Here is a 56,688-nt window from a genome sequence, read left to right on the forward strand (position 1 = left end):
CATGAGCGTCCGCGACTTCATCGCCGCCAACTCCGCCGGCTTCGCGCGCGTGCGGACCCCGGCGACGGAGCCGGAGCAGCGCGAGAGGCTGGTCGCCGCCCTGACCGGGGCGGGCGGCTTCGTCCTGTCGGAGCCGGACGGGGCCCTGCGCGTGACCGGACTGCCCCTCCCCCGCGTCAGCGACCTGGCGCACGGTGCCGGGGTCCGGCTGTGGGAGCTCTCCCCGCACCAGGCATCGCTGGAGGAGGCGTACATGCGGCTGACGCAGCCGGCCGTGGACTACCGCTCCACGGACGACCGGCTCTCGGAGCTGGGGCCGGTGCCCGAGCAGCCGCCCGCCGTCCCCGACGTGCCGCTGGAGGGCTGGTACGCGCCCCCGCCGCCCGCCCGGGCGCCCGGCACGGCGGTCCCCGCACCCGCCGCCCCGGTGCCCGCCCCGAGCGGCGTTCCCGCTCCCGCCCCGACCGGCACCGCCGCGCCCGCACCCGCGCCCGCACCCGGCGGCCCGGTCGGCGAGCCCGCCGACCGGGGCGTTCCGCAGCAGAGCCGTACGCACGAGAGCAGCACCGAGGACGCGCGATGACCACCACCCCGTACACCTCCCCCATCCCCGTGCGCCGTGCCCACCTCGGGGACGCCATCGCCTCCGAGTGGACCAAGATGCGGTCGCTGCGGTCGACGGTCTGGACGCTGGGCGCGCTGGGCGCGCTCGTGGCGGGGCCCGGGGTGCTGCTGGCGGTCCTCCTCGACGAGACGCCCCCGGACCCGCCCGAAAGCGGCCTCTCCGTCCCCAGTCTCGGCCTGCTCGGGATGCTGCTCGCCACGGTGTGCGTGATCACGCTGGGCGTGCTGACGGTCACCTCGGAGTTCGGCACCGGCATGATCCGCACGACGCTGACGGCGTGCCCGAGCCGGGGCCGGGTGCTGACCGCCAAGGCGATCGTCTTCTCCGGGCTGGTCTTCGTGACGACCTCCCTCGTCTCGGCGTTCACCGCGGCCGCGCAGGTCGCGATCCTCGGGACGTCGGGCGGGGCGACCACCGGGCAGTGGATCCGCGTGACGGTGGGCGTGGGCCTCTTCATGGCGTGCCTGGGACTGCTGTCCCTCGCCGTGGGGACCCTGCTGCGGCACTCGGCGGGGTCGATCACGACGATGATCGGCCTGGTGCTGCTGCCGTACGTGCTGGCGATCGGCCTGTACACCGACGAGCTGAGCCGGCTGCGCACCGCGCTCGTCGAGTACTCCATCCCGGCCCTGCTCGGCTCCCTGTACATCGGCGACGCCGGCGGCATGCCGATGCCGTCCGGCTGGGATGCCGTGGGGATCATCGCGGGTGCGGCCGCCGTGGCGCTGGGCGGGGCGTACGCGGCGCTGGACCGGCGCGACGCGTGAGCCGGCCGGTGCCGGCCCGGCCGCACCGGGGCGGCGCCCGGCGGTCCCCTCCGCCCCGGTGGCCGCCGGTGCGCACCCGCGCGCGGCTCCTCCCCCGCCGCGACGGCCGTGCGGGGAGCCGCCGGGCGTACCGGTGAGCGGGGAGGAGAGGCGGTCCGCGAGCCGCCGGGCCCCGTTCGCGGTCACGGGCGCGGGGCTCCGGCCACCGCCGGTGCCCGGAGCCCCTTTTCGGCCATCGGGGGACCTCCCGCCCGAGGGACACGGGACCAGCCACTACCCTCGACTCCGGCCCCGACCGGCGGCCGGAGCCGACGCACGGGGTCCCCGCCGGTCCCGGAGCGGTCCGGTCCCCCGTATCCGGGCGGGCCCGGCGGGATCCGGAACACCGGGGCCGATCCGACACGTCGTCTGGGGTGGGGAATGCCTAAGCACCGGTTGTCCAGGAAGAACCGCTACATCGCACTGGCGGCGACGGGCGCCGTCGTCGTGGCCGGCGCCGGGGTCGCGGCGCAGACCTCGATGGCCGCCCCGGCGTGGCCGGCGCAGAAGACCTACACGGGCCGGGCCTTCGACACCTGCGCCGCCCCCTCGCTCACCGCGATGAGGGCGTGGAAGAAGAACGCCTACTACGGCGGCGTCGCGGTCTACGTCGGCGGCAAGAACCGCGGCTGCGCCCAGCCCAACCTGACCAGGTCCTGGGTGAAGTCGGTCGACGCGCTCGGCTGGCGGGTCGTCCCCCTGTACGTCGGCGCCCAGCCGCCCTGCCAGAAGAGCAGGAACAAGGAGAGGTTCACCGCGGCCACCGCGGCCTCGGTCGGGGTGAGCAACGCCAACGACGCGGTCGCCAAGGCCTCGGCGCTCGGCATGAGGCCCGGCAGCCCGATCTACCTCAACATGGAGTCGTACGACGTCAACGACAAGGCGTGCAACGACGCCACCCTCACCTACGTGAGGTCCTTCACCAGGACCCTGCGCGCCAAGACCTACCGCGCCGGCCTCTACGGCTTCAGCAGCTCCAGCGCCAAGGCGATCGCCACCGCCAAGGACCGCACGGACCTGCCGGGCAACCTCTGGTACGCCCTGTGGAACGGCCGGGAGACCACCACCGGGGACTGGCCCTGGGACCCGAAGCTGTACACCGGCCACAGCCGCGGCCACCAGTACGAGGCCAACAGCAGGGAGACCCGCCGCGGCCACACCATCACCGTCGACCGCAACGCCTGGGACGCCCCGGTCGCCCTCGTCGGCTGACCGGCGGCCCTCGGCGAACGGCCGCGGACCACCCGTGGGGACGGCCGCCCCGTCCCGCGCGGGCGGCCGCGGCCGCGCGGTTCCGCCCGGCGAGCACCGTGCGCGCCCGACCGCCCGCCGCGACGGCACCGCCGGGTGCCGCGAGGGGGGACCGCCGTGCCCGCACCGCCGCCGCCGCGGGCACGGCACCCCGGCGAAGACCGCTAGCGGCGCGGGGCGTTGCGGGACCGCTGCACCCGGGTGGTGCGGCGGTCCCTGGCGTTCCAGCACCCCCGGTGCCAGTGCCTCCGGTCGTCCACGCCGCCGTACTCGGGCCAGGCCACCAGGTGCGGGACGCCGGAGGGGATCTCCTGGTCGCAGCCGGGGCAGCGGTACCGCTTCCCCGGCGCGCCCGCCCCCGCGACGTCCCGCACGGCCCACTCCTCGCCCTGCCAGGCCTCCGTCCGCTGGAACCCGCCGTAGCGACCGCCGCCACCGGTCTCGGGGGGGCTTCTCTCCGCCCCTCTTGTGGGGCCGGTTGCGGCGCGGGGACACGGAACACCTCACAGGGCGGACGGGACGGGTGTCCCGTCCAGCGTAAGGGCCTCGCGACGGCCCCGGCACACCGCAAACGCGCGTGCGACGGACCCCTCGCCGGGGGCGGTCAGCCGAAAATCGCAAGAACCCGGCCGCGTGCCGTTGCCTTCGGCGCGGGTCGGGCGTTGTCGGCGGTGGGGGGAGAGTGGCGTCGGCGGTCGAGGAGGCACAGGGCGATGCGCGTGGGGACTTTCGTGCTGGCGGCGGGTTTTCCCGGTCAGGGGCACAGCGAGGCGCTGCACCGCGCGGTGCGCTCGGCGGAGGTCGCGGAGGAGGCCGGGCTGGACTCGGTGTGGCTCGCGGAGCACCACTTCGTGCCGTACGGGGTGTGCCCCTCCGCCGTCACGCTGGCCGCGCTGCTGCTGGGCCGGACGCGGCGCATCCGGGTCGGCACGGCGGTGAGCGTGCTGCCGACGGCCCATCCGGTCGCGTTGGGCGAGCAGGCGTCGCTGCTGCACATCGCGTCGGGCGGGCGGTTCACGCTCGGCGTGGGGCGCGGTGGGCCGTGGGTCGACCTGGAGGTGTTCGGCACGGGCCCGGAGGCGTACGAGCGGCACTTCCCGGAGTCGCTGGACCTGCTGCTGCGCTGGCTGCGCGAGGACCGCGTCGGGGCGGACGGCGAGCGGCACCGCTTCCGGGAGGTCGCGGTCGTGCCCCGGCCGGACGAGCTGGTCGACGGGGCGGCCGCGCCCGAGACGGTCCTCGCCTGCACCTCGCCGAGGAGCGTCCGGCTCGCCGCGGAGCGTGCCCTGCCCATGCTGCTCGGGATGCACTGCGGGGACGAGGAGAAGGCGGAGATCACCGCCCTGTGGCGCCGCGAGGCGCTCGCCGCCGGCCACAGCCCGGACGAGGTGGCGAGGACCGCCGGGCGGCACGTGTCGGCGGGCGTCGTGCAGATCGCCGACCGGGCGGTGGACGCGGCGGAGACGCTGCTGAAGGCGATGCCGGGCTGGCTGCGCCAGGGGCTCGACGCCCATGTGACCGTGGACGGCCGGCACCGGTCGATGCGGGACCCGTACGCGTACACGGAACTGCTGTGCCGGCTGCACCCGGTCGGGACGCCCCGGCTGGCCGCGGACCGGCTGGCCGCCACCGCGGAGCGGACGGGCATCGGGCGGTTCGCGCTGCTGGCGGAGGGATCGGGGCAGGTCGCGGCGACGGAGGAGAACCTGCGCCGGCTCGGTACCGAGGTCCTTCCGCTGCTGCGGTGAGCCGTACCGGCGCCGGCGGGGCGGCTCGGGAGCCGGACCCGCCCGGCCTGCTGCCGCCCCTGCACCCGTCGTTCCTGCGGAGCGGTGCGGAGCGGCAACACGCGCACGGCGTCAGCAGTCGCGCAGGCCCGGCGACTGGTTGAGCAGCTGGGCCCGTACGGAGGTGAAGCGGGCGAGCCGCTCGTCGGCCGACGAGTCCAGGGGGAACACCGCGACGCGATGGCAGTTCTGGAAGGCCAGCCGGACGCCGAAGTGGCGCTCCAGCGCCCCCCGTATCGCGTCACTCGCCAGCGCGCGCAGCAGCTGTCCGCGCGCGTACTCGTCCGGCGGGGGCGTCCGGTTGTCGGCGAAGGCCCCTCCGTCCGCCCTCAGCCGGGCCACCAGAGAACTGATCATCTCCCATGCGAAGGGCAGGGAGGTCCGGACGCAGTCGACGAAAGCCGCTTCATCGACCTCGCCTCGCTCGGCCTGTTCCAACAGGACCGGTGAGACGTCGAGCGACATGGGTTCTCCTCTCGCGACCCCGCGGGGAGCGGGGTCTTACGGGCAGGGAAGAAGGAGCCCCCGTGCGCACACGCTGAGTGCACGAGTGGCGACCTCCCGCGTCCACGGTAGGCGCGCCGTTCGAACCGCACCAGGAGACTGACCCACAACAGGCCAAGGAATCACGGCCGTTTGACACCGAATCGCGCGGAACCACGTGTGTCCAGTAGCGTTGCCGACCATGCGTCTCGTCATCGCCCGCTGCTCCGTGGACTACGCGGGCCGGCTCACGGCCCACCTGCCCTCCGCCCCCCGCCTGATCCTGGTCAAGGCGGACGGCAGCGTCTCGATCCACGCCGACGACCGGGCTTACAAGCCCCTCAACTGGATGTCGCCCCCGTGCACCCTCAAGGAGGGCGAGGGCGATTCCGCCGGCGTCTGGACGGTCGTCAACAAGGCGGGCGAGAAACTGATCATCACGATGGAGGAGGTGTTCCACGACTCCTCCCACGAGCTGGGCGTGGACCCGGGCCTCATCAAGGACGGTGTGGAGGCTCACCTGCAGGAGCTGCTCGCCGACCGGATCGAGACACTGGGTGGGGGGTACACCCTCATCCGCCGCGAGTACCCGACGGCGATCGGCCCGGTCGACATCCTGTGCCGGGACGCTGCCGGCGGCACGGTCGCCGTCGAGATCAAGCGGCGCGGGGAGATCGACGGCGTGGAGCAGCTGACCCGCTACCTGGACCTGCTGAACCGGGATCCGCACCTGGCGCCGGTGCGGGGGGTGTTCGCCGCACAGGAGATCAAGCCGCAGGCCCGCGTGCTGGCGACGGACCGGGGGATCGACTGCGTGGTACTGGACTACGACGCGCTGCGCGGCATCGAGGACGACAAGCTGCGCCTCTTCTGACGGCCCGTCAGAAGCATCGGGGGCGTACGCGCGGCCCCGGACGGCGATGCCGTCCGGGGCCTTCGCGCGTCCGGGCGCGCCGCGCCGTGCGGGGCCGTCGCGCCCCGCGGGGCCGCACCCGGGTCAGGCGGCCGGACCGCCGGGGGCCGGACCGCCGGGCGCGAGGGTGCCGCTGGCGCTGGACGAGGTTCCGCTCCCCCCGGAGCCGCCGCCGCTGCCGCTGCCGCTCTCACCGGTGGTCCCGCCCGCGTCACCGCCCGGGTCGGGGCTCCCCGTGGGCGTCCCGGTCGACGGACCCGAGGGCGACGGGCTGGTCGTCGTGGACCCCGTGGGGCCGGGACCGGAGGTGGACGAACCGCCCGAGGTCGGAGAGCCCGTGGTGCCCGGGGAGGTGGTGGAACCGCCGGACGTCGTGCCGCCGCTCGCGCCGCCGGTGCCCGTACCGCCGCCGCTCGCGCCGCCGGACGTCGTGCCGCCGCCCGGCGAGGACGGGCCGGTCGCCGGTCCGGTCGGGGCGTCGTCCGTGGAGCCGGGCGAGCCGGGCCGCTCGGACGAGCCGGGGCCGTCGTCCGGCGACTCGGTGGCGGAACCGCGCGTTCCACCACCGGGCGCCCCGGTGGTGCCGCCGGTGCCGGGTGCCTCGCCGCCGGAGTCTCCGCCGCCGCCGTCGCCGGTGCCGTCGACGTCGGAGGAGTGCTCGGTGACGACCCTGTCGTCGGCGGGGTCGGCGTCGCCGCCGCCGGAGGCCGCACCGAGGGTGACGACCGTGCCGAGCACCGCCGCGAGGACGGCGCCCGCGCCGGCCGCGACGAGATTGCGCCGGGTGCCGCTGAGCAGCAGGCCCCGGGGCCCCTTGCGCGCGGGCCGCTCCCGGCCGGGGTGCGCGTGTGCCGAGGTGCCCGCGCCCGCGGCGACGGCGCCGTACGCGGCGTCGAAGTCCGCCCCGATGGAACCCTGGCCGGAGGAAGCGCCCGCACCGGGGGCGGGGCTCGCGCCGAGCCCCGCGGCGGTGCCCGTCCCGAAGCCGGTGCCGCCCGTCCGGCCGCCGGACCCGGCCGTGGGGCCGTACCCGCCTCCCGCGGCGGGGGCCGGGGCGGTGCCCGCGCCGGCCGGTGCGGACGCGGCGGGGCCGCTCGCGGCGCCCGGCTCCGCACCGGAGCCCGCGCGCCCGGGTCCGGCGCCGCCCGGGACGCCGGGGCCGGTTCCCCGGCGGCCCGTGCCGGGCGGCGGCACGGCCGGGCCGCCGTGCGGGGAGGGCCGCCGGGCGCCCCGCTCGCAGTCGGCCACCAGGGCGAGCGCGCGGCGGCCGGCGACCGTGCCGCGCTTGTCGGCGAGGGCGCCGCGCAGCGCGATGGACGCCTCCAGCTCGGCGCGCGCCCGGTCGAGACTGCCCTTGCACAGGGCGAGGACGCCCAGCTCGTGGTGGAAGTACGCCTCCTCGGCGATCTCCCCGGCGAGCCGCGCGGCGACCTGGCCGGAGCGCAGTGCCCGCTCCCAGGCCCCCCAGTGGAGGCCGGCCGCGAGGACGGGCGCCGCGCTGCGGGCGAGGAGGACGGCGGTGCTGGCGTGCCCGGCCTCCTGGCTGGAGGCGAGGGCGTGCAGCGCGGCGAGTACCGCGTCCGCCTCGGCGGCGACCCGCTCGGGGGCGACGGATGGGTGACCCACCCACCAGGCGTAGTGCTGGGCCGTGGTGTGGGCGCGGGCCGGGGCGCCCTCGCCGTAGCCGTCTGCGGTGAGCTGCTCGGCGACGCCGGGGGCCAGGCGGTGGCGCGGGCCGACCGGGGAGAGCAGGCCGCAGCGGAGGAGCTCGCCGAGCGCGGCGTCGGCGTGGGTGTCCCCGATGAGGGCGGGGAGGTGCGCCTGGTGCGGGACCTCCCCGCCGAGGGCGACGGAGAAGCGGAGGGTCTCGCGGGCGGCCTCGGAGAGCCGGGAGGCCAGCAGCGCGGCGGGGGCGGCGGCTTCGCCGAGGCTCGGCAGGGGCGCGTCGCGGACCTCGGCGGGCTCCTCCCCGGCCGGGGCCCCGTCGCCGTCCTCCGCGGGGGCGCGCAGTGCGTCGCGCTGCTGCAGCAGGGCGCCGGCCTGGACGAAGCGGAGGGGCAGGCCCTCGGACTCGAACCAGAGGTCGCCCGCCCAGTTGGCCTCCTCGTCGCTGAGGGGCCGGTCGACGGCGTGCTCGAGGAGTTCGAGGGTGCTGGACCGGTCGAGGCCGGTGAGGACCACCTCCTCGACGGAGGCGTCCGGGGAGGGCGCGGGCGTGCCCGGGGTGGCCGCGAGGAGGAACGCGCACTCGGGGGCGGCGTCGAGGAGTTCGTCGAGGGCCGCGCCGCCGAACTCCAGGTCGTCGAGGAGGACGACGGCGCCGATCTCGCGGACGAGGGCGAGCAGCCCGGCCCTGTCGGGGCGGTGGCCCGGGGCGTGGTGGACGGCCGCGAAGAGGTCGTACAGGAGGTCGCCGACGGTGTGGCGGTGGCCGGAGAGGCGGATCACACCGTCGGGCGCGAGGTCGGCGCAGTCGGCGGCGACGGCGTCGAGGAGCCGGGTGCGGCCGGAGCCGGGGGGACCGACGAGGCGGACGGAACGGCCGCGGGAGAGGAGCTGTACGAGCCGCTCGCGCTGTTCGGCGCGGTTCAGGAGCGGCGGGAGCGGGGCGGCGGGCCCCGCGGGGACGGGCGGCGCGGCGGCGCGGTCCCGGTCGGCGCGCTGCTCGGGGGTGCGGCGGGCGGGGGGTTCGGGCTGGCGGCCGGGCGGGCAGGGCTCGATCTCGCTGCCGTCGACCGGGTTGACGGTCAGGAGGAAGTCGCCGGCGACGAGCCGGGCGGTGCGGGCGGGGGCCCTGCCGGCGCCGAGCGGGGCGGGCGTGTCCTCGCGGGATGCGCGCGGGTGGCCGGCGTCGTCGCCCGGGCGGACGGCGCCGTCGGTGGTGTCGTGGCCGTGGTCGTCCGGCCGCGGGTGCATCGGGTCCATGGTGAAAGCCCCTCAAAAGCGTGGTGCGGCGAAACCCCTCCCGGCCGATCTGCACGCACGGTGTCGCTTCTGGTCCGGTGCCCGCCGTGTGGGTCCGTCGATGGGCAGACGTCCGAAACCCTAGACGCTCCGCGGGCCGCGGGAAACAGTCGGGGTGCCGGCCGCCCCAGACGTCACGGTCTTGTGAGTATGGGCGGCCGGTGCCGCCTGGGGCGTTTTGCTCCTCCGTGCGGGGCCGAACGCGCCCTCGCGGAGGGGAGCGGCGGGCGGGCCGGGGGCCCGCCCACCCGTACGGCGGGAGCGCGGCGGCGGAGGCGGCGCCCGTGCGTGCCTCCGAGGGCACCGGGCGCGCTCCCCGGACGGGGCCCGGAGCGGCGCGTGCCGCTCCGGGCGGGGCGTGCTCCCGGCGCGGCTCAGACGCGGGGGAGCGACTCCGCGGCGAGGCCGCCCTCGATGGCGAGGATGCGGTGGAGCCTGGTCGCCACCAGCAGACGCTGCATCTGGGGCGGTACGCCGCGCAGGACGAGGCGCCGGCCGCAGCGACCGGCGCGGCGGTGGGCGCCCATGATGACCCCGAGCCCGGTGGCGTCCCAGGAGTCGAGGCCGGTCAGGTCGAGCACGAGGTCGCCGGCTCCGTCGTCGACGGCCGAGTGCAGGACCGTACGGGCGTCCGCCGCGCTGCGGACGTCGAGGCGGCCCCCGACGACCAGCTCGGTGTGGTCGCCCCTGATGTGCATATGCGCTCCCCGGGAGTGCCGTTCTTGTTCCGTCACGTCTCTCTGTCTGCAGCAAGGGACCGCCGCGCCGCCCGAGCGGTTGCGCTTTGTGAGCGAACCGATACGGATTTCACCCCGAAGGGCGAACTCGGCTTGGCGGGGTGCGGTCAGTAGCTGTAGAAGCCCTGCCCGCTCTTGCGGCCGATGTCACCCGCGTCCACCATCCGGCGCATCAGCTCCGGTGCGGCGAACTTCTCGTCCTGGGACTCCGTGTAGATGTTTCCGGTGGCGTGGAGGAGGATGTCGACGCCGGTGAGGTCGGCGGTGGCGAGCGGGCCCATCGCGTGGCCGAACCCCAGCTTGCACGCGGTGTCGATGTCCTCGGCGGAGGCCACGCCGGACTCGTACAGCCTGGCAGCCTCGACGACGAGGGCGGAGATGAGGCGCGTGGTGACGAAGCCGGCGACATCGCGGTTGACAACGATGCAGGTCTTGCCGACCGACTCGGCGAACCCGCGGGCGGTGGCGAGGGTTTCGTCGCTGGTCTTGTGGCCGCGGACGAGCTCGCACAGCTGCATCATCGGGACGGGCGAGAAGAAGTGCGTGCCGACGACCCGCTCCGGGCGCTCGGTGACCGCCGCGATCTTGGTGATCGGGATGGCGGAGGTGTTGGAGGCGAGGACCGCGTCGTCCCGGACGAGCTTGTCGAGGGCGCGGAAGATCTCGTGCTTGACCTCCAGCTTCTCGAACACGGCCTCCACGACGAGGTCGGCGTCGGCGGCGGCGTCGAGGTCGGTGGTGGGGGTGATGCGGGCCAGCGCGGCCTCGGCGTCGGCGGCGTCGAGCCGCCCCTTGGAGACGAACTTGTCGTACGACGCCTTGATGCCGTCCGTGCCGCGGGTGAGGGCGGCGTCCGTGACGTCGCGCAGCACGACGTCCCAACCGGCCTGGGCCGAGACCTGCGCGATGCCGGACCCCATGAGTCCGGCGCCGATGACGGCGAGCTTCCTGGCCACGTTCAATCCCCTTCACACGCGTCCGCTTTTCGGTTCTCCGGCGGGAGGTTACTGCCCGGGAGGGTCCGCGGGGCGGTGAAGAGATGCGCGTCACGTCTCGGATGACGGACATCACATGAGAACGCTCCCTCAGGCGGGACGCGGTGCGTAGGCGAGGACCCGTTCGCCCAGGAGCGCCTCCATCTCATCGAGGAGGGCGAGGGCCTCGCGGGAGACCTCGCGGGGGTCGCGGCGCCCCGCCATCCTGGCGGAGATCCACTCCGTGAGGGCGGTATGCAGCCAGTCGAGCTGTCCGGCGACCAGGGCGGGCACGGGATCCCCGTCCGGGGCGCCGACCTCGGCGCGCAGGGTGCGCTCCAGCTCCCTCAGGCCGTCCTGCCGGATCCGCCAGAGGCGGGAGCGCAGGGTGGGCGCCTCCAGGACGACGCGCATGAAGTCGGCGTGCCCCTCGAAGAGGCCGACGGCGTAGGAGAGGGTCTCGACGGCCTCGCGCAGCTCCCGCAGCACCGCCCGGGCGGCCGACTCGCCGTCCCTGCGTCCGCGCACCCAGCGCGCGAGGCGGTCGACGGCGTCCTCCCCGCGGTCGAGGAACAGGTCCTCCTTGGCGGGGAAGTAGTTGTAGACGGTGTTGACCGAGACCTCGGCGGCCTCGGCGATCTCGGCGATCGTGACGGCGTCGAAGCCCCTCTCCAGGAAGAGGCCCGTGGCCACGTCGGAGATGTGCTGCCTGGTCCGCCTCTTCTTCCGCTCCCTGAGTCCCTCCGCCATGGCCTCATCCTACCCTTCCTGAGGTGACAGAAAATTTGGTGACGTTGCAAATTTGGGTTTCGTTCTGGTTTTCTGTAGGCATGTCAACAGCAGTCATCAGCGCCTCCGGGCTGGCCCACACCTTCCGCGGACGCGGCGGCGTCGTGGAGGCCGTCCGCGGCATCGACCTGACGGTCCGGCCGGGCGAGATCCTCGGATTCCTCGGCCCCAACGGCACCGGCAAGACCACCACCCTGCGCATGCTCACCACGCTGCTGCGCCCCACCGCCGGAACCGCGACCGTCGCCGGATGCGACCTGGCCGCCGACCCGGCCGGCGTGCGCCGCAGGATCGGCTACGTCGCCCAGTCCGGCGGCGTCGACCCGGGCGTCCCGGTGCGGGAGGAACTGGTCACCCAGGGCCGCCTCCACCGCGCGGGCAGGGCGGAAGCGGCCGACCGCGCGGCCGAACTCGCCCGCGACCTGGACCTCACCGACCTCCTCGACCGGCCCTGCGCGGCGCTGTCCGGCGGGCAGCGGCGGCGCCTGGACATCGCGCTGGGCCTCGTGCACCGGCCCGACGTGCTGTTCCTCGACGAACCCACCACCGGCCTCGACCCGGCCGGCCGCGCGGACCTGTGGCGGCTCGTGCGGCACCTGCGGGACGCCCACGGCACGACGGTCTTCTTCACCACCCATTACCTCGACGAGGCCGACGAGCTGTCCGACCGGGTCGTCGTCGCCGACCGCGGCAGGGTCGCCGCCGAGGGCACGCCCGCCGCGCTGAAGGAGCGGTACGCGGGCTCGCCGGACGCCTCGCTCCAGGAGGCGTTCCTCGCCATCACCGGGCGCGGCCCCGTGCCCGCCGACACCGCTCCGACCGCCGTCTAGGAGGACGTCTTGCTGCTCCACGACACGGCGCTGGTCTTCGGGCGGTGCGCCCGGCAGACCCTGCGCTCCCGCTTCCACATGCTCTTCGGCGCGCTGACGCCCCTGCTGTACCTGCTCTTCTTCGGTCCGCTGCTCACCCGGCTGCCGCTCGGCGGCCGGGGGGACTCCTGGCAGGTGCTCGTACCGGGGCTGCTGCTCCAGCTCGGCCTGTTCGGCGCGTCGTTCGCCGGCTTCGGGGTCGTCCTCGAGAAGCAGTGGGGGGTGGTCGAGCGGATGCGGGCCACGCCGGTGAGCCCGCTCGCCCTGCTGCTCGGCCGCGTCCTGCGGGACGCGGCGCTCTTCGTCTTCCAGGCGGTCCTGCTGGTGCTGGCGGCGCTGGCGATGGGGTTGCGCGCGCCGCTGGGCGGCGTCCTCGTCGGCTTCGCCTTCGTCGCCGCGCTGACGGTGACCCTGGCGTCCCTGTCGTACGCGCTGGCGCTGCGGGCCTCCTCCCCGCAGGAGTTCGGGCCCCTCGTCAACGCGGTGAGCATGCCGTCGATGCTGCTGTCCGGACTCATGCTGCCGATGACGCTGGCGCCCGGATGGCTCGACCTGCTGTCGCGGCTGATGCCGCTGCGCTACCTGGTGGACGCGGTGCGGTCGGCGTACGCCGGGGACTACACGAGCGCGGACATGCTGTACGGGACGCTCACCGCCGCCGTCTGCACGGCACTGGCCGTGGCGATCGGCACACGGGGCTTCCGGAGGGCCGGTACGTAACTAGGCTGGCCGCATGGTCAATCTGACGCGCATCTACACCCGCACCGGCGACAAGGGCACGACGGCGCTCGGCGACATGAGCCGCACCGCCAAGACCGACCTCCGGATCGCGGCGTACGCCGACGCGAACGAGGCGAACGCCGCGATCGGGGCCGCCATCGCCCTCGGCGACCTGCCGGAGGAGGTCGTCAAGGTCCTCGTCCGGGTGCAGAACGACCTGTTCGACGTGGGCGCGGACCTGTCGACCCCGGTGGTGGAGGACCCGCAGTACCCGCCGCTGCGGGTGGAGCAGTCGTACGTCGACAAGCTGGAGGCGGACTGCGACCGGTTCCTGGAGGGCCTGGAGAAGCTCCGCTCCTTCATCCTGCCGGGCGGCACGCCGGGCGCGGCGCTGCTGCACCAGGCGTGCACGGTGGTCCGCCGCGCGGAGCGCTCCACGTGGGCGGCGCTGGAGGTGCACGGCGAGACGATGAACGCCCTGACCGCCACGTACCTCAACCGTCTCTCCGACCTGCTGTTCATCCTGGCGCGGACGGCGAACAAGGAGGTCGGCGACATCCTGTGGGTACCCGGCGGAGAACGCTGACCCCCCACCCGCCGCCCCCGCCCGGGGCCCGGGGGATCGTCCCCCGGAAAAGCACAGCATCCTGGCGCGGACGGCGAACAAGAAGGTCGGCGACATCCTGTGGGTACCCGGCGGAGAACGCTGACCCCCCACCCGCCCGCCGCCCCCGCCCGGGGCGGCCGGGCGGGGGCGGCGGGCGGACCTCAGGCGTCCGTGCGGACGGGCTTCTCCCTCTCCCCGGGGGCCTTCCCCGGCTTCTCCCCGGGGGCCTTCTTCGGCCAGATCGCGTAGGACAGGGCGATCAGCCCGTGGATGCCCGCCGTCCGCCACGCCGCGCCCATCCAGCTCTGCAGCGGGCCGACCCGGCTCGGGTCGTCCACGTACCAGACGGCGGCCTGGAGCAGGACGGTCGCGACGACCGCGCCGACCAGGGTGCCGAGCCACACGCGGCCCTCGTGGCGGGCGCGGGCCGTGCCGTGACGGGGCGGCCCGGCCGGGCGGGGCGCGCCGCCGAGGCGGTGGGCGGCGTGGCCGTCCAGCCACTTCACGGTCCGGTGCCCGTGGCCGACGGTGTAGCCGATGTACAGCGCCGCCAGCCCGTGCCGCCAGCTCGGTTCGGCGCCGCCGCGCAGGTCGACGGCGGCCGCCACGAACAGGACGACCTCCAGGAGCGGCTCGCACAGCAGCAGCGCCACGCTCGTACGGGGCATCTTCAGCGCGTACCGCGCGGTGAGGCCCGCCGCCAGCAGCACCCAGAAACCGACCTCGCAGATCACGATCAGTGCGACAACCATGTCCTCAGCCTGCCGCCGCGGCGCGCCCAGGGCGTCGTCGCCGGTGACGAAACCGTCCTGCATCCTTCGATGTAGTCGCGGCTCGCCCCGGACGGCGACGCGGCGGGTCCGACGGGCGTGTTGGATGGGACCGTGACACCGCTCCGCCCCCCACCGCGACGACGTCCTCCTGGCCTCGACGGGCCTCGCCGTCGGCCTCCTGCTGTGGTCGCTCGGCGTGTTCAACCAGGGTGCCCACCACGCCGTCCTCGACGCGCCGGGGGCCGTCCTGCCGCCGCTGCTGGTGATGGCGTCGCTGGAGTTCCTCCGGCGCGTCCGGCCCCGCACGGCGCTGCTGGTCGGGACGGTCGCGGTCGTCGCGGACCAGTTCACGCGGGGCAACATCGCGACGATCCTGATGTTCACGGACCTCATGTACGCGGCCGTCGTGTACGGGCCGCCCGCCTCCGCCCGGCGGCTGCCGGTGACGACGGGGCTGATCACCGTCGCGGTGTCGGTCGCGTCGCTGGCCTGGTACCGCGAACCGTGGGCGCTGCTGATCGGAATCCTCACCGGCATGGTGTCGTTCGCCCCCGCCGCCACCGGCGCGGTCGTGCGCAACCACCGGCAGGCCGCCGACGCCGCCCGGCTGCGCGCCGAGCAGACGGCGCTGCTGGCGGAGATGGACCGCCGGGAGGCGGTGGTGGCGGAGCGCGCCCGGATGGCGCGGGAGCTGCACGACATGGTCGCGGGGCACCTCTCCGCGATCGCCATCCACTCGACCGCCGCGCTCTCCCTCTGCGATCCGGCCACCAGCCGGGAGGCGCTCGGCGTGATCCGGGAGAACAGCGTCGAGGGCCTGGCCGAGATGCGCCGGCTGATCTCGCTGCTCCGGGACAGCGGCGCCGACGGCGACCCCGCGCCCGCGCCGACCCTGGCCGGGCTCTCCGCCCTCGTGCGGCAGGCCGAGGCGCACGGTGCGGCGAACGGGCTGACGTTCACGCTGACCGCACCGCCGCCGGACGAGGACCTGCCCGCGCCGGTGGAGCTCGCGGCGTACCGCATCGTGCAGGAGTCGCTGACGAACGCGTTGAAGCACTCCGGCGCGGGCGGGGTGGACGTCGTGGTGGAGCACGCCGGGCACGCGCTGACGATCGAGGTGACCAGCCCGTTCGGCCGTCCGGCGGGACCGCGGGCGCCCGGGTCGGGGGCCGGGCTGGTGGGGATGCGGGAGCGGGTGGCGCTGCTCGGCGGGGAGTTCGAGGCGGGCCCCGCGGACCGGGCGGGGCACAGGACGTGGCGGGTGCGGGCGGTGCTGCCCGTGGCGGAGGACGACGGGGAGCCGGCGGCATGAGCACGGGGACGGGCATGAGCACGGGGACGGGCGGGGGCGCGGGGACGGGCGCGGCGGGCGGCGCGGTCCGCGTCCTGGTCGCGGAGGACCAGAAGTCCGTACGGGCGGGGCTCGTCCTCATCCTGCGCAGCGCTCCCGGCATCGAGGTGGTCGGCGAGGCCGGGGACGGCGAGGCGGCGGTGCGGCTGGCCCGGGAGCTGCGCCCGGACCTGGTGCTGATGGACGTCCAGATGCCGCTGCTGGACGGGGTGGAGGCGACGCGCCGGGTGGTGGCCGAGGAACTCGCGGACGTCCTGGTCCTGACCACCTTCGACCTCGACGAGTACGTCTTCGGGGCGCTGCGCGCCGGCGCCGCGGGGTTCCTGCTGAAGAACGCCGAGGCCCGCGACCTGATCGAGGCGGTGCGGACGGTGGGCCGCGGCGAGGGACTGATCGCCCCGGCGGTCACCCGGCGGCTGATCGCCGAGTTCGCGGCGGGGCGGCGGGGCGGCGCGCGGCCCGGCCGCACGGCGGAACCCGAGCCGGACCGGGGCGTGCTCGACCCGCTGACCCGACGGGAGCGCGAGGTCCTGTCGTGTCTCGGCGAAGGGCTGTCCAACGCGGAGATCGCGGTACGTCTCGACATGGCGGAGGCGACGGTGAAGACGCACGTCAGCAGGGTCCTGGGGAAGCTCGGGCTGCGCAGCCGGGTGCAGGCGGCGGTGCTCGCCCGGGAGCTGGGGGTCTGATCCGGGGCCCCCTGCGCCACGCCTCCGCGCGGCCCGTGGCGTGACGGCGCCGGGCTCGTCGGCGGTGGGCGCGGCGCGCCCGGGGCCACGGGGCGTTCGCCGGGGTCGGCCCGAACCGGGCGACGGGCGTTTCGGCCGGTGTCCGTACGCGGGCGGAGGGGCCGGACGCTCGTCGCCCGCCTCCTCGGGCGCCGTCCGCCGTCCGCCGTGCGGTCAGCGGTCCTGTTCCCGCGGGCGCTCTCCCGGGCACGGCGCCGGCGGCAGGGCCCGCCGGAGTCGGCCGTCGAGTGCGGCGGACGTCCGGGGCGGCATCGGGACGACGCCGTCCAGCAGCGAGCGGGCCCTGCGGTAGGCCGACCGTCGTTCCTCCGGCGTGCCGCCGCCGTCGAGAGCCGTGGTCAGCAGCTTCCGGGCCAGCGCGACCGTGTCGCGCTCCCGGGCCGGCAGCAGGCCGGTCCCCACCTCGTGGGCGTACCGCTGCGCCTTCTCGAAGGCGATCTCGGCCGCCGCGACCGCCTCCCGGTAGGCCGACAGGCCCGCGTGTCCGGTGCCGGCGGCCGCTGCGGCGTCGTCGGCCGCGGCCAGGGCCCGGACCAGCGATTCGGTGGTGGGTACCCGGACGTCCGTCATCGCCGGATGGTCCAGTACGGCGAAGACGTCCGACAGGTACGCCCCGTACCGTTCCCTGACCCGGTCGTGGCGAGCGCGCACGGCCTCCCCGGCCACCCGCCGGTGTTCCCGGTCGGCGGTCCGGGCGCGCCGGCGGCGGCGTACCGCCTTCGCGCGGTACGCGACGGCGGCGACCGGCGGGAGGCAGGCGAGGACGCCGGCTCCCGCCCTGAGGAGGACGGCGGCCCCGGCGGAGAGGTCCCCGTCGGTCTCGCCGAACCACAGGGCGATGAGGATGCCGAAGACGGTGGTGCCGGCGAGGCCCCCGAGCATGACGTTCCTGCCCGACTCCCGCCGTGCGCCCAGCCCCACGTCCTTGTAGCCCTGCGCGAGTTCCATGTACGAGTAGCCGAACCCGGCCGCGCCGACGCTGATGACGAAGCCGAGCCCCAGAAACGCGTCCATGTGCCGCCCCGCCCACTCCGCCGACGTCCCGGACCGACGCTACAGGCCGCCACCGGTCCACGGCGGCGACAGCCCGCTTTCCCACCCGTCTCCGCCCCTCCCGTTCCCGGGAGCCGTACGGGAGGACCGCCTCGCGCCGTCCACGGGCCGGGGAGGCTCGCGCCGCGCGGCTCCCCGGACGGGATCCCGGCAGCGGGCGGGCCCGCCGTACCGGCCCGGGCCGTGCGACCCGCCGGCAGGGGCGCTCCGGCGCGCCCCGGTGCTTCGGCCGGGACCGCCGGACCGCTCCGCCCCGGCCGGTCGCCCCGGGAGCCCGCCGGCTCAGGCGCGCCGGACCCAGTCCGGGTCCAGGCGGTCGGCCAGACCGGCGGCGGTGAAGGCGGCTTCCAGTTCCTCGCGGCCCTCGGTGAAGTGGGCCCAGCCGTCGTGGTGGACGGGGACGACGCGGCGGGCGCCGAGCATCCGGGCGGCCCGGGCGGCCCGGACGCTGTCGAGGACGATCGGCGCGCCGCCGAAGAGCTCGGGGAAGCGGGGGGGCTCCGGCGAAGAGGAGGGCGGTGTCCACCGGGGCGAAGCGCTCGGCGATCTCCCCGACCGCGTCGAGCGAGGCGTTGTCCCCGCTGACGTAGACGGTGGGCAGGTCCTCCCCCGTCAGCACGAAGCCGACGACCTGCCCGGTGATCGGCTCGGTCTCCTCGCGCGTGCCGGGGCCGTGCACGGCGGGGACGCCGGTGACGGTGACGGTCCCGCCGCCGGGACGGTCCAGCCCGACGGCCTCCCAGTCGGCCAGCCCCCGGGCTCCGCCCCCGAGGCGCCGGGCGCCGCCGGGGGTGGTGAGGGTGAGGGGGACGTCGGCGAGCAGGGCCCGGCCGGAGGCGTCGAGGTTGTCGGCGTGCTCGTCGTGCGAGAGGAGGACGACGTCGACGGGGCCGAGGTCGGCCGGGTCCGTGGTGGAGGGGGCGGTCTTGGTCAGGGTGGGGCCGAGGGTCGGGTAGTCGCCGGGACCGTCGAAGGTCGGATCGGTCAGGAAGCGCAGGCCACCGTAGTCGAAGAGGGCGGTCGGGCCGCCGAGGACGCGGACCGGGAACCGCCCGGCCGTCGCGGAGGGGGAGGACACGAGGAACACCTCACGGATTACTGATTGGTAGAACGTGAAGTGAAGGTAGTCGTTTCTCATGGATGCGCACAAGCCTTACCATGAGGTCCATGAAGGAGACCGCGGCGGAGGAAGCCGTCCTGCCGCCCGCGCGGGGCGAGGGGGAACACCCGTCCCTCGCCCTCGCCAACAGCTTCGTCACCCTGCCCGGCGGCCAGGCGGTCGACTTCCTGGAGACCCCCGCACAGGCGAACCGCTGGCTGACGCGGCACGGTCTCGCACCGATCGACGCCGGCATGCTGGAGATGTGCACGGCGCGGCTGCGCTCGCTGCGCGAGCAGACCAGGTCGCTGTTCGCCTCCCGCGCCGCGGGGCTCCCCGCCTCCCCCGCCGCCGTCGCCGCAATCAACGACTCGATGACCCGGGTCCCCACGGCCCCGCTGCTGCGGTGGGACGAGAGGGGCGGCCCCTACCGCGTGGCCCTCCACCCCACCACGGGGATCCTCGCCCACGCCCTGGCGGCCCTCGCCACCGACGCCGCCGACCTTCTCACCGGCCCCGACGCCGAGCGCCTCACCGCCTGCGGCTCCACCCCCTGCAACCGCTTCCTGCTCCGCCACGGCCGCCGCCACTGGTGCTCCACCCGCTGCGGCGACCGGGCCCGCGCCGCCCGGGCCTACGCCCGCCGCGCCCGGCCCGGGACGGAGTGACGGCTCCGCCACCCGGGACCGCGGGCCCCCGGAACACGGCTCGACGGGCGAGAACCGCCCCCGGCGCCCGGCGGGGCGCGCCCGGCGCACCCCGCGGCGGCGCACGGCGCGGCCGGCGGGACGGCCCGGGCGCGTACCGGACCGGGTTCGGGCAACCGGCCGGCCGGAGCGGGCGACGGCGGGGGACGAGGGGCTTTCGGCCGGTGGGCGCGGAGGGGCGGGGGTCCCGCCGGGCCGGGCGGCCCGCGCCCGCCCCGGGGTCCCCGCAGCCGGAACCGGCACCACCGCCCACCGGCCGGCCGGGCGGTGGTGCGGGGCGTCTAGGCCACGTTGACCCGCTGCCCGGGGGGCGCCGCCTCCAGCCAGGCGAGGAAACCGGTGAGGGCGTCCTCGCTCATGGCGAGTTCCAGGCGCGTGCCCCGGTGCAGACAGCCCAGTACGACGGAGTCCGACAGGAGTGCCAGTTCCTCCTCGCCGTCCGGCATGCGGCGGTCCAGGACCTCGATGGAGGCCCGCTCCAGGACGCGCCGCGGGCGGGGCGCGTACGAGAAGACCCGGAACCAGGCGATCCGGTCGCCGCCGTACCGGGCGACCCCGTACACCCAGCCCTTGCCGGAGGGGTCGCCCCCCTCGGGGGCGTCCCAGCGGAGACTGCAGTCGAACGTGCCGCCCGACCGCTGGATCAGCCGCCGCCGCAGGCCGAAGACGAAGAGCCCGATCACCACCAGTGCGACGACCAGTGCGCTCACCAGCAGAGCGAGGAACATCTCCACCGACCTCCTCGCTTCGTCCTGTAACCGGATACGACCTGCATCTGCATCGCCTCAGCCGCGACCCCGTCTGGAGAGAGTCCAGGCCGGGCCGCGGCTGAGGGGCCGGGCCGCCCGGTGAGGGGCGCCCGGCAGGGTTCGATCAGCGGCGACGCGCTAGTGCGCCGCCACCGCGCGCAGCCGGACTTCGGCGCGCCGCTCGGCCGCGGCGTCCGACTCCGTCTTCGCACGCTCCAGCGCACGCTCGGCGCGCTGGGTGTCGATCTCGTCCGCAAGCTCGGCGATCTCCGCGAGCAGCGACAGCTTGTTGTCCGCGAACGAGAGGAAACCGCCGTGCACGGCGGCGACGACCGTGCCCCCCTCGCTCGTACGGATGGTCACCGGGCCCGACTCCAGCACACCGAGCAGCGGCTGGTGGCCGGGCATGACGCCGATGTCGCCGGAGGTGGTGCGCGCGATGACCAGGGTGGCCTCGCCGGACCAGACACTCCGGTCCGCGGCGACCAGCTCGACGTGCAGCTCAGCGGCCAAGGGTGGCTCCTCGGGTCACCACCCGGCGGGTTGTGCCGGGTGTTGGGTCATAAGTCTAGTAGGGCCGTCGGCACCGGAGTGCCGAGGACCCGCGCCGGCCAGCGGGGCCGGGGACGGCCGCGGGGGCGGCCGGGGCCCGGGGCGGTGTGCCCCGGAGGGAGGTGCAGCGTGAGGGGGCGGGACGCGCCCGCCCCCTCACACGTCACGCGACCTCAGGAAACGCCCAGTTCCTTGGCGTTCTTCTTGAGGTCCTCGAGACCACCGCACATGAAGAAGGCCTGCTCCGGGAAGTGGTCGAACTCGCCGTCGCAGATCGCGTTGAACGCGGCGATCGACTCGTCGAGCGGGACGTCCGAACCGTCCACGCCGGTGAACTGCTTCGCCGCGTGGGTGTTCTGGGACAGGAAGCGCTCGACGCGACGGGCGCGGTGGACGACCAGCTTGTCCTCTTCGCCCAGCTCGTCGATGCCGAGGATCGCGATGATGTCCTGGAGGTCCTTGTACTTCTGCAGGATGCCCTTGACGCGCATGGCGGCGTCGTAGTGGTCCTGCGCGATGTAGCGCGGGTCCAGGATCCGGGACGTGGAGTCCAGCGGGTCCACGGCCGGGTAGATGCCCTTCTCGGAGATCGGACGGGAGAGGACCGTCGTCGCGTCGAGGTGGGCGAAGGTGGTGGCCGGCGCCGGGTCGGTCAGGTCGTCGGCGGGGACGTAGATCGCCTGCATCGAGGTGATCGAGTGACCGCGGGTCGACGTGATGCGCTCCTGGAGGAGGCCCATCTCGTCGGCCAGGTTCGGCTGGTAGCCCACCGCGGACGGCATGCGGCCGAGCAGGGTGGACACCTCGGAACCGGCCTGGGTGAACCGGAAGATGTTGTCGATGAAGAAGAGCACGTCCTGCTTCTGGACGTCGCGGAAGTACTCCGCCATCGTCAGACCGGCCAGGGCGACGCGCAGACGGGTGCCCGGGGGTTCGTCCATCTGGCCGAAGACCAGGGCGGTCTTGTCCAGGACGCCGGACTCCTCCATCTCCGCGATGAGGTCGTTGCCCTCACGGGTGCGCTCGCCGACGCCCGCGAAGACGGAGACGCCCTCGTGGAGGTTGGCGACACGCATGATCATTTCCTGGATCAGAACGGTCTTGCCGACACCGGCACCACCGAACAGACCGATCTTTCCACCCTTGACGTACGGGGTGAGGAGGTCGACGACCTTCAGGCCGGTCTCGAACATCTCGGTCTTGGACTCGAGCTGGTCGAAGGCCGGGGCCGTGCGGTGGATCGGCCAGCGCTCGGTGACCTCGGCGTTCGCCTCGGGCACGTTCAGCACCTCGCCGAGGGTGTTGAACACCTTGCCCTTGGTGAAGTCGCCGACCGGGACGGTGATGCCCTTGCCCGTGTCGGTCACCGGGGCCTGGCGGACCAGGCCGTCGGTGGGCTGCATGGAGATGGCGCGGATGATGCCGTCGCCGAGGTGCTGGGCGACCTCGAGCGTCAGCTTCTTGCGCTTGCCCTCCTCGGCCGGGTCGTCGACCTCGACCGTCAGGGCGTTGTAGATCTCCGGCATCGCGTCGACGGGGAACTCCACGTCGACGACCGGGCCGATGACCCGGGCGACGCGGCCCGTGGCCGTGCTGCCCGGGATGGCCGCCTCAACAGAGGTAGTCATATTACTTGTCACTCCCCGCGGTCGCGTCGGCGAGGGCGCTCGCGCCACCGACGATCTCGCTGATTTCCTGGGTGATTTCGGCCTGGCGGGCCGCGTTGGCAAGGCGCGAGAGCGAGTTGATCAGCTCTCCCGCGTTGTCGGTCGCCGACTTCATCGCCCGGCGGCGGGCCGCGTGCTCGGAGGCGGCGGCCTGCAGCAGGGCGTTGTAGACGCGGCTCTCGACGTAGCGCGGCAGGAGGGCGTCGAGGACGTCCTCCGCCGACGGCTCGAAGTCGAACAGGGGAAGGATCTCGCCCCTGCCCCCGGTCTCCTCCGCGGCCTTCGCGAGGCTGAGCGGCAGCATCCGGTCGTCCACCGGCGTCTGCGTCATCATCGACACGAACTCCGTGAAGACGATGTGCAGCTCGTCGACACCACCGTCCGCGGTGTCCTGCCGGACGGCCGCGATCAGCGGGGCGGCCACCTGCTTGGCGTCCGCGTAGGTCGGGTTGTCGGAGAAGCCGGTCCAGGCGTCCGCGACCTTGCGCTCGCGGAAGCCGTAGTAGGCCACGCCCTTGCGGCCGACGATGTACGTGTCGACCTCCTTGCCCTCGCCGCGCAGCCGCTCGGTGAGCCGGTCGGCCTGCTTGATGGCGTTGGAGGAGTAGCCGCCGGCCAGACCGCGGTCGCTCGTGACGAGCAGGACCGCGGCACGGGTCGGGGACTCCGCCTCCGTGGTGAGGGGGTGGTTGGTGTTCGAACCGGTCGCCACCGCCGTGACCGCGCGGGTGAGCTCGGTCGCGTACGGCGTGGAGGCCGCCACCTTGCGCTGCGCCTTGACGATGCGCGAGGCGGCGATCATCTCCATCGCCTTGGTGATCTTCTTCGTCGCGGTGACGGACCGGATGCGACGCTTGTAGACCCGGAGCTGCGCTCCCATGGATCAGGTCCCTTCCGTCGTCACTTGGAGACGTTGACGGTGGCCGGGGCGTCCTCGCCGAGCAGCTTGCCGTCGAAGGTCTCGAACTGCTTCTTGAAGTCGGCGATGCACTCCGCGACCTTGCCGAGCGTGTCGTCCGACATCTTGCCGCCCTCGCGGATCGACGTCATGAGCGACTTGTGCTCGCGGTGCAGGAAGTCCAGCAGCTCCGTCTCGAAGCGGCGGATGTCCTGGACCGGGACGTCGTCCATCTTGCCGGTGGTGCCGGCCCAGACGGAGACGACCTGGTTCTCGGTCGACATCGGCTGGTACTGCGGCTGCTTCAGCAGCTCGACCATGCGCTTGCCGCGCTCCAGGGCGGCCTTCGACGCGGCGTCCAGGTCGGAGCCGAAGGCGGCGAACGCCTCCAGCTCGCGGAACTGGGCCAGGTCGACGCGGAGCCGGCCGGAGACCTGCTTCATGGCCTTGTGCTGGGCGGAGCCACCGACGCGGGAGACCGAGATGCCGACGTTCAGGGCCGGGCGCTGACCGGCGTTGAACAGGTCGGACTCCAGGAAGCACTGGCCGTCGGTGATGGAGATGACGTTGGTCGGGATGAACGCCGAGACGTCGTTGGCCTTGGTCTCGACGATCGGGAGACCGGTCATGGAGCCGGCGCCCATCTCGTCGGAGAGCTTGGCGCAGCGCTCCAGCAGGCGGGAGTGCAGGTAGAAGACGTCACCCGGGTAGGCCTCGCGGCCCGGCGGGCGGCGCAGCAGCAGCGACACGGCGCGGTAGGCGTCGGCCTGCTTCGACAGGTCGTCGAAGACGATGAGGACGTGCTTGCCCTCGTACATCCACTGCTGGCCGATGGCGGAGCCGGTGTAGGGCGCCAGGTACTTGAAGCCGGCCGGGTCGGACGCCGGGGCGGCGACGATGGTCGTGTACTCCAGGGCACCGGCCTCCTCCAGCGCGCCGCGGACGGACGCGATGGTGGAGCCCTTCTGGCCGATGGCGACGTAGATGCAGCGGACCTGCTTCTTCGGGTCGCCGGTGCGCCAGTTGTCACGCTGGTTGATGATCGTGTCGACGGCCAGGGCGGTCTTGCCGGTCTGGCGGTCGCCGATGATCAGCTGACGCTGACCACGGCCGATCGGGGTCATCGCGTCGACGGCCTTGTAGCCCGTCTCCATCGGCTCGTGCACCGACTTGCGCTGCATGACCGTGGGGGCCTGCAGCTCGAGGGCGCGGCGGCCGGACGTCTCGATCTCGCCGAGGCCGTCGATCGGGTTGCCGAGCGGGTCGACGACGCGACCCAGGTAGCCCTCGCCGACGGCGACGGACAGGACCTCGCCGGTGCGCTGGACCGACTGGCCCTCCTCGATGCCGCTGAACTCGCCGAGGACAATGGCACCGATCTCGCGCTCCTCGAGGTTGAGGGCGAGGCCGAGGGTGCCGTCCTCGAACTTCAGCAGCTCGTTGGCCATGGTCGAGGGAAGACCCTCCACCTTCGCGATGCCGTCGCCGGCAAGGCTGACCGTACCGACCTCCTCGCGCGAGGCCGCGTCCGGCTTGTACGACTGGACAAAGTTCTCCAGCGCGTCCCGGATCTCCTCCGGCCGGATCGTGAGCTCCGCCATCTGGGTTCCCTGCTCTCCTTGTTGGGCCCGAAGTCTCTTTGGGGGATCTGGGGGCTCCCCCCAGAACTTCTGCATCCTGTGCACGGCCCAACCGGGCCGTAGGTAACGCTTGTTGGGTTGGGTGACCGGGTCCTCGGGTCAGCCGGCCAGCCGCCTCGTCGCCTCGTCGAGGCGGGAGGCGATCGTGCCGTTGACGACCTCGTCGCCGATCCGCACCGAGATCCCGCCGAGGACCGCGGGGTCCACGTCGAGGTTCAGGTGCATCTTCCGGCCGTACATCTTCGCCAGCACCGCGCCGAGGCGTTCCTTCTGCCGGTCGGTGAGCGGTACCGCCGAGGTGACGACCGCGACCATCCGGTCCCGGCGCGAGGCGGCGAGCTTGGACAGGGACTCGAGTCCCCCCTCCAGGCTACGTCCTCGCGGCTGGGTGACCAGGCGGACGATCAGCCGCTCGGTCGCCGCGTTGGCCCGGCCGCCGAGGAGGCGGCGCAGCAGCTCGCCCTTGGCGGTGGCCGTGGCGGCCCGGTCGGTCAGCGCGACCCTCAGCTCGGGGCTGGAGGTCGCGATCCGGCCGAACCGGAACAGCTCGTCCTCGACGTCGTCGAGGACGCCGGCCTTCTGGGCCGCGGTGAGGTCCGCGGTGTCCGCCAGCTCCTCGACCGCGTCGACCAGGTCGCGCGACTGGGACCAGCGGGAACGGACCATGCCGGAGACCAGGTCGACGGTCTCGCCGCCCACCTGACCGCTCAGCAGTCGCACGGCCAGGTCGGCCTTGGCCTCGCCGGCCTGCGCCGGGTCGGTGAGGACCCGACGCAGCGACACCTCGCGGTCGAGCAGCGCGGTGACGGCGGCCAGCTCCTCGGCGAGCCTCCCGGCGTCGACCGACGTGTTGTCGGTCAGCGCGTCGAGACGCTCGCGCGCGGCAGCCAGTGCCTCGCGGCTCGCTCCGTTCATCGGGCGGCCTCGGCCTTCTCCTCGAGCTCGTCGAGGAAGCGGTCGATGGTGCGGCTCTGGCGGGCGACGTCCTCGAGGGACTCGCCGACCAGCTTGCCGGCCAGGTCGGTGGCGAGCTTGCCGACGTCCTGGCGCAGAGCGGAGGCGGCCGCCTTGCGGTCGGCCTCGATCTGCGCGTGGCCGGCGGCGACGATCTCCTCGCGCTGACGCTGGCCTTCCGCCTTCATCTCGGCGATGATCGCGGCGCCCTGCTCCTGTGCCTCCTGGCGCAGACGCGCGGCCTCGTGGCGGGCCTCGGCGAGCTGAGCCTTGTACTGCTCAAGCACACTCTGGGCCTCGATCTGGGCCGACTCGGCCTTCTCGATCCCGCCCTCGATGGCCTCGCGGCGCTCTTCCAGAACCTTGTTGATGTTCGGGAGGAGCTTCTTGGCGAGGAAGCCGAAGACGATGGCGAAGGCGATCAGGCCGATGACGAGCTCGTCGAGATGCGGAAGCAGAGGATTCTGGGGCTCCTCCGCCGCCGCAAGGAACAGAGCGTTCACATCAGTGCCTTCCGTGAAAGGGGTCTGGGCTGTCGGTCCGGCTTACTTGTAGACGAAGCCCATGACGATGCCGATGAGGGCGAGCGCCTCACAGAAGGCGAAACCCATGATCTGGTTGGTGCGGATCAGGCCGGCCGCCTCGGGCTGGCGGGCGAGGGCCTGGGTGCCGTTACCGAAGATGATGCCGACGCCGACGCCGGGGCCGATCGCGGCCAGGCCGTAGCCGATGGAGGCGACGTTTCCGTTGACAGCGGCGAGAGTCTCGAGAGCGGACATGCCGGTTCTTCCTTCTCTTTCAAGGACCCGGTGGGGGTTGGCCACCGGACGTCTGTTGGTAGGGGGGTGGGCTGGGCCGAGGCCCGCTCAGTGGTGCTCGGAGAGCGCGCCCTGGACGTAGCTGCTGGCCAGGAGCACGAAGACGTACGCCTGGACGGCCTGGATGAAGAGCTCGAAGGCCGTCATGATGACGACCATGACGAACGAGGCGCCGGCGTAGACGAAGCCGAGGCCGTTCATCAGGTACCAGGTCGCCAGGGAGAACATGACGATCAGCAGGTGGCCGGCGAACATGTTCGCGAAGAGCCGCACCGCGTGGGTGAAGGGCCGGATGATCAGGTTCGAGAAGAACTCGAGGAGCATGATCAGCGGCAGGATCGCGCCGAGGGACTTGTCGTAGCCGAGGATGTTCTTCCAGCCGCCGACGAAGCCGTGCTTCTTGAAGGTCAGGCCGACCCAGGTCACGTAGACGATCGCGGCGAGACCGGCCGGGAAGGCGATCAGGGAGGTGACCGGGAACTGCGCGAGCGGGATGATGGACCAGAGGTTCATGATCCACACGAAGAAGAACAGCGAGACCATGAACGGCACGTACTTCTCGCCGTCCTTCTTGCCGATGATCTCGTAGACGATGCCGCGGCGGACGAAGTCGTACCCGGCCTCACCGATCATCTGCACCTTGCCGGGCACCAGCTTCGGCTTGGCGAAGGCGGCCCAGAAGAACGCGACGACCGCGATCGAGCCCAGCAGCGCCAGCAGCATCGGCTTGGTGAACTCGAAGCCGCCGACCACGGCGATGGGCTCGTACAGGAAGGTGTGGAGGCCCGGCGCCGGGAAGCCGCATCCGGTGAAGATGTGGCAATCGGGGTCGAAGGCAAGCGTCTGGTCAGCACTCACCGCGGGCTCCTTCAGCGTGGCGCATAGGTACGGCAACCTCGTTGTGTCGGCGCGGCGCGCGGCCGCGGTTCGGCACTGGACTGGTCTTACGGGTAAGGGGGCGGCGGCTAGGCGTCGAGCGTCGCGCTGGGACAGGCGTCGGCTCGGATGGCCGCGCCCGCAGTGCCGCATATGGCACCGGACGATAGCAGCATCTCGAACGGCCCTTTATCCCGGCCCTACCTCTCACGCCGCGGACCCGGTCTTCGCGGTCCGGCCGCCGTCCTCCGACGCCGGGTCGACGTAGAGGATCTTCGCCTTCATGTAGTGGCGTGCCTGCGCGGTGACCCAGACGATCGTCGCGGCGAGCAGCGTGAAGCCGAAGGCCTTGAAGTCGAACAGCGTGGTGTCCTTCAGCAGCGACATGACGACGAAGAGCAGCAGCAGCTGAGCGGTGTAGAGCATCAGCCCCATGGCCTGGAAGAGGTGCGGCAGGGACCTCGCGGTGCGCTGCAGGACCACCACGCCCGCTCCCATGAAGAGGACCACCAGCAGCGCGCCCAGCGCGGCTCCGACGGCTCCCTTCCCGCCGGCCGCCACACCGCCGACCACGGCGCCGACGGCACCGGTCACGAGTGTGGGCACGGCGGTGTGCAGGAGGGTGCGGGCGTCGTTGGACGGCATGGCGGCATCTCCGCTTGCTGGTGGGGGCGTGGTGTCGTCATGGACGAGCGTAGGCCCGGTCCGAGTCGGGTTTCGGCGCCAACGAACCGTCGCACTGCGGCCCTTCGGCACCCTCTCCGGGTCTCGTGAACGGTATCACAAACTATTTGGGGAGGTCTTTACCCGAAAGTGTGCCGACTCTCACACATGAGAGTGGTGCTGCACGTGTGCACGCGACAAGAGACGCTTCGTCTGGTATTGCCGTACGCGGCGTCCGCGTCAACTCGGCGTTCCGGCCTTCCTTCGTTCGGGAAGGCGTGAACGGGCACCGATCGCGGTCGCGCCGTTGACGCCCGCCGGAACACGCGGCGGTTCCTCCGGGTGCCCGCCCCCCGCGGTGGGGGCGGGGGGCGCCCCGGCGCCGCCCTCCGCGGCCGTCGGGGCCTCCTGGCCGGCCTGCGGGGTGGTCTTCCGGCGCCGGTAACGGGGCGGTACGAACGACTCGGCCCAGCGCGGCGCGCGCGGCTGGAAGCGGGGCAGGAGCAGCAGTACCAGGCCCACCGCGCTCAGCGCCACGATCGGCAGCATGATCCACATCGACGCGGAGTGGACGGAGTACATCAGCGTGCCGAAGGCGATCAGCGCCGACCAGAAGTACATGATGAGCACGGCGCGGCTGTGGGAGTGGCCGATCTCCAGCAGCCGGTGGTGCAGGTGGCCCCGGTCGGCGGCGAACGGCGACTGGCCGTTCCAGGTGCGGCGCACGATGGCCAGCACCAGGTCCGCCATCGGGATCGCGATGACCGTCAGCGGCAGCAGCAGCGGCATGAAGACCGGCAGCGCGGCGTGCGTCGCCTCGCGGGCCGAGCCCTCGAAGAGCTTCAGCGCGTCCGGGTCCACCTGGCCCGTGATGGAGATCGCCGAGGCGGCCAGCACCAGCCCGATCAGCATCGAGCCCGAGTCGCCCATGAAGATCCGCGCCGGGTGCATGTTGTGCGGCAGGAAGCCCAGGCACATGCCCATCAGCACGGCGGCGAACAGCGTCGCCGGCGCGGCGGCCTCGATCCCGTAGCCGAACCAGATCCGGTAGGCGTACAGGAAGAACGCGGAGGCGGCCAGGCAGACCATGCCCGCGGCGAGGCCGTCGAGGCCGTCGACGAAGTTCACCGCGTTGATGGTGAGGACGACCAGCGCGACGGTCAGGAGCGTGCCCTGCCACTGGGTGAGGCCGACCGGGCCGACGCCGGGGATCGGCAGCCACAGGATCGTCAGGCCCTGCATGACCATGACGCCCGCCGCGATCATCTGCGCCCCGAGCTTGATCAGCGCGTCGATCTCGAACTTGTCGTCGAGGACGCCGACCAGCCAGATCAGGGCGGCGCCGGAGAGCAGGGCGCGCGGCTCGTTGGAGAGCGCGAAGACGCTGTTGAGGCGGTCCAGGTGGTCCGCGACGAGCAGCCCGGCGCAGAGCCCGAAGAACATGGCGATGCCGCCGAGCCGCGGCGTGGGCTCTCTGTGCACGTCGCGCGCGCGGATCTCGGGCATCGCGCCCGCCGCGATCGCGAACTTCCGCACCGGCCCGGTGAGCAGGTAGGTCACCGCGGCCGTGATGCAGAGCGTCAGCAGGTAGTCACGCACGGGCTGCCCCACAGGAGTCGCTGGCCATCTCAGCCCCACACCCTAGTCGCGCCGCCACCGTGGTGGAGACGCCCCGGAGCGGTACGCGGTTGCGCCGGGGGGTCCTCCTACCCCCGGTACGGGGGGAACCGCCGTGCCAGGGCCCGTGCCCGCGCGCGCGTTCCGCCCGTGTCCGCACCCTCGCGGAGCGCCTCGGCGAACAGCCGCGCGATCCGCTCCATCTCCGCGGCGCCCATGCCCTGGGTGGTCACCGCGGCCGTGCCCAGCCGGACGCCCCGCCCGTCCCCGTAGGGCAGCGCGCACGTGTCCACGACCAGGCCCGCAGCCGCCAGGCGTGCGCGGGCGGTGCGGCCGTCGACGCCGAGCGGCGCCGGGTCGGCGGTGATCAGGTGCGTGTCCGTGCCGCCGGTCGTCACCGCGAGGCCCAGCTCGGCGAGGTGCGCGGCGAGGAGGCGCGCGTTGTCGACGACCCGGTGGGCGTACGCGCCGAACGCCGGCGCGGCGGCCTCCCCGAAGGCGACGGCCTTGGCGGCGACGGTGTGCATCTGGGGGCCGCCCTGCGTGAACGGGAACACCGCCCGGTCGATCCGCTCCGCCAGCTCCGCCCCGCACAGCAGCAGCCCGCCGCGCGGCCCGCGCAGCACCTTGTGCGTCGTCGCGCACACGACGTCCGCGTACGGGACGGGGTTGGGCGCCGCTCCCCCGGCGACCAGCCCGATGGGGTGCGCGGCGTCGACGATCAGGGCCGCCCCCACCTCGTCGGCGATGTCGCGGAACTCGGCGTGGTCGAGGTGCCGGGGGTACGAGATCGAGCCGCACACGATCGCCCTCGGCCGGTGGCGGCGGGCCAGGAGGCGCACCTGGCGGTGGTCGACGAGCCCGCTCTCCGCGTCGACGCCGTACGGGACGGAGTGGAACCAGCGTCCCGAGAAGTTCGCCGGCGACCCGTGCGTGAGGTGGCCGCCGTGGACCAGGCCCATGGCGAGGAGGGTGTCCCCGGGGCGCAGCAGCGCCGCGTACGCCGCCAGCACGGCGGAGGAACCCGAGTGGGGTTGCACGTTCGCGTGCTCGGCGCCGAACAGGGCGCACGCCCGCTCCACGGCGAGCCGCTCGGCCGCGTCGGCGTACTCGCAGCCGCCGTGGTGGCGGCGGCCGGGGTAGCCCTCGGCGTACTTGTTGGCGAGCCGCGAGCCGAGCGCGGCGAGCACGGCGGGCGAGGTGAAGTTCTCCGCGGCGATCAGCTGGAGGCCGTCCTCCTGCCGCCGCGCCTCCCCGTCCAGCGCGTCGGCGATCTCGGGGTCCTGCCGGCGCAGCGCGCCGGCGTCCGGTCCGTAGGCGCCGTCCAGCGCCTCCTCGACTCCGGCGGTGAGCGGCATCGGTGGCTCCGGGCATGGGCGGTCCCCCCGGTCCCCTCCACTGTAGGCCCGGCTCCCGCGGCCCGCCCCTCCGGCGGCTCAGCGGCGCGCGGGGACCCCCGTCAGGGCGGTCACCACCGGCTCCAGGGCCCGGTCGATCTCGTCGCCCACCGACCGGAAGAACGTGATGGGCGCGCCGTACGGGTCGTTCACCTCGTCCGCCTCCGCGCTCGGCGCCAGCAGCCAGCCCCGCAGCGCGGCCGCCGCCCGCACCAGCGCGTGCGCCCGGGCCACCACGCCGTCGGTCTCCGGGTCGGGCAGCGTCGTGGGGTCTATCGCCCGCACGAGCCGGGTGAACTCCTTCAGGGTGAACGTGCGCAGACCCGCGCTGTGGCCCATCGAGACGACCTGGGCCCGGTGGTCGCGGGTGGCCGTGAGCACCAGGTCGGCGCGGATGACGTGCTCGTCGATCAGTTCCCGGCCGACGAACCCGCTCGCGTCGGCGCCGAAGTCCGCGAGGACCGCCTCGGCGTTCGCCTCCATCGGCGCGCCCTCGTGCCCCCACGTGCCGGCGCTCTCCACGATCAGCCCGCAGCCCGCGGGGTCGCCGATGCGGCCTCGCAGGGCGTGGCGGGTCAGCCGCTCGGTGATGGGCGAGCGACAGACGTTGCCGGTGCTGACGTGGAGGATGCGGAACGTGCTCGCCGTGCCTATGCCACGCCCCTCAGGGGCGGTCAACTGGCCACCTCGAGGTCGGGTACGACCTTGCGCAGCTCGTCCGCGGAGAGGGCGCCCGCGCGCAGCAGCACCGGCGTCCTCCGCGTGACGTCGACGATCGACGACGGCACGATGCCCGGCGTCGGGCCGCCGTCCAGGTACACCGACACGGAGTCGCCGAGCATGCCCTGGGCGGCGTCGCAGTCCTCCGGCGCGGGGTGCCCCGTGAGGTTGGCGGAGGACACCGCCATCGGGCCGACCTCGGTGAGCAGTTCGATCGCCACGGGGTGCAGCGGCATGCGGACCGCGACGGTGCCGCGGGTGTCGCCCAGGTCCCACTGGAGGGACGGCTGGTGCCGGGCGACGAGCGTGAGCGCGCCCGGCCAGAACGCGTCGACGAGCTCCCACGCCTGCTCGGAGAAGTCGGTGACCAGGCCGTGCAGGGTGTTGGGCGAGCCGATGAGGACGGGCGTGGGCATGCTGCGGCCGCGGCCCTTGGCCTCCAGCAGGTCGGCGACGGCCTCCGGGCTGAAGGCGTCCGCGCCGATGCCGTAGACGGTGTCCGTCGGCAGCACGACGAGCTCGCCGCGGCGGACGGCGGACGCGGCCTCGCGCAGGCCCGTCGAGCGGTCGGTCGCGTCGTTGCAGTCGTATCGCCGTGCCATCAGGGGACCCTCCCAGTTTCGGTCACTCGGTTCACCTCCGGGGCGCTCCGGGCCCCGCCGACGGCCGGCCGCGCCCGGCCGCCCGTCCCCGTGCTCCCCGGACGCCGTCCGGGGGTCGTCCCGCTCCCGCGCGCGGGCGCCGCGCGTCGTCGGCGCCAGCGCAGGCACCGGTGTCACGGCGTCGCCTTGCGGGCCGTCGCGAAGCGGGGTCGGTTGTTCAGGTCGGGGTGGTCGGCGGCGTCCGCCCAGCCGGCCTCCTCGCTGAAGATCCACGGCACCTGGCCGCCCTGCGTGTCGGCGTGCTCGACGACGACGAGGCCGCCGGGGCGGAGCAGGCGGTGCGCGGTGCGCTCGATGCCGCGGATCACGTCGAGGCCGTCCTCGCCGGAGAACAGCGCCATGTCGGGGTCGTGGTCGCGCGCCTCGGGCGCCACGTACTCCCACTCGGTGAGCGGGATGTACGGCGGGTTGGAGATGACCAGGTCGACCTGGCCGTCCAGCTCCGGCAGGGCCGTCAGCGCGTCGCCGTGGTGGACGGTGACCCTGGTCCCCTCGGCGTTGCGCCGCGTCCACACCAGGGCGTCCTCGGACAGTTCCACGGCGTGCACGCGGGAGCGCGGCACCTCCTGGGCCAGGGCGAGGGCGATCGCGCCGGAGCCGGAGCACAGGTCGACGACGAGCGGCTCGACGACGTCCATCGCCCGTACGGCGTCTATCGCCCATCCGACGACCGACTCGGTCTCCGGGCGGGGCACGAAGACGCCGGGGCCCACACGGAGCTCCAGGTAGCGGAAGAACGCCCGGCCGGTGATGTGCTGGAGCGGCTCGCGGGCCTCGCGGCGCGCCACGGCCTCCCAGTAGCGGGCGTCGAAGTCGGCGTCCCCGACGTTGTGCAGTTCGCCGCGTTTGACGCCGTGGACGAAGGCGGCGAGCTCCTCCGCGTCGAAGCGCGGCGACGGCACTCCGGCGTCGGCCAGGCGCCGGGTGGCCTGGGCGACCTCCGACAGCAGCAGGCTGCGGGGGCTCGGGGTCCTTCCCCCGAAATTCTGCTGCACGCTGGTCCTCCGGGCTGCTGGGTCGTACGAGGGTGTGGGTTACGGGGAGGGGCTCACGCGGCGGAGAGCTTCGCGGCCGCGTCGGCGTCGACGCACGCCTGGATCACGGCGTCCAGGTCCCCGTCGAGCACCTGGTCCAGGTTGTACGCCTTGAAGCCGACGCGGTGGTCCGAGATGCGGTTCTCGGGGTAGTTGTAGGTGCGGATCTTCTCCGACCGGTCGACCGTGCGGACCTGGCTGCGGCGGGCGTCCGCGGCGTTGCGCTCGGCCTCCTCCTGGGCCATCGCGAGCAGCCGGGAGCGGAGGATGCGCAGGGCCTGCTCCTTGTTCTGGAGCTGGCTCTTCTCGTTCTGGCAGGAGGCGACGACACCGGTCGGCAGGTGCGTGATGCGGACGGCCGAGTCGGTGGTGTTGACGGACTGGCCGCCGGGGCCGGAGGACCGGTAGACGTCGATCCGCAGGTCGTTGGGGTTGATCTCGACGTCGACCTCCTCGGCCTCGGGCGTGACGAGGACGCCGGCCGCGGAGGTGTGGATGCGGCCCTGCGACTCGGTGGCCGGCACGCGCTGCACGCGGTGCACCCCGCCCTCGTACTTCAGCCGCGCCCAGACGCCCCGGCCGGGTTCGGTCGCGCCGTTGCCGCCCTTGGTCTTCACGGCGACCTGGACGTCCTTGTAGCCGCCCAGCTCGGACTCGGTGGCGTCGATGACCTCGGTCTTCCAGCCGACGCGCTCGGCGTACCGCAGGTACATCCGCAGGAGGTCGCCGGCGAAGAGGGCGGACTCGTCGCCGCCCGCGCCCGCCTTGATCTCCAGGATGACGTCCTTGTCGTCGCTGGGGTCGCGCGGGACGAGCAGCAGCCGCAGCCTGCCGGTGAGCTCCTCGCGCCGCTTCTCCAGCTCCTTGACCTCGACGGCGAAGTCGGGGTCGTCGGCGGCGAACTCGCGGGCGGTCTCGATGTCCTCGCCGGTCCGCTTCCAGTCGCGGTACGCGGCGACGACCGGGGTCAGCTCGGCGTAGCGCTTGTTGAGCCTGCGCGCGTTGGCCTGATCGGCGTGGACCGAAGGGTCGGCGAGCTTCTTCTCTAGGTCGGCGTGCTCGCCGACCAGTTCCTCGACCGCCTCGAACATCGGGGGCTCCTGGAGTGGGATGTGGGCAAGGGGGCTGCGGGCGACGGGGCGGCCCGGGGAGACCCGGTCCCCGGACCAAAAAGCCGGCCCCGGCCGTCCGAGGGACGGCCGGAGACCGGCGGTACGGCTCGCTACTTCTTGGAGCCGGCAGCCTTGCCGAAGCGGGCCTCGAAGCGGGCCACGCGGCCGCCGGTGTCGAGGATCTTCTGCTTGCCCGTGTAGAACGGGTGGCACTCGGAGCAGACCTCGGCGCGGATGGCGCCGTTCTCGATCGTGCTGCGGGTGGTGAACGACGCGCCGCAGGTGCAGCTGACCTGGGTCTCGACGTACTCGGGGTGGATGTCGCGCTTCAAGGTGTCTCCTAGTTCCGGGAGGGCTCCGGGTCGCCTCCGCGGGATGCGGGTGCGTGAACCGGGGCCGACGTACCAGTCTGCCAGGACCGGTCGCATCTCCCAAAACCGGGGTGGGAGCCCCGGTATTCCCCGTGCCTCAGCGGACCACGTCCCCGGCCTTCCCCGCGGCGGTGTCCCGGACGGCGGAGGCGGGCACCGGAAGGTCCTGGCGCAGCGCCTGCCAGACCTGCTGGGCCTGGACGTCCAGGGGGACGACCCGGTTGGGGTCGGCCGGGTCGTACCGGACCGGCAGCGTGACCGTCCGGACGCCGTCGGCGTCGAGGTCGGAGAGGCCGCCGGCGAACTCGGCGAGCTCCTTGACGCTGTCCAGCTCGGAGTCGGGGGTGATCGCCCGGGTCGCGGTGGAGGCGAGGCCCCAGAGCTTCTGCGGGCTGCTGAGGACGCCGACCCGCCCGACCTGCTCGACGAGGGCCTTGACGAAGGCCTGCTGGAGCTGGATGCGGCCGAGGTCGCTCTGGTCGCCGACGCCCTTGCGGGTGCGGACGAGGCCGAGGGCCTGTTCGCCGTCGAGGGTGTGGGTGCCGGCGGCGAGGTCGAGGTGGCTGCCGCCGTCCTCGATGGCGCGCGTGGTGGTCACCCGGACGCCGCCCAGCTCGTCGACGAGCTCCTTGAAACCGGTGAAGTCGACCTCGATGTAGTGGTCCATGCGGATGCCGGACATCTGCTCGACGGTCTTCACCGCGCAGGCGGGGCCGCCGACCTCGTACGCGGTGTTGAACATCGCCCGGTACGCGGCGGGCTCGCTGCCGCCGTCGCGGCGGGCGCACTCGGGGCGGGTGACCAGCGTGTCGCGCGGGATGGAGACCACGGTGGCCTTCCGGCGCCCCTGGTGGAGGTGGACGACCATCGCCGTGTCGGAGCGGGCGGTGCCCTCGTCGCGGCCGTAGGCGCGGTTGGCCCCGGAGCGGGAGTCGGAGCCGAGGACGAGGACGTCGAGGGAGCCGTCGTCGACGTTCCGGGGGCGGTCGTCGCCGAGCCGGGTGTTGATGTCGATGCCCTCGATGTTGGCGTCGAGCCTCATGTAGGCGACCCCGGCCCCGCCCGCGCCGAGGACGGCCAGGGCGGCGACCGCCCATGCGGCGACGGCCAGGCCGCGCCGGGCCGCCCTCCCCCCGCGCCCCGCCCCGGCGGGTATGCCGCCCGTCTCCTGCTCGCCCATGGTCTCCCCGATCCCTCGGCCCGTGTACTCCCCCGGGTTCCTCAACGGCACCCGATCAGACGGCGAACCGCGGAAAAGGGTTGTACGGGTCCGGTGCGCTCCGCGAAACGCCCGTGCCCGCCGTGCGGGGCACGGCGGGCACGGGGGCGGTTTCCGCGGGCGGGGGCCGGTCCACGCCCTCCCGGCGGCCCCTCCGGGGCCGGGGCGGCCGTGGACCGGGTCCCCGTCCGCTCAGCCGAAGAGGTTGAACGCGTTCCAGCCGGAGCCGATCTTGACGCGCGGGACGAACGGCGCCGTGGAGGAGCTGCGGCCCTGGTAGAGCCACATCACGCCGGCCGAGTCGCGGGCCAGCAGGTCGGCCTTGCCGTCGCCGCTCACGTCGCCTGTGGCGGCGTACGCGGTGAAGTTCCAGCCGCTCTTGCCGGCCAGGACCCGGTTGGTGAACGTCGCCGTGGCGGTGCCGCGGCCCGGGTACACCCACAGGCGGCCCGAGGTGTCGCGGGCCAGCATGTCGGCCTTGCCGTCACCGGTGAAGTCGCCCTTGCCCGCGATGGTCATGACGCCCCAGCCGGAGCCGACGCTGACACGGGTGCCGAAGGTGCCGTTGCCGCGGCCCGGGTACAGCCACAGGTAGCCGTTCTTGTCCTGCGCGAGCAGGTCGGGCAGCGCGTCACCGGTCATGTCGCCGGGGACCAGGATGTTCTTCATCGCGCCCCAGCCGGAGCCGACGGTGTGGTCGCTTCCGTCGCCGTTGATGTGGAACCACCGCAGGACGCCGCCGGTGGTGCGGTACAGGTACTCCTGGCGGCCGTCCCGGTCCAGGTCGGCCTGGCGGACCAGGTTCTCGCCGCTCCAGTCGCCGAGGGAGAACCGGCCGCCGAGCGAGGTGCCGCGGGAGTAGTACTCCCAGGCCTCCCCGGCCGACGTGCGCGCGAACAGGTCCGCGCGGCCGTCGAAGTCCAGGTCCGCGTCGTCGACCCGCGCGTTGATCTGGCCGACGTAGGTGCTGGTCTTCGCGTAGACGCTGTACGCGCCGCTCGCGACGCAGTCCCGGACGCCCCACGACACGACGCCGGCTATCCGGCCGTTCACGACGAGCGGGCCGCCCGAGTCGCCGTTGCACGGGGAGACCGTGCCGGCGTCCTGGCCGGAGGCGGGGTTGCCGGCGCAGACCATCTGGCCCGCGACGAAGTCGCCGCCGTAGTACGACGAGCAGCTGGCGTCGGCCCGCATCGGGATGACGGCCTTCTTCAGCGTCTGCGAGCCCTCGTCCGACGTGGAGCTGGTGCGGCCCCAGCCGTAGACCGTGGCGGAGACGCCGTCCTGGTAGGAGGCCGTGTCGCCGCTCCGCGTGGGCTGGAGCGTCCTGTGCGGCACCGCCTCGGACAGGGTGAGGACGGCGACGTCGCCGCCCGAGATCGTGGCGTCGTCGTAGGTCGGGCTCATCCACTGGCGGGTGATCCCGTCGATCCGGCCGCCGTGCAGGTCGAGCCCGGTCTCGGTGACGGTCGGCATCTGGCCGGTGCCGGAGACGACCGCGCCGTTGAGCGCCCAGTTCAGGCCGTACACGCAGTGCGCGGCGGTCAGGACCTTGTTCGGGGCGACCAGGGAGCCACCGCAGAAGAAGCCCTCGTCGTCCGTCTCGTCGTCGTTGCCCTTGTCGTCGTAGTAGTGCAGCTGCACCATCCACGGCGCCTCGGTGATGGCGGCGGGCGCACCGCCGATGATGTAGGACTCCTTGGTGCCGGAGCCCGGGGTCTCACCGGCCTCCCGCTCCCGCGCCGGGGTGGTGTCGGCCTCGCCGTCGTTGATGTCGGCGACCGATCCCCTGACGCGGTCCAGCAGGTCGGCCTTGGACTGGCCGGGGGCCTTCGTCGCGTTCCGCTTGACCGGGGCCGGTGCCGCGTCCGCCGCCTGCGCGGGTGCGGCGCCGAGCATCGCACCGCCCAGGGCGAGTGCGGCGGCGGCCGCGGGGAGGACGGTGCGGGCCCTCCGCTGGGCAGATGTCACTCAGGACTCCTCTCGGTGTGTGAGCGGGGAGGAGCCGAGCCGCTGGACATCAGGTGGGGTGAACGTGCACGGCCCACACGATGGCGCGGAGCGGCCCGGCGTTCCAGGGCACGGCTCCGCGAGCTCAGTGGGCGCATTCGACAATACGTTCCCCCCCACTACGATGCGCTGATCGTACAACGCGGGACCGCCCCCGGTCACCGAGGTGACGGGGGCGGTCCGGTACCGCTGGGGACGACGTCAGTCGTTGTTGCCGGAGGACGGCGTCGTCTTCTGGATCTGGAGCAGGAACTCGGCGTTCGACTTGGTCTGCTTCATCTTGTCGAGCAGCAGCTCGATCGCCTGCTGCTGGTCGAGCGCGTGCAGCACCCGGCGCAGCTTCCAGACGATGGCGAGCTCCTCGCTGCCGAGGAGGATCTCCTCCTTGCGGGTGCCGGACGCGTCGACGTCCACCGCGGGGAAGATGCGCTTGTCGGCGAGCTTCCGGTCGAGCTTGAGCTCCATGTTGCCGGTGCCCTTGAACTCCTCGAAGATCACCTCGTCCATGCGCGAGCCGGTGTCCACCAGCGCGGTGGCGAGGATGGTCAGCGAGCCGCCGTCCTCGATGTTCCGCGCGGCGCCGAAGAAGCGCTTCGGCGGGTACAGCGCGGTCGAGTCGACACCACCGGACAGGATGCGGCCGGAGGCGGGCGCCGCGAGGTTGTACGCGCGGCCCAGACGGGTGATCGAGTCCAGCAGGACGACCACGTCGTGGCCCAGCTCCACGAGGCGCTTGGCGCGCTCGATGGCCAGCTCGGCGACGGTGGTGTGGTCCTCGGCCGGCCGGTCGAAGGTCGAGGAGATGACCTCGCCCTTCACCGACCGCTGCATGTCGGTGACCTCCTCCGGACGCTCGTCGACGAGGACGACCATCAGGTGGCACTCGGGGTTGTTGTGGGTGATCGCGTTGGCGATCGCCTGCATGATCATGGTCTTGCCGGTCTTCGGCGGGGCCACGATCAGGCCGCGCTGGCCCTTTCCGATCGGCGACACGAGGTCGATGATGCGGGTGGTCAGCACGCCCGGGTCGGTCTCCAGGCGGAGCCGGTCCTGCGGGTAGAGCGGGGTCAGCTTGTTGAACTCGGGACGGCCGCGGCCGGAGTCGGCGGCCATGCCGTTGGCCGAGTCGAGACGGACCAGCGCGTTGAACTTCTCGCGGCGCTCGCCCTCCTTCGGCTGGCGCACGGCGCCCGTGACGTGGTCGCCCTTGCGCAGCCCGTACTTGCGGACCTGGGCGAGCGACACGTAGACGTCGTTCGGGCCGGGCAGGTAGCCCGAGGTCCGGATGAACGCGTAGTTGTCGAGGATGTCCAGAATGCCCGCGACGGGGATGAGGACGTCGTCCTCGGAGACCTGCGGCTCACCGGCGAAGTCCTCGCGGCCGCGGCGGCCCCGGCGGTCGCGGTAGCGGCCGCGGCGGCCCCGGCGGCCGCCCGCCTCGTCGTCGTAGCCGTCGTCCTGCGGCCCGGCCTGGCCCTGCGGGGCGCCCTGGCGCTGCTGGCGCTGGCCGCCGCCCTGCTGGTCGTCGCCCTTGCCGCGGTCGCGGCGGTCCCGCTGGCGGTCGGCCCGGTCACCGCGGTCCCGGCGCTCCCGGCGGTCCCGGCGGCCGGCCTCGGTGGTGTCGGACTCGGCCGTACGGGCCTCCTGGCCTTCGGCCCGGACCTCGGTGCGGGCCTCGGCGCGGACCTCGGTATCGGTGGCGGGGCTGCCGACCGGGGCGGTGGCGCGGCGCCGTCGGCGGTCGCCGGCGGCCTCGTCGCCCTGCTCCAGGGAGGCGGCGAGCTTCGGCGACGGCTGCCCGGGGATCTCGATCTGCTGCTGGGCGACGGCCTTCCCGCCCCGCGCGGCCGCCTCGCCCCTGTCGTCCCTCTCCGCCTTGGCGGAACCGGCGAGGGGCGCCTCCGCGGCGTCCGCGGCCCTGCCGCCGGTCTCCTCGCCCGTACGGGTGCGGGAGGTTGCGCGGCGCTTGGGCTTGGTGTCGGCGGTGCCGGACTCGGCGCTCTTCGGCGCGGCCGCGGCGCCGCCCCCGGGGAGAGGGGCGCCCCCGGTCTGCGCTTCCTTGATGACCTCGATCAGCTGGCTCTTGCGCATGCGCGCGGTGCCCCTGATGCCGAGGCCGGACGCGACCTGCTGCAGCTCGGCCAGGACCATGCCCTCGAGGCCGGTGCCGGAGCGGCGGCGCCGTGAGGTGGTGCCAGTGGCAGCACCTGCGGCGGGCGCGGCGGCGTCGACGTTCTTGTCGGCAGTCACGCCCATCAGATCGGTGGTGTCGCTCACGAAGGGTCCTTCCCTGGAGCGGACGTCGGCCTTCTGGCTCGGCGACCGGTTGTGCTGTCCGGCCTCGGCCCTATGTGGGACCGTGCCGGGGCGGTGGTTCCGCCGGAATGCGACGGCGGAAGAGGTGACGTGCGTGGTCCGGCCCGAGACCCCCTGCTCGGTCCTCTCCGGGGAGAGGGGAGGGGGGACGCGTACCGGTTTCCGGAGCGTGCTCGAAACTGCTCAGGCAGGCTGCTCAGGCAGTTTGGGGGGCTCCCGGAAGAAGGGTGGTCCCTGATGGGGACGCACAGCACCGCGCCACAAAGACGTCGGGTGCAGACTTGAGGTTAACACTACCGGCTCCAACAGACATTCCCCCTCTCACACACCGGCAATCCGCGTATCCGGCGATCCACCCCGCGGCGGGCCCCGCCCGACGGGCTACGGCGCGAGCGGCAGCACGCTCGCTCCGGCGGTGTCGAGGGCGAGCCGGTTGGCCGCCCAGCCCTCTCCCGCCAGCAGCGCGACCTTGTCCGCCGCGCCGTCCTCGACCAGCGCCAGCACCGTGGGGCCCGCGCCGGAGATGACCGCGGGGACGCCGTCCGCCCGCAGCCGGTTCACAAGGGCGATGCTCTCGGGCATCGCGGGTGCCCGGTACTCCTGGTGGAGCCGGTCCTCGGTGGCGGCGAGCAGCAGCTCGGGGCGCCTGGTCAGGGCCTCGACGAGCAACGCGGCGCGGCCGGCGTTGGCGGCGGCGTCCACATGGGGGACGGTGCGGGGCAGCAGTCCCCGGGCCGTCTCGGTGAGCACCGGGCTCTCGGGGACGAAGACCACCGGGACGACGGAGCCCTCGGGGTCCATCCTGACCGCGCGGGTCGCCGCGGCCTCGCTCCAGGCCACGGTGAACCCCCCGAGGAGGCAGGCGGCGACGTTGTCGGGGTGGCCCTCGATCTCGGTGGCGAGCTCCAGCAGCGCGGCGTCGTCGAGCCGGCTGTCGCCGCCTATGGTCACGGCGCGCGCGGCGACGACGCCCGCGCAGATGGCGGCGGAGGAGGAGCCGAGGCCGCGGCCGTGCGGGATGCGGTTGGCGCAGACGACCTCGAGGCCGCGGGGCTGGCCGCCGAGCAGGTCGAACGCGGCGCGCAGGGAGCGTACGAGGAGGTGGCTCTCGTCGCGCGGGAGCGTGTCGGCGCCCTCGCCGGCGATGTCGACGTGCAGCCCGGCGTCGGCCACCCGGACGACGACGTCGTCGTACAGCCCCAGTGCGAGGCCGAGGGCGTCGAAGCCCGGACCGAGGTTGGCGCTGGTGGCGGGAACGCGCACCCGTACGGCGGCGGCGCGGAACGCGGGACCGGCCATCGCTCGTTGACTCTCCTTGCTCTGGACCTGCGGGGGTGACCTGCTGGGCGGGGCTGGCGGGGACTCGGCGTCAGACGTGCGGGGACCCGGGGCCGTCTCGGCGGTCGCCGACGGCGTCGCCACCCGCGGCACGTGCGGCGGGGCGGGGTCGGTACAGCCTATCGAAGGAAGGTTCCGCCGCGACATAGGGCGCACGGGAGGCGCATGGTGCGTGTCGCGTGCCGGCCCGTGCCCCGCGGGGCCGGCGCCGCCGGGCCCGCGGGGCCGGCCGGGGCACGGGCCGCGCGGAACCGGCGGCGCCCGAGGTGTCAGGCCAGGCCGAGGTGGCCGGCGGCGGCCGCGGCGTCGACCGGGACGGTGACGGGCTGCGGGGCCCCGGCGACCGCCCAGTCGGGGTCCTTGAGGCCGTTGCCGGTGACCGTGCAGACGACCGTCTGGCCCGGGTCGACCTCGCCGCGCTCGGCGGCCTTCAGCAGGCCGGCGACGGACGCGGCGGAGGCGGGCTCGACGAAGACGCCCTCCTGCGCGGCCAGCAGGCGGTAGGCGCGCAGGATCTCACGGTCCGTCACCTCGCCGATGAGGCCCCCGGACTCGTCGCGGGCGGCGAGCGCGTGCCGCCAGGAGGCCGGGTTGCCGACGCGGATCGCGGTGGCGACGGTCGACGGGTCCTTGACGACCTCGCCGCGTACGATCGGCGCGGAGCCGGACGCCTGGAAGCCCCACATGCGCGGGGTGCGCGAGGCGACGCCGTCCTTCGCGTACTCGGTGTACCCCTTCCAGTACGCGGTGATGTTGCCGGCGTTGCCGACGGGCAGCACGTGGACGTCGGGGGCGTCGCCGAGCATGTCGACGATCTCGAACGCGGCGGTCTTCTGGCCCTCGAGGCGCACCGGGTTGACCGAGTTGACCAGGGCGACCGGGTAGTCGGCGGAGAGCGCGCGGGCCAGCGTCAGGCAGTCGTCGAAGTTGCCGTCGACCTGGAGGATCCTCGCGCCGTGGACGAGCGCCTGGCCCATCTTGCCCAGCGCGATCTTGCCGCGCGGCACGAGGACGGCGCAGACCATGTCCGCGCGCACCGCGTAGGCGGCGGCGGAGGCCGAGGTGTTGCCGGTGGAGGCGCAGATGACCGCCCTGACGCCCTCCTCCCTGGCCCGTGTGATGGCCATGGTCATGCCGCGGTCCTTGAACGACCCGGTGGGGTTGGCGCCCTCGACCTTCAGGTGCACCTCGCATCCGGTGCGCTCGGAGAGGACCCGCGCGGGGACGAGCGGCGTGCCGCCCTCGCCGAGTGTGACGACCCGCGTGTCCTGCGCGACCGGGAGGCGGTCCCGGTACTCCTCGATGATGCCCCGCCACTGGTGGGTGCCCTTGCTGGTCATCGGTCCCCTACTCTCCTTCGACACGCATGATGCTGGCGACGGCGCGCACGGTGTCGAGCCTACGCAACGCCGCGACCGTCCCGCTCAGGGCGGCGTCGGGCGCGCGGTGGGTGACGACGACGAGGCTCGCCTCCCCGTCCTCCCGACGACCGCCGCCCTCCGCGGAGGCGCCCTCGGCGCCGCCGGGGACGTCCCGCCCCTGCTGGCGGACGGTGTCGATCGACACGCCGTGCTCGGCGAAGACCGTCGCCACCTGGGCGAGCACGCCCGGTTTGTCGGCCACGTCGAGGCTGATGTGGTACCGCGTCACCACGTCGCCCATGGGGCTCACGGGCAGCCGGGCGTACACGGAGTCGCCGGGGCCCGTCGCCCCGCCCAGGCGGTTGCGGCAGACGGCGACCAGGTCGCCGAGCACGGCGGACGCGGTCGGCGAGCCGCCGGCGCCCGGACCGTAGAACATGAGCCGCCCGGCCGCCTCGGACTCGACGAACACGGCGTTGTAGGCGCCGCGCACGGAGGCCAGCGGGTGGCCGAGCGGGATCATCGCGGGGTGCACCCGCGCGGTGACCGACCCGCCGCCGGCCGCCCGCTCGCAGATGGCGAGCAGCTTGATGGTGCAGCCCATGCGCTTGGCGGAGGCGAAGTCGGCGGCGGTGACCTCGGTCATCCCCTCGCGGTACACGTCGTCGAGGCGCACCCGCGTGTGGAAGGCGATGCCGGCGAGGATGGCGGCCTTGGCGGCGGCGTCGAAACCCTCCACGTCGGCGGTCGGATCGGCCTCCGCGTACCCGAGGGCGGTGGCCTCGTCGAGCGCCTCGGAGTAGCCGGCGCCGGAGGTGTCCATCCTGTCGAGGATGAAGTTCGTCGTGCCGTTGACGATGCCGAGGACGCGGTTGACCTTGTCGCCGGCGAGGGACTCGCGCAGCGGCCGGATCAGCGGGATCGCGCCCGCGACGGCGGCCTCGTAGTACAGGTCCCGGCCGTGCTCCTCGGCGGCGGCGTGCAGCGCGGCGCCGTCCTCGGCGAGCAGCGCCTTGTTCGCGGAGACGACGGACGCGCCGTGTTCGAAGGCGGTGGTGATCAGCGTACGGGCCGGCTCGACCCCTCCGATGACCTCCACGACCACGTCGATGTCGCCGCGTTTGACCAGCGCCGTGGCATCGGTGGTGACCAGGGCGGGGTCGACGCCCGCACGGACCCTGGAGGGCCGGCGGACGGCCACCCCGGCGAGCTCGACCGGGGCTCCGATGCGCGCGGCGAGGTCGTCGGCGTGCGTCGTCATGATGCGCGCCACCTCTGAGCCGACCACTCCACAGCCCAGCAGCGCCACCTTCAGCGGACGCGTACGCATCATCCGACCTCGTTTCCTGTCCTGTCCCCACCGGGTCCTTCCGCGGTGGTCCAGTCTCACCCACCAAACCGGACTTTCTCCCTCCCGTCCGGTGGATGAGACACATGTTTCATCAGCCGACATCGAGGCGCAGGAGGTCCTCCTCCGTCTCGCGCCGGACGATCACCCGCGCCGCGCCGTCGGCGACGGCGACGACCGGCGGGCGGAGCACGTGGTTGTAGTTGCTGGCCATGGAGCGGCAGTACGCGCCGGTCGCGGGCACGGCGATCAGGTCGCCCGGCGCGAGGTCGGCGGGGAGGAACGCGTCCCGTACGACGATGTCGCCGCTCTCGCAGTGCTTGCCGACGACCCGGCAGAGCATCGGCTCGGCGTCGGACGTGCGGGAGGCCAGCACCACGCTGTACTCGGCGTCGTACAGCGCGGTGCGGATGTTGTCCGACATGCCGCCGTCGACGGAGACGTACGTGCGCAGCCCCTCCAGCGGCTTGACCGTGCCGACCTCGTAGACGGTGAACGCGGTCGGGCCCGCGATGGCGCGGCCGGGCTCGACGGAGACGCGCGGCACGGCCAGCCCGGCCGCCGCGCACTCCCGGCCGACGATCTCCCGGAGCGCCTCGGCGATCTCGTGCGGCTCGCGCGGGTCGTCGTCCGGCGTGTACGCGATGCCCAGCCCGCCCCCGAGGTCGATCTCGGGCAGCTCGACCCCGTGCTCGTCGCGCACCCGGGCGAGGAGGGAGACGACCCGGCGGGCGGCGACCTCGAAGCCGGCCATGTCGAAGATCTGCGACCCGATGTGCGAGTGGATGCCGACCAGTTCGAGCCCGTCGAGCCGCAGCGCGCGGCGCACGGCCTCGGCGGCCTGCCCGCCGGCGAGCGCGATGCCGAACTTCTGGTCCTCGTGGGCGGTGGCGATGAACTCGTGGGTGTGCGCCTCCACCCCGACCGTCACGCGGATCTGCACGCGCTGCCGCCTGCCGAGGGCCTGGGCGGCGTGGGCGACGCGCACCATCTCCTGGAAGGAGTCGAGGACGATCCGCCCGACGCCCGCCTCGACGGCCCGTCCGATCTCGGCCTCGCTCTTGTTGTTGCCGTGGAAGGCGATCCGCTCGGCGGGCATGCCGGCCGAGAGCGCCGTGGCGAGCTCGCCGCCGGAGCACACGTCGAGGTTGAGCCCCTCCTCGTGGAGCCACCGCACGACGGCGCGGGAGAGGAACGCCTTGCCGGCGTAGAACACGTCGGCGTCCGCGCCGAAGGCGTCGGCCCAGGCGCGGCAGCGGGCCCGGAAGTCGGACTCGTCGAGGACGTACGCGGGCGTCCCGAACTCCTCGGCGAGGGCCGTCACGGGCATGCCCCCCACGGTCAGGACCCCGTCGCCGTCGCGCCGCACGGTGCGGGCCCACACCTTCGGGTCGAGGTGGTTGAGGTCGGCGGGGGGCGCGCTGTAGTGCCCCTCGGGCAGGACGTCGGCGTGGCGGGGCCCGGCGGGGTGTGCGGAACGGCTCATGTCTCTCTCACAACGGTCACAGGCGGTCGGGGGCGCTGACGCCGAGCAGGGACAGGCCGCCGGCCAGCACCGTCCCGGCGGCCTCGGCGAGGGCGAGCCGGGAGCGGTGGGCGGCCGAGGGTTTCTCCTCGCCGAGGGGCAGCACGGTGTGCTGGAACCCGAGCAGCGCGTCGGCGACGGCCTCCAGGTGCCGGGCGAGCCGGTCCGGGGCGCGGTGCCGGGCCGCGGCGAGGAGTACGGAGGGGTGGTCGGCGAGCGCGGCGAGCAGCTCCGGGGCGCCCGCCTCCTCCTCGTACGCGCCGGTGAAGCCGAGGCCGGCGGCGTTGCGGAGGAGTGCGCGGGAGCGGGCGTACGCGTACTGGACGGTGAAGAGGGTGTTGCCGCCCGCCTCGGTGAGGCGGAGGAGGGGCGCCGCGTCGAGGACCCGGTCGTGCGGGGCGGGCCGCAGCAGCGCCCAGCGCGCCGCGTCGGACGGGAGGGCCGCGGCGACGTCGTAGTGCGGGGGGACGGCGTGGAGGCGGGGGGTGGGGGGTCGGCTGCCGGTCAGCCGGGCAGCGGCCCGGCCGTCGACCGCTTCGGCAGGGGCGCCCTGGGAGCGGAGGAGGGCGACGACGCAGTGCGTGAGGGTGCGGAGGCGGAGGTCGGCGCCGTCCGGGACCGGGAAGCGGACCTCGTCCCCGGGAAGCCGCCCGAGCGCGTCCCCGTGCCCGTACCGCCGCCCCCGCTCGAGGATGCTCCGGACGAGGAGCCGGCCGGTCTCGACGCGGGTGCCGGGGCGGAGGGTGAAGTTGAGGAACCCGGGTCCGGTGATGTCGACCCGCTCGATGCCGGGCGCGTCCAGCAGCCGCTCGCGCAGCGCTTCGGCGACCTGCCGGGGCGGGAGCGCGGCGGGCCCGGCGAGCTGGAGCGCGGCGTTCGTCGCCCAGTCGCCCCGCCCGCCGGCGCGGGGCCGCTCGACGACGACCCGCGAGGGCACGTCGCGCACGGCCAGGACCCCGTCGCCCACGGCACGCCGCACGGCGCGCAGCACGGTGAGCGAGAGGTCGGCGGGGGTCACGGGACAAGCGTAGGCGAGGAGGGGGGAGGGAACGCGAACCGGTTTCGGCATACGGGCGGGAAGGGCCGCATCGCTCGGGAACCGCCCCGGCCTCAACCCTGGGCCGTACCCGCCCGGCCGTTGCCGTGCAGGCCGCCCGCGGGTGGCGGAAGGAGCTCGTGCACCAGCCGGACGAGGTCGGCCGGCTCGAAGGGCTTGGCGAGGAAGGCGTCCACTCCGACCTCCAGCCCGCTCGCCACCTCCCCCTCGTCACACCCGCTGATGATCGCGACCGGCAGGTGCCGGGTCCGTGCGTCGGCACGGAGCAGAGCGGCGGTGCGCAGCCCGTCCAGGCGCGGCATGACCACGTCGAGGGTGACCAGCTGGGGCTGGAACCGGTGGACGACCTCCAGGCACTCGGCACCGTCGGCCGCGGTCACGACCTCGAAGCCCTCCAGCTCGAGGTTGACCCTGATCAGCTGCCGGATGACCCGGTTGTCGTCCACAACCAGCACCCGACCGGAGACGCCTGACACAACTCGAGAGTAGGTCCCGCCCGGTCCCCGCGTCCGGCTTTTCGCCACTTCGCCTCCCCACGGGGGCCCGCCACCGCCCGGCCACCGGAAATACCTGTTCACGGGCACCCTCCGGGAGCTGGTAGGGTTCTACCCGTCGCCGCGAAACACGGCGGACGCCCCCGTAGCTCAGGGGATAGAGCAACGGCCTCCGGAGCCGTGTGCGCAGGTTCGAATCCTGCCGGGGGCACACTGTGTAAGTGTGTCTAAGACCCCGTCACCAGCGGAAACGCTTGGTACGGGGTCTTCGTGTACGCGCAGACAGATGCAGCGCCGAGCGGCCGCATGTCGGGGTCCGTGGACGAGGCGTGGACTGGCGACGGGCGACAAATGTCCAGGTCGGTGGTCGTTTCTCACTCCATGGCACGAGCCTCCACAAGCGACCGCTGCACGCCGCCCACCAGGTCTCGGAGGCGTCCGGGTCGCACGCCCTCGTGTTCCGTCCATTCGCCGAAGCGAGGACGCAGGTACCGCGCCATGCCCGCCCCATGACCGCACCCGTGGCGGCCACACCGACTACGTGATGGTGCACAACGGCGGCGTCCGCCGCTTTGGGGCGGTCGTCTGCGCCAAACCCCAACGGTGACCTGACGAAGGAGGACTTGGTTGACCTCGGCGAGCCGAACGTGGGTTGCCGAGACGTTCAGCCCGGCCACCGAGACGCTGTGAACTGCCCGCTGCACGACGATATATGCGTCCGGACGCTCTGCAGCTCGTGCAGCTCGCTCTGGCGAAGGTCCGACAGCAGGCGAAGAGCTCCAGCGGCACGCGGAGTTGCCACCGGCCTTCTCCGCCTCTGGGCTCGTTCGGGCCGTCGACCCGCCAGATGGTGCGGCCCCCGGTGAAGGGGGCGGTCACCCGAGCAGAAGAACTCGCCCACCGGTGGCTTCGCATGTTGATGGCACGTCCAGCGTCGACGTGTCCATGCCACCCCTGTTCCTGTCCGCTTGACTGCGGGAGCGCCAGGCGCTCAGCTCTCGACGGCGAACTCGGCGGGGCGAAGCCTGTCGACGAGAGCCGTGAACGAGTGACGGGGATGGGCGATTCGCGCTCGAGGACTTCCCCCAGCCACTGCCCTGCGGGTCCCGGGGTCCCCGGGTGCGGCCCGTGGCCGGTCTCCCCGACGCGGGTGGAGGCCGGCGGGCGGGGCGGCGGGGAAGGGCCGGTGAGGGGCGGGCTGTCAAGCCGGTGTGCGGGGGGCTCCGGGGCGGTAATAACGTGGGGCCGTCTCTGGCGGGTCTTTCCTCGGTCGGGTGTGGTTGCCATCAGCGCTGCTCGTGGTTCTTCGTTGGTTCGCTGGCTCCGGGGTCTCGGAGCCGAGGGGCTCGGGGCCGTGCTGGGCGCGCGTCCCGACGCGGTGCTGCCGCCGGAGCCGCGCACGCTCGGGGAGGTGGCGGAGCGGCTGGAGCGGACGGGGTCCGTGGCGGGGGCGCTGTCCCGGCTGCCCCTGCCGTGCCTCCAGGTGGTGGAGGCGGTCGCCGCGCTGGGCACGCCCCTGACGCGCGGTGAACTCGAGTCGCTGCTCGGCGTCGGCGGTGAGCGCCTGGAGTGGGTGCTCCGCACGCTCGCGGACCACGCGCTGGTGTGGCCCGGTGACGCGGACGGCGAGCTCCACGCCTCCGAGGTGCTCCTCCGGGCGTGGGAGGCGCCGCTCGGGCTGGGGCCCGGACTGGAGGAGCTGCTGTCGTCCAGGTCGGCCGAGGAACTGCGCAGGATCGCGGTCGCGCTCGGGGTGGGCGGCGGGACCCGCAAGCGGCAGCGGCTCGACGCCGTGCTCGCGCACCACGGCGATCCCGGGCGGCTGCGGGCGCTGATCGACTCCGCTCCCGAGGACGCCCGGGAGGTGCTGGAGCAGCGGGCCGGGTCGGACCCGGACCCCGAGCCCGCGCTGATCCTCTACGGCTCCGGGGGCCACAGGCCCTCGGCCGCCGAGCGCTGGCTGCTGGAGCGCGCCCTGCTCGTCGGCGACCCGCACGGGTACGCGCCGGCGAGGGTGCCCGCCGAGGTGGTCCTCGCGTTGCGGGGGCCGGACTGGTGCGCGCCGTTCGACCCGGAGCCGCCCGTGCCGGAGGTGGCCGCCGTGACCGGGGCCGAGGTGGAGCGCGAGGCAGCCGCCTCGGCGACCGCCTTCGCGGAGCAGGCCGCCGCGCTGCTCGCCGCGTGCGCGGACAGGCCGCTCGCCGCGCTGAAGTCCGGCGGTGTCGGCGTGCGCGAGCTGACCCGGGTGGGCAGGGCCGTCCGGTGCGAGGAGCCGGTGGTGCGCCTGGTGCTGGAGTGCGCGTACGCGGCGGGGCTGGTGGCGTACGAGGGCGGTGCACTGCCGGTGACGGAGGCGTACGACGCGTGGGCGGAGCGGGAGCCGGCCGAGCGGTACGTCTCACTCGTCGAGGCGTGGTGGCGGCTCGGGTTCACCGCGTCGGCCTCCCGTGGCGAGGAGGGGAAGGCCCTGCCGGCGGTGGGCCGGGCGGGCTTCTGCGCCGGTTGCCGGGCGGCGAAGGAAGGGCTGCTGGTCGCGGCGTCCGCCCTCCCCGAGGGGTGGGGGTGCGGGATCACGCCGGGTGGGGCGCCCTGGTGTCCTGGTACCGGCCGTTCGCGGACGCGGCGCCGCAGGATCCGGCGCCCTTCACCACGCTGGTGCGGGAGGCGGAGGTGCTGGGCCTGCTCGCGCGCGGCCGGCCGGCTCCGCCGGGCGTGGCCCTGCTGCACGGTGACTCCGGCGCGCTGCGGGAGCACGCCGGGCGTCTGCTGCCGGGGAGCGTCGGGACGGCGCGGGTGGGGGCGGACCTCACGGCCGTGGTCCCCGGCACGCCGTCACGGCGGTTGGCGTCGCTGCTGGACGGCCTGGCCGAGCGGGAGGCCCGGGGGACCGCGTCGGTCTGGCGGTTCACGTCCGCGTCACTGCGGAGGGCCCTGGACGAGGGCCGTACGGCCGAGGAGATCGAGGCCGGGCTGGCGGAGGTCGTGGAGGGGGCGCTGCCGCAGGCTCTGACGTACCTGATCGCGGACGCGGCGCGGCGCCACGGCCGGGTGCGGGTGGCTCCCGCCGGGTGTGTGGTCCACAGCGAGGACACCGCGCTGGTCGCCGAGATCGCGGTGCGCCGGGAGCTGTCCGGCCTCGGGCTGCGTCGTCTCGCCCCGACCGTGCTGCTGTGCCGCGCGGCTCCGGCGGAGGCCCTGGCGGCGCTGCGGGCGAACGGGTACGCACCGGCGGCCGAGACCGAGGACGGCGCGGTCGGTGTCGAGCGGGCGGTCCGGATCCGCGCCGGGGGCGGCGAGGGGGTGCACGCCGAGGGGCCCCGCGCCGCCGGGCCGTCCCTTCCCGGGCCGCGCCGCCCCGGCGAGGCGGCGGACGCCCGCGGTCCGGTGCCCGTCGCGGACCTGGCCGGACGGCTGCTGGCCGCCCCGGACCGCGAGCCGCACCCGGACCCGCTGAGAGGCGGCCCCGCGTACGGCACCGCCACCGAGGAGATCCTCGACGGCTACGCCAAGGGGCTGACGCTGACGGACGTCCGGCAGCTCGCCCACGCCCTCGATGCGGGTGAGCCCGTCACCATCGAGTACGTGGCGGCCTCCGGGAACCGGACCGTCCGCACGGTGAGCGACCTGGAGATGGACCCGCCGCTCCTCTACGCGTACTGCCATCTCCGGGAGGACGACCGGGTGTTCACGCTGTCGCGCATCCAGTCCGTCCTGCCCGTGCAGCGGCCGCCGGTGTAGCCGGTGCGGGGCCGGTCCCGAGGCCGGGCCCGGCTCCCGCGCCCGGGACGGCGGGGGCGGGAGCCGGTGCGGCGGGGGCGGTGCCGGCGGGTCCCGGCTCCGCTCCGCGGCCGCGACCCCGGTCACGGGGCGGCGACCGGACCGCGAAAAGGAGTCGAGGCGCCGCCCCGCTCCGGCCGATCATGTCCACATGCCTCTGACAGCCACCCTCGCCCGAGTCGACGCGGACCTGGCGGCCGGTCGCGTGCCCATGGCGCGTCAGCGCCTGCGCGGACTGGTCTCCTCCTTCCCCCGCGACCCGGCGCTCCGCCGCCGGCTGGCCGGGGTCTACCGGCTGTACGGCGAGCCCGCGGAGGCCGGGCGCTGGATGTATCTGGAGGAGGACCGCGACGCGGACGAGACCGCCGCCTTCGAGGCGGGGTACCGGACGCCCCGGGAGCGGATGAGGGCCCTCGCCTGGCACGGCCCCGAGTCGCTCGCCCCGTCCCGGTTCGCCGCAGAGCAGCTGGCGGCGGTACGGACCGCCTGCTCGGAGGCGCTGGGGCGCCCGGTGGACTGGGGGAGGACCCGGCGCCCACCGTCCCGGAGGCCGGAGAGGGGCGGTTCGCCGGCTTCGTGGTGGGAGCCGGGTGCCTGACGGGAGCCCTGGTGATGGCGGGGATCTGGGTGAACGAGCTGATCGCCCTCCTCGACTGACTTCGCGGGAACGTCCCGCCCGCCGGTGGGCGCCCCGGCACGCCGGTGACGGCGTCGGCGCGGGGGGACGGCGGGGGCGGCGGGGGCGGCGACGGCGGCGGTCGGGCATGGCGGGGGCCCTTCCACGGGCCGGGGCGGCCCGGTCCGCCCACCGCGCGGTGTCCGACCGCCCGGCGTCGGAGCGGCGGCCCGTCGTGCGGTGCCCCTCCCGAGGCGCCCGGGAGCCCCGTGGCCGGCGGGCGCCGGGGGGCGGGACCTCCGGACGGTCCGTTCGGGGGGATCCCGCGGCGGTGCATCTTTCGGGGCTTCGGGGAAACACGCGGTTCGGCACGTAGGGCGTCGAACGCGAAAGGGTCCGCCATGGCTGATGACGTCATCGAGATGATCAAGACCGACCACCGCGAGCTGGATCGTCTCCTGGAGATGATGCAGAAGGACAAGGGCTCGCGGCCGCTGGCGCTGCCGCTGGCGGTGGCCATGCTGGAGGCGCACAGCCGGGCCGAGGAGGAGTACGTCTACCCGGTGCTCGTCGAGGAGGCCGGGGAGAAGGAGGAGACCCGGCACGCCACCGAGGAGCACCACGAGGCGGAGCGGTTGGGCAGGCGGCTCCTGGAGATGGACTGGGAGAGCTCCGAGTTCGAGCAGGAGCTGGAGAAGTGGATCGGCGCCGTGCGCCACCACGTCGAGGAGGAGGAGCAGGACCTGCTCACCGCGCTCGGCGAGGCCCTGGACTCCGGGGAACTGCGCCGGCTCGGGCTGCGGTTCGCCGGGCAGCGGTCCGAGGAGCTCGCCGGGAAGGCGCTCCGCGGGGACGGCGGGGAGGCCGGTTCCTCCGGCGGCGGCCGGAACGGCGGGGGCCCGACCCGGGACGAGCTGTACGCGAAGGCCCGGGAGCTGGGGGTCGAGGGGCGGTCGACGATGAGGAAGGACGAGCTGGAGGAGCGGGTGCGGGAGGCGGAGGCCGGAGTCTAGGCGAACGGTTCCGAGGGGCCGGTGGCCGTAGGGGGTGGGTGAGCGGGGGAAGCCGTCCTGTCCGGCCGCGAACGACTCCGGCACGGCCCCGCGCTCGTCGGCCCCGGCCCCGGGGCCGGCCGGAGCGGAGGCGGCGGGCGGATTCCGCGGAGCGCGCCGGGCGCGGTCGCGGGCTCCGCGCGATCCCCGCGGCCGGCCGCCGCGGCGCCGTCCGGCGGCTTTTCCCTTTCTCCGCACGGGCGGTGGCCGATGGTAGGTTCGAACGCGTGAGTGTTGTGGGGGCCGCCGCGGCGTGCGCGGGGACGGGAGCCGGGTGGGTCCGGCGCGCGCGGGGGGCCGTCGTGCCGCCGGGCGCGCCGCTCCGCGCCCCGGGCGCCGGAGGGCGCGCGCGGCCGCGGAAGGGCGGCGGTCCGCCCCGGGCCGCGGGTTCCCGCGCGCTGTCCCCGCTCGCCACCGGTGTCCCCGGCACCCCCGCTTAGGAGTACGGCATGACCCACGGCGACCACCTGATGCGCAGGCCGTACGTGCCCCTGCCCGCGCCCGAATCCGTACCCACCGTCGACCCGCTGCTCGCCTCCGCCCTCGGGCGGCCCCAGCACGGCGACTCGGCGGTGCGGCGGGCCGGGCGGTCGCTGCGCGGGCTGGCCCCCGCCGTCTCCAAGCAGGTGGTGGAGGAGGGGCGCGGCGGGCGGGAGGTGCGGCTGCCGGTCCCCAGCGGGCGGGTCATCGCCGTGACGTCCATCCGGGGCGGGGTCGGCAAGTCGACGGTCGCCGCGCTGCTGGGGCGTACGTTCACCCGTTACCGGCCCGACCCGGTGCTCACCCTGGAGGCCGACGCCGCGCTGGGCACGCTCGCCGTGCGGATGGGCGCCCCGTCCGTGCGGTGGTCCTGCCCGGAGCTGGCGCGGATCCTGACGCCCCGGATGGACCTGAACGACATCACCGGCTACCTCGTCCCCGTCACCGACGGCGGCTGGCTGCTCCCCGCCGGCCAGGGGCGGGTCGGGCCGCCGCTGGACGTGCCGACGTACCGGACGGTGTCGCTGGCGCTGCGCCGCCACTTCGCGGTGACCGTGGTGGACTGCGAGACGCTGCCCGGCGAGGTGGCCCGTACGGCGATGGACACCGCGCACGCCCGGGTGATCGTCGCGCCGCGCACCGCGGAGGGCGTGGGCGGCACGCGGGTGGTGCTGGACTGGCTGGGCGGGCTGCCGCACCGCCGGGCGATCGACAGCACCGTCGTCGTGCTGACGTCCAACACCCCCGACATGACCCTCGATCCGAAGGCGGCCGTCGCCCACCTGCGGGAGCCGGGCGTGACGGTGCTGGTACTGCCGTACGACCGGCACCTCGCGCAGGGCGGGCCGATCCATCCGGCCAGGCTCGCCCGCGCCACGCACGACGCGGCCGTGGGCCTCGCCGGGGAGGCGCTGCGGCGGGCCGTCGGGGCGCGCTGAGCCCCGGGCCCCGGCCGCCGGGACGCGCCCGGCCCCTGAGGGGCGGCCCCGGCCGTCGAGGCGTACCGCCCCCGGAGGGGACCGGGCCTCAGCCGTCGCCGCACGCCGAGGGCAGCCACGCCGCCCTCCCGTGCCGCCGGCGGACCTCCTCCAGCACCGCCAGGCGCGTCGTCAGCTCCCTCCGGTCGGCCAGGAACCGCAGCGCCGCCTGGTGGAAGGCGTCGCGCATCGCCGGGGGCATCGCGTCGGAGGCGTCCCAGCAGCGCATCGTGCCGCGGCCGCGCAGGGTGGCGTCGATGCGGGCGGTCATCGGGTCGGCGTCGTACGCGCCCGTGGGGACGGCCCTATTGGCCGTGAAACCCAGCCGGGCCGTGCCGGGGTCGGCGAGGTGGCGGATCAGCGCTCGCGCCTCGGGGGTGTCGTGCAGCATGGCCGCCAGGTCGCCGGAGACCTCCCACGCCGTCAGGTCCCGGCGGGCGTCCGGGATCACGGCCCCGGCGTGGACGTACCGGCCGCGCACCGCCGTCCAGTGCGGGGTGGAGCGGACGAACGCCGCCTGGTGTTCCAGCCGCTCGTCCGTGCAGGCGCGGTGCTCGCCGCTCCACGGGTCCTGGTAGGGGGCGAGGAGCGTCCGCTCGACGCGCCGCCGGTCGCCCGCGCCGACCAGGTCGTCCCACGTCGTCCACGCCTTGAGCACGGCCGGGTCCGTCCAGGGCAGCCGGCCCGTCGCCCACTTCTGGTACGTCTCCCAGCCGGCCTGCTGGAGCAGGACGTCCTCGACCCAGTCGGTGCCCGGCCAGCCGGACGTGGCGCCGGACTCCATGGCGAGGCACCACTCCCCCGGGTCCCGGGCGACACGGGCGGCCTCGGCCTCCGTGAGGGCGCCCGGGTACCAGACCATGCTCTTCAGGTCGGTCTTCACGGGCACCCAGTGGACGCCGCCCTCCAGTTCGGGCACCCACATGGGGCCGTAGTGGTCCGGGGAGAACAGGCCGTCCAGGGGCTTGAGCCGGCCCTGCGCCGCGTACGCCGCGAGTTCGCCGGGACCCGGCATGACGACCACGTCGGGAGGGGCTCCGGAGGCCACGTCGGCGGCGAGCACCTGGCTCTCGGCGGAGCTGCCCTGGTACACGACCCGGATGCCGTGCTCCTCCTCGAACGGTTGCAGCACCTCCCGCTCGAACCGCTCCTGGTCGGTGCCGGTCCAGTTGCCCAGGACCGTGACGGAGCCCTTCCGGCGGTCCGCCCACCCGACGCCCGCCACCACGGCGCCGGCGACGAGCGCCAGGCCGAGCAGGACGATGACGTGCGTGCGCCACCGCCTCATCGGCGTCCCTCACCGCGGTACTCGTCGATGCGCGGCAGCAGGCCGCTCACTGTCAGGGCCACCAGGGCCACCCCTCCCACGAGGATCAGGTCGGACGCGGCCGCGCGCAGGTCCACGCCGGCCAGGTGCTCCGCCACGCGGCCTCCGACCGCCGCGACGCCGTCGCCGGTCCGCGCCGTCCTCAGCTCGTCGAGCGCGCGCGCCGTCCCGCCGTGCGTACGGAGGGTGAGCCACGCCAGGACCGCGGCGCCCGTCGTCCACAGCGCCGCCGCGGCGAGCAGCGGCGGGTCGGCCAGGCGGCGGAAGCGGTGCCTCGTGAACCGCTGGGTCTCCCACAGCGCCGCGCACAGCAGGGCGAACAGCGCGGCCGCGGTCCAGGAGAGGGTGCGCGCCCAGCCGAGGGAGGCCTGCTCCTCGGCCACCGCGACCTGCTGGGAGCGCAGGTCGGCGAGGCGGCCCGCGATGTCCTCCTCCGTCTCCGGCGCGTCCAAGACGCGGTCGGCGTAGTGGAGGTAGGCGGCGCGCAGCGGGGAGCGGGCGGGCTCGCGGTGGGCCTGCTCGACCCAGCCGGAGTAGACGGCGATCAGTCCGGTGACGGTCTGGATGGTGCGGCGGCCCTCGACGCCGGTGACGTTCTCGGACGCGGCCACCGCGAGGGCCTGGTGGGCGACGGACACGCGGGTGTGGAAGGTGCCGGAGCCGGCGCCCTCCAGCCCCGCCTCGGGGACGGCGGCGCGGGCCGACACCAGGGCGGACCGGGCCGTGTCGACGGCGAGGACGCCGGGTGAGCTGGACTCGGCGAGCCGGGCGGCGTCGTCGTGGACGGCCCGGAACGCGCCGAAC

General features: G+C 74.3%; 49 protein-coding genes, 1 tRNA gene and 3 pseudogenes (2 of these 53 running past the window's edge). 16 read left to right on the top strand and 37 right to left on the bottom strand.

The features are described from left to right. The 3 genes from LUW75_RS05755 to LUW75_RS05770 all read left to right on the top strand — a co-directional run. On the top strand, positions 1-583 hold the final stretch of the coding sequence (locus LUW75_RS05755) for an ABC transporter ATP-binding protein (protein ID WP_250334650.1). The gene continues 623 nt to the left of window position 1, outside the view; 583 of the gene's 1,206 nt are visible here — the last part of the coding sequence; its start codon lies beyond the left edge, outside the window; the stop codon is at positions 581-583. Beyond that, positions 580-1,392 carry an ABC transporter permease gene (locus LUW75_RS05760; RefSeq protein ID WP_250334651.1) on the top strand — a complete coding sequence of 271 codons (813 nt, stop codon included), beginning with the start codon at positions 580-582 and terminating at the stop codon, positions 1,390-1,392. Before LUW75_RS05755 ends, LUW75_RS05760 begins: the two co-directional genes overlap by 4 nt. Positions 1,393-1,812: 420 nt before the next feature. Beyond that, entirely contained in the window at positions 1,813-2,643 is an 831-nt protein-coding gene (locus LUW75_RS05770) for a glycoside hydrolase domain-containing protein (protein WP_250334652.1), read from the top strand. A 203-nt stretch (positions 2,644-2,846) separates the two neighbouring features. Here the strand turns inward: LUW75_RS05770 and LUW75_RS05775 are convergent. Further along, a pseudogene (locus tag LUW75_RS05775) lies at positions 2,847-3,177 on the bottom strand (ATP/GTP-binding protein). A 218-nt stretch (positions 3,178-3,395) separates the two neighbouring features. Here LUW75_RS05775 and LUW75_RS05780 point away from each other — a divergent pair. Beyond that, positions 3,396-4,430: an LLM class flavin-dependent oxidoreductase gene (locus tag LUW75_RS05780; RefSeq protein WP_250334653.1), complete on the top strand. Its 1,035-nt coding sequence runs from the start codon at positions 3,396-3,398 to the stop codon at positions 4,428-4,430. Positions 4,431-4,541: 111 nt separating this feature from the next. Here the strand turns inward: LUW75_RS05780 and LUW75_RS05785 are convergent, their stop codons facing one another. After that, positions 4,542-4,934 (bottom strand): SCO5389 family protein, encoded by a 393-nt coding sequence (locus tag LUW75_RS05785; protein ID WP_250334654.1) that lies wholly within the window; start codon positions 4,932-4,934, stop codon positions 4,542-4,544. Positions 4,935-5,154: 220 nt separating this feature from the next. Here LUW75_RS05785 and nucS point away from each other — a divergent pair, with 220 nt between their 5' ends. Continuing rightward, positions 5,155-5,826, top strand: coding sequence for an endonuclease NucS (gene nucS, locus LUW75_RS05790; RefSeq protein ID WP_250334655.1), 672 nt, complete (start codon positions 5,155-5,157; stop codon positions 5,824-5,826). 123 nt (positions 5,827-5,949) lie between these two features. Here the strand turns inward: nucS and LUW75_RS05795 are convergent, their stop codons facing one another. The 4 genes from LUW75_RS05795 to LUW75_RS05810 all read right to left on the bottom strand — a co-directional run bounded on the left by LUW75_RS05795 (position 5,950) and on the right by LUW75_RS05810 (position 11,290). Next, entirely contained in the window at positions 5,950-8,790 is a 2,841-nt protein-coding gene (locus LUW75_RS05795) for an ATP-binding protein (RefSeq protein ID WP_250334656.1), read from the bottom strand. A 413-nt stretch (positions 8,791-9,203) separates the two neighbouring features. Then, complete coding sequence (locus LUW75_RS05800) at positions 9,204-9,527, bottom strand: STAS domain-containing protein (RefSeq protein ID WP_149181181.1); 324 nt, start codon at positions 9,525-9,527, stop codon at positions 9,204-9,206. Positions 9,528-9,673: 146 nt separating this feature from the next. Further along, positions 9,674-10,522: a 3-hydroxyacyl-CoA dehydrogenase family protein gene (locus LUW75_RS05805; RefSeq protein ID WP_250334657.1), complete on the bottom strand. Its 849-nt coding sequence runs from the start codon at positions 10,520-10,522 to the stop codon at positions 9,674-9,676. 129 nt (positions 10,523-10,651) lie between these two features. Continuing rightward, entirely contained in the window at positions 10,652-11,290 is a 639-nt protein-coding gene (locus LUW75_RS05810) for a TetR/AcrR family transcriptional regulator (RefSeq protein ID WP_250334658.1), read from the bottom strand. Between the two features lie 80 nt (positions 11,291-11,370). Here LUW75_RS05810 and LUW75_RS05815 point away from each other — a divergent pair, with 80 nt between their 5' ends. Genes LUW75_RS05815 through LUW75_RS05825 form a run of 3 tightly spaced genes read left to right on the top strand, consistent with a single transcriptional unit; the run spans position 11,371 to position 13,504 of the window. Next, on the top strand, positions 11,371-12,159 hold the full coding sequence (locus LUW75_RS05815; protein WP_250334659.1) for an ABC transporter ATP-binding protein: 789 nt from the start codon (positions 11,371-11,373) through the stop codon (positions 12,157-12,159). Positions 12,160-12,168: 9 nt separating this feature from the next. After that, positions 12,169-12,918, top strand: a complete 750-nt coding sequence (locus LUW75_RS05820) for an ABC transporter permease (protein ID WP_250334660.1) — start codon at positions 12,169-12,171, stop codon at positions 12,916-12,918. A gap of 13 nt (positions 12,919-12,931) precedes the next feature. Then, positions 12,932-13,504 (top strand): cob(I)yrinic acid a,c-diamide adenosyltransferase, encoded by a 573-nt coding sequence (locus LUW75_RS05825; protein ID WP_168439263.1) that lies wholly within the window; start codon positions 12,932-12,934, stop codon positions 13,502-13,504. A gap of 182 nt (positions 13,505-13,686) precedes the next feature. Here LUW75_RS05825 and LUW75_RS05830 read toward each other — a convergent pair whose 3' ends face one another. Next, positions 13,687-14,277, bottom strand: a complete 591-nt coding sequence (locus LUW75_RS05830; RefSeq protein ID WP_250334661.1) for a hypothetical protein — start codon at positions 14,275-14,277, stop codon at positions 13,687-13,689. A 169-nt stretch (positions 14,278-14,446) separates the two neighbouring features. On the opposite strand from LUW75_RS05830, the gene LUW75_RS05835 reads away from it, so the two are divergent. Both LUW75_RS05835 and LUW75_RS05840 read left to right on the top strand, forming a co-directional pair. Beyond that, positions 14,447-15,610: a sensor histidine kinase gene (locus LUW75_RS05835; RefSeq protein WP_250337564.1), complete on the top strand. Its 1,164-nt coding sequence runs from the start codon at positions 14,447-14,449 to the stop codon at positions 15,608-15,610. Between the two features lie 14 nt (positions 15,611-15,624). Continuing rightward, positions 15,625-16,338 carry a response regulator gene (locus tag LUW75_RS05840; protein WP_250337565.1) on the top strand — a complete coding sequence of 238 codons (714 nt, stop codon included), beginning with the start codon at positions 15,625-15,627 and terminating at the stop codon, positions 16,336-16,338. Between the two features lie 213 nt (positions 16,339-16,551). On the opposite strand, the gene LUW75_RS05845 is transcribed toward LUW75_RS05840, so the two are convergent. Both LUW75_RS05845 and LUW75_RS05850 read right to left on the bottom strand, forming a co-directional pair. Further along, positions 16,552-17,412 (bottom strand): hypothetical protein, encoded by an 861-nt coding sequence (locus LUW75_RS05845; protein ID WP_250334662.1) that lies wholly within the window; start codon positions 17,410-17,412, stop codon positions 16,552-16,554. Between the two features lie 321 nt (positions 17,413-17,733). Continuing rightward, a pseudogene (locus LUW75_RS05850) lies at positions 17,734-18,529 on the bottom strand (MBL fold metallo-hydrolase). An 89-nt stretch (positions 18,530-18,618) separates the two neighbouring features. Here LUW75_RS05850 and LUW75_RS05855 point away from each other — a divergent pair. Next, positions 18,619-19,218, top strand: a complete 600-nt coding sequence (locus tag LUW75_RS05855) for a CGNR zinc finger domain-containing protein (RefSeq protein WP_250334663.1) — start codon at positions 18,619-18,621, stop codon at positions 19,216-19,218. A gap of 320 nt (positions 19,219-19,538) precedes the next feature. Here LUW75_RS05855 and LUW75_RS05860 read toward each other — a convergent pair whose 3' ends face one another. The 26 genes from LUW75_RS05860 to LUW75_RS05985 all read right to left on the bottom strand — a co-directional run bounded on the left by LUW75_RS05860 (position 19,539) and on the right by LUW75_RS05985 (position 47,739). Continuing rightward, positions 19,539-19,985 carry a DUF2550 domain-containing protein gene (locus tag LUW75_RS05860; RefSeq protein WP_250334664.1) on the bottom strand — a complete coding sequence of 149 codons (447 nt, stop codon included), beginning with the start codon at positions 19,983-19,985 and terminating at the stop codon, positions 19,539-19,541. Positions 19,986-20,144: 159 nt separating this feature from the next. Next, positions 20,145-20,519, bottom strand: a complete 375-nt coding sequence (locus tag LUW75_RS05865) for a F0F1 ATP synthase subunit epsilon (protein WP_250334665.1) — start codon at positions 20,517-20,519, stop codon at positions 20,145-20,147. A 212-nt stretch (positions 20,520-20,731) separates the two neighbouring features. Beyond that, complete coding sequence (atpD, locus tag LUW75_RS05870) at positions 20,732-22,186, bottom strand: F0F1 ATP synthase subunit beta (RefSeq protein WP_250334666.1); 1,455 nt, start codon at positions 22,184-22,186, stop codon at positions 20,732-20,734. 1 nt (position 22,187) lies between these two features. Then, a complete protein-coding gene (locus LUW75_RS05875; RefSeq protein WP_250334667.1) occupies positions 22,188-23,105 on the bottom strand; it encodes a F0F1 ATP synthase subunit gamma in 918 nt (305 codons plus the stop codon). Positions 23,106-23,125: 20 nt separating this feature from the next. Beyond that, the gene (gene atpA / locus LUW75_RS05880; protein WP_250334668.1) at positions 23,126-24,724 is read right to left on the bottom strand and encodes a F0F1 ATP synthase subunit alpha; all 1,599 of its coding nucleotides are present in this window, start codon (positions 24,722-24,724) and stop codon (positions 23,126-23,128) included. A 138-nt stretch (positions 24,725-24,862) separates the two neighbouring features. Continuing rightward, positions 24,863-25,678, bottom strand: coding sequence for a F0F1 ATP synthase subunit delta (locus LUW75_RS05885; RefSeq protein WP_250334669.1), 816 nt, complete (start codon positions 25,676-25,678; stop codon positions 24,863-24,865). After that, the gene (locus LUW75_RS05890) at positions 25,675-26,220 is read right to left on the bottom strand and encodes a F0F1 ATP synthase subunit B (protein ID WP_250334670.1); all 546 of its coding nucleotides are present in this window, start codon (positions 26,218-26,220) and stop codon (positions 25,675-25,677) included. The genes LUW75_RS05885 and LUW75_RS05890 overlap by 4 nt, the downstream gene beginning before the upstream one ends. A 42-nt stretch (positions 26,221-26,262) precedes the next feature. After that, on the bottom strand, positions 26,263-26,496 hold the full coding sequence (gene atpE, locus LUW75_RS05895; protein WP_010474382.1) for an ATP synthase F0 subunit C: 234 nt from the start codon (positions 26,494-26,496) through the stop codon (positions 26,263-26,265). Between the two features lie 87 nt (positions 26,497-26,583). Next, positions 26,584-27,393: a F0F1 ATP synthase subunit A gene (gene atpB / locus LUW75_RS05900; protein WP_250334671.1), complete on the bottom strand. Its 810-nt coding sequence runs from the start codon at positions 27,391-27,393 to the stop codon at positions 26,584-26,586. Between the two features lie 225 nt (positions 27,394-27,618). Then, positions 27,619-28,056 carry a hypothetical protein gene (locus LUW75_RS05905; RefSeq protein ID WP_250334672.1) on the bottom strand — a complete coding sequence of 146 codons (438 nt, stop codon included), beginning with the start codon at positions 28,054-28,056 and terminating at the stop codon, positions 27,619-27,621. 258 nt (positions 28,057-28,314) lie between these two features. After that, a complete protein-coding gene (locus LUW75_RS05910) occupies positions 28,315-29,673 on the bottom strand; it encodes an MraY family glycosyltransferase (protein ID WP_250334673.1) in 1,359 nt (452 codons plus the stop codon). 107 nt (positions 29,674-29,780) lie between these two features. Beyond that, entirely contained in the window at positions 29,781-31,049 is a 1,269-nt protein-coding gene (locus tag LUW75_RS05915; RefSeq protein WP_250334674.1) for a serine hydroxymethyltransferase, read from the bottom strand. A 78-nt stretch (positions 31,050-31,127) separates the two neighbouring features. After that, the gene (locus LUW75_RS05920; protein ID WP_250334675.1) at positions 31,128-31,766 is read right to left on the bottom strand and encodes an arsenate reductase/protein-tyrosine-phosphatase family protein; all 639 of its coding nucleotides are present in this window, start codon (positions 31,764-31,766) and stop codon (positions 31,128-31,130) included. After that, positions 31,763-32,410 (bottom strand): L-threonylcarbamoyladenylate synthase, encoded by a 648-nt coding sequence (locus LUW75_RS05925; RefSeq protein WP_250334676.1) that lies wholly within the window; start codon positions 32,408-32,410, stop codon positions 31,763-31,765. Before LUW75_RS05925 ends, LUW75_RS05920 begins: the two co-directional genes overlap by 4 nt. 173 nt (positions 32,411-32,583) lie before the next feature. Further along, positions 32,584-33,465 (bottom strand): peptide chain release factor N(5)-glutamine methyltransferase, encoded by an 882-nt coding sequence (gene prmC / locus LUW75_RS05930; protein WP_250334677.1) that lies wholly within the window; start codon positions 33,463-33,465, stop codon positions 32,584-32,586. Positions 33,466-33,518: 53 nt separating this feature from the next. Then, on the bottom strand, positions 33,519-34,595 hold the full coding sequence (gene prfA, locus LUW75_RS05935; protein WP_250334678.1) for a peptide chain release factor 1: 1,077 nt from the start codon (positions 34,593-34,595) through the stop codon (positions 33,519-33,521). 131 nt (positions 34,596-34,726) lie between these two features. Next, entirely contained in the window at positions 34,727-34,948 is a 222-nt protein-coding gene (rpmE, locus tag LUW75_RS05940) for a 50S ribosomal protein L31 (protein ID WP_250334679.1), read from the bottom strand. A 136-nt stretch (positions 34,949-35,084) separates the two neighbouring features. Then, the gene (locus tag LUW75_RS05945) at positions 35,085-36,167 is read right to left on the bottom strand and encodes an LCP family protein (RefSeq protein WP_250334680.1); all 1,083 of its coding nucleotides are present in this window, start codon (positions 36,165-36,167) and stop codon (positions 35,085-35,087) included. 231 nt (positions 36,168-36,398) lie between these two features. Next, on the bottom strand, positions 36,399-38,177 hold the full coding sequence (locus LUW75_RS05950; RefSeq protein WP_349816397.1) for a trypsin-like serine protease: 1,779 nt from the start codon (positions 38,175-38,177) through the stop codon (positions 36,399-36,401). Positions 38,178-38,417: 240 nt separating this feature from the next. Continuing rightward, positions 38,418-40,493 carry a transcription termination factor Rho gene (gene rho, locus LUW75_RS05955; RefSeq protein ID WP_250334681.1) on the bottom strand — a complete coding sequence of 692 codons (2,076 nt, stop codon included), beginning with the start codon at positions 40,491-40,493 and terminating at the stop codon, positions 38,418-38,420. A 420-nt stretch (positions 40,494-40,913) separates the two neighbouring features. Further along, positions 40,914-41,831 (bottom strand): homoserine kinase, encoded by a 918-nt coding sequence (thrB, locus tag LUW75_RS05960; RefSeq protein WP_250334682.1) that lies wholly within the window; start codon positions 41,829-41,831, stop codon positions 40,914-40,916. A gap of 308 nt (positions 41,832-42,139) precedes the next feature. After that, entirely contained in the window at positions 42,140-43,210 is a 1,071-nt protein-coding gene (thrC, locus tag LUW75_RS05965; protein WP_250334683.1) for a threonine synthase, read from the bottom strand. A 7-nt stretch (positions 43,211-43,217) separates the two neighbouring features. Next, positions 43,218-44,564 carry a homoserine dehydrogenase gene (locus tag LUW75_RS05970; RefSeq protein WP_250334684.1) on the bottom strand — a complete coding sequence of 449 codons (1,347 nt, stop codon included), beginning with the start codon at positions 44,562-44,564 and terminating at the stop codon, positions 43,218-43,220. Positions 44,565-44,673: 109 nt separating this feature from the next. Then, positions 44,674-46,065: a diaminopimelate decarboxylase gene (gene lysA / locus LUW75_RS05975; RefSeq protein ID WP_250334685.1), complete on the bottom strand. Its 1,392-nt coding sequence runs from the start codon at positions 46,063-46,065 to the stop codon at positions 44,674-44,676. Between the two features lie 16 nt (positions 46,066-46,081). Then, on the bottom strand, positions 46,082-47,122 hold the full coding sequence (gene nrtL, locus LUW75_RS05980) for an ArgS-related anticodon-binding protein NrtL (RefSeq protein WP_250334686.1): 1,041 nt from the start codon (positions 47,120-47,122) through the stop codon (positions 46,082-46,084). 92 nt (positions 47,123-47,214) lie between these two features. After that, a complete protein-coding gene (locus LUW75_RS05985; RefSeq protein WP_462933695.1) occupies positions 47,215-47,739 on the bottom strand; it encodes a response regulator in 525 nt (174 codons plus the stop codon). A 55-nt stretch (positions 47,740-47,794) separates the two neighbouring features. Between LUW75_RS05985 and LUW75_RS05990 the strand changes: the two genes are divergently transcribed. The 5 genes and pseudogenes from LUW75_RS05990 to LUW75_RS06010 all read left to right on the top strand — a co-directional run bounded on the left by LUW75_RS05990 (position 47,795) and on the right by LUW75_RS06010 (position 54,518). Continuing rightward, positions 47,795-47,866, top strand: a tRNA-Arg gene (locus tag LUW75_RS05990). Between the two features lie 2,603 nt (positions 47,867-50,469). Continuing rightward, a complete protein-coding gene (locus LUW75_RS05995) occupies positions 50,470-51,393 on the top strand; it encodes a helicase-associated domain-containing protein (protein WP_250334688.1) in 924 nt (307 codons plus the stop codon). A gap of 190 nt (positions 51,394-51,583) precedes the next feature. After that, positions 51,584-52,089: pseudogene (locus LUW75_RS06000) on the top strand (DUF6584 family protein). Between the two features lie 360 nt (positions 52,090-52,449). Further along, complete coding sequence (locus tag LUW75_RS06005) at positions 52,450-53,061, top strand: hemerythrin domain-containing protein (protein ID WP_250334689.1); 612 nt, start codon at positions 52,450-52,452, stop codon at positions 53,059-53,061. 488 nt (positions 53,062-53,549) lie between these two features. Beyond that, positions 53,550-54,518, top strand: a complete 969-nt coding sequence (locus LUW75_RS06010) for a type VII secretion protein (RefSeq protein ID WP_250334690.1) — start codon at positions 53,550-53,552, stop codon at positions 54,516-54,518. Positions 54,519-54,606: 88 nt separating this feature from the next. Here LUW75_RS06010 and LUW75_RS06015 read toward each other — a convergent pair whose 3' ends face one another. Both LUW75_RS06015 and LUW75_RS06020 read right to left on the bottom strand, forming a co-directional pair. Beyond that, a complete protein-coding gene (locus tag LUW75_RS06015) occupies positions 54,607-55,845 on the bottom strand; it encodes an extracellular solute-binding protein (RefSeq protein WP_250334691.1) in 1,239 nt (412 codons plus the stop codon). Continuing rightward, positions 55,842-56,688: the 3' portion of a hypothetical protein gene (locus tag LUW75_RS06020; protein ID WP_250334692.1), read on the bottom strand. 77 nt of this gene lie beyond the right edge of the window; the window shows 847 of its 924 coding nt (coding positions 78-924); the start codon falls outside the window, past its right edge — the gene reads right to left on this strand; the stop codon is at positions 55,842-55,844. The genes LUW75_RS06015 and LUW75_RS06020 overlap by 4 nt, the downstream gene beginning before the upstream one ends.

It is taken from the genome of Streptomyces sp. MRC013, from assembly GCF_023614235.1.
Lineage (GTDB): Bacteria > Actinomycetota > Actinomycetes > Streptomycetales > Streptomycetaceae > Streptomyces.

Excerpts from the sequence above, each read along its gene's own strand:
- LUW75_RS06015 (WP_250334691.1), bottom strand. The coding sequence starts at position 55,845 with ATGAGGCGGTGGCGCACGCACGTCATCGTCCTGCTCGGCCTGGCGCTC.
- LUW75_RS05825 (WP_168439263.1), top strand. The coding sequence starts at position 12,932 with ATGGTCAATCTGACGCGCATCTACACCCGCACCGGCGACAAGGGCACG.
- atpE (WP_010474382.1), bottom strand. The coding sequence starts at position 26,496 with ATGTCCGCTCTCGAGACTCTCGCCGCTGTCAACGGAAACGTCGCCTCC.
- LUW75_RS05855 (WP_250334663.1), top strand. The coding sequence starts at position 18,619 with ATGAAGGAGACCGCGGCGGAGGAAGCCGTCCTGCCGCCCGCGCGGGGC.
- lysA (WP_250334685.1), bottom strand. The coding sequence starts at position 46,065 with ATGAGCCGTTCCGCACACCCCGCCGGGCCCCGCCACGCCGACGTCCTG.
- thrC (WP_250334683.1), bottom strand. The coding sequence starts at position 43,210 with ATGACCAGCAAGGGCACCCACCAGTGGCGGGGCATCATCGAGGAGTAC.
- thrB (WP_250334682.1), bottom strand. The coding sequence starts at position 41,831 with ATGGCCGGTCCCGCGTTCCGCGCCGCCGCCGTACGGGTGCGCGTTCCC.
- LUW75_RS05785 (WP_250334654.1), bottom strand. The coding sequence starts at position 4,934 with ATGTCGCTCGACGTCTCACCGGTCCTGTTGGAACAGGCCGAGCGAGGC.
- LUW75_RS05780 (WP_250334653.1), top strand. The coding sequence starts at position 3,396 with ATGCGCGTGGGGACTTTCGTGCTGGCGGCGGGTTTTCCCGGTCAGGGG.
- LUW75_RS05840 (WP_250337565.1), top strand. The coding sequence starts at position 15,625 with ATGAGCACGGGGACGGGCGGGGGCGCGGGGACGGGCGCGGCGGGCGGC.
- atpA (WP_250334668.1), bottom strand. The coding sequence starts at position 24,724 with ATGGCGGAGCTCACGATCCGGCCGGAGGAGATCCGGGACGCGCTGGAG.
- LUW75_RS05810 (WP_250334658.1), bottom strand. The coding sequence starts at position 11,290 with ATGGCGGAGGGACTCAGGGAGCGGAAGAAGAGGCGGACCAGGCAGCAC.
- LUW75_RS05795 (WP_250334656.1), bottom strand. The coding sequence starts at position 8,790 with ATGGACCCGATGCACCCGCGGCCGGACGACCACGGCCACGACACCACC.
- LUW75_RS05925 (WP_250334676.1), bottom strand. The coding sequence starts at position 32,410 with ATGGCACGGCGATACGACTGCAACGACGCGACCGACCGCTCGACGGGC.
- LUW75_RS05875 (WP_250334667.1), bottom strand. The coding sequence starts at position 23,105 with ATGGGAGCGCAGCTCCGGGTCTACAAGCGTCGCATCCGGTCCGTCACC.
- LUW75_RS05830 (WP_250334661.1), bottom strand. The coding sequence starts at position 14,277 with ATGGTTGTCGCACTGATCGTGATCTGCGAGGTCGGTTTCTGGGTGCTG.
- LUW75_RS05770 (WP_250334652.1), top strand. The coding sequence starts at position 1,813 with ATGCCTAAGCACCGGTTGTCCAGGAAGAACCGCTACATCGCACTGGCG.
- LUW75_RS05845 (WP_250334662.1), bottom strand. The coding sequence starts at position 17,412 with ATGGACGCGTTTCTGGGGCTCGGCTTCGTCATCAGCGTCGGCGCGGCC.
- LUW75_RS05800 (WP_149181181.1), bottom strand. The coding sequence starts at position 9,527 with ATGCACATCAGGGGCGACCACACCGAGCTGGTCGTCGGGGGCCGCCTC.
- LUW75_RS05945 (WP_250334680.1), bottom strand. The coding sequence starts at position 36,167 with ATGGGCGAGCAGGAGACGGGCGGCATACCCGCCGGGGCGGGGCGCGGG.
- LUW75_RS05815 (WP_250334659.1), top strand. The coding sequence starts at position 11,371 with ATGTCAACAGCAGTCATCAGCGCCTCCGGGCTGGCCCACACCTTCCGC.
- LUW75_RS06005 (WP_250334689.1), top strand. The coding sequence starts at position 52,450 with ATGGCTGATGACGTCATCGAGATGATCAAGACCGACCACCGCGAGCTG.
- LUW75_RS05860 (WP_250334664.1), bottom strand. The coding sequence starts at position 19,985 with ATGTTCCTCGCTCTGCTGGTGAGCGCACTGGTCGTCGCACTGGTGGTG.
- atpD (WP_250334666.1), bottom strand. The coding sequence starts at position 22,186 with ATGACTACCTCTGTTGAGGCGGCCATCCCGGGCAGCACGGCCACGGGC.
- LUW75_RS06010 (WP_250334690.1), top strand. The coding sequence starts at position 53,550 with ATGACCCACGGCGACCACCTGATGCGCAGGCCGTACGTGCCCCTGCCC.
- prfA (WP_250334678.1), bottom strand. The coding sequence starts at position 34,595 with ATGTTCGAGGCGGTCGAGGAACTGGTCGGCGAGCACGCCGACCTAGAG.
- nucS (WP_250334655.1), top strand. The coding sequence starts at position 5,155 with ATGCGTCTCGTCATCGCCCGCTGCTCCGTGGACTACGCGGGCCGGCTC.
- LUW75_RS05885 (WP_250334669.1), bottom strand. The coding sequence starts at position 25,678 with ATGAACGGAGCGAGCCGCGAGGCACTGGCTGCCGCGCGCGAGCGTCTC.
- LUW75_RS05760 (WP_250334651.1), top strand. The coding sequence starts at position 580 with ATGACCACCACCCCGTACACCTCCCCCATCCCCGTGCGCCGTGCCCAC.
- LUW75_RS05915 (WP_250334674.1), bottom strand. The coding sequence starts at position 31,049 with ATGCCGCTCACCGCCGGAGTCGAGGAGGCGCTGGACGGCGCCTACGGA.
- LUW75_RS05970 (WP_250334684.1), bottom strand. The coding sequence starts at position 44,564 with ATGATGCGTACGCGTCCGCTGAAGGTGGCGCTGCTGGGCTGTGGAGTG.
- LUW75_RS05905 (WP_250334672.1), bottom strand. The coding sequence starts at position 28,056 with ATGCCGTCCAACGACGCCCGCACCCTCCTGCACACCGCCGTGCCCACA.